Consider the following 57,210-nt stretch of genomic DNA (forward strand, 5'->3'; position numbering starts at 1 on the left):
ATCGATGACTCCGCTCGTACTCCTCGTGGCTTACTCGTTGCTCACCGTCGCGCCGATTCCGCGGACGGTCTTCAATCTGGCCGCCGGGTTGCTCGTCGGCAGCGTCGCGGGAGTGTTCATCGCCTTGGCGGCCACCGCGATCGCGGCCGCGCTGGCGTACGGGCTGGCGCGGCTGCTCGGCCGGGACTTGATCCTTCGGCACCTGCACCGCGCGCCGGTCCGCGCGGTCAACGACCGGCTTTCCGACGGCGGCGTGCTCGCCATCACGTCGCTGCGGCTGATCCCGGTCGTCCCGTTTTCGGCGATGAACTACCTGTGCGGCGTTTCGTCCGTGAAACTCCTTCCATACCTTGCCGGAACGACGCTCGGCAGCGTCCCGGGAACCGTCGCGGTGGTCGTTTTCGCGGACGCGCTCACCGGCGACACGCCGCCCGCGTTGCTGGCTTGCTACGCGGTCTTCGCGGCCCTTGGAGCGGCAGGATTGGTGCGAGTGCTGCGGAAGCGCGCCCCCGCCGCCGAGCCGGAAGCTCCCGTGCCGTCGGCACCGGCTGGCTGACGGCGGGCAGGTACTTCCGACCGCTACACTCGTTCGGGTGCGCGAGGGGTATCCGTGCTGCGCACGACCACGATCACGGGACTTTCGTCAGGAGCGGGCGTCATCGACACCGGGCAGCTGATCGCGGGGCACTACCGCCTCGTCGAGCACATTGGTAGCGGTGCCATGGGCGTGGTGTGGCGCGCCGTGGACGTGCGCCTGGAGCGGTCCGTGGCGATCAAGCAGATCCTGCCGCAGCCGGGCGTCTCCGAGGCCGAACGCGACAACATGCGCCAGCGCGCGATGCGCGAGGCGAAGAACGCCGCCCGCTTCCAGCACCCCAACGCGATCGTCGTGTTCGACGTCGCCGAGCACGGCGGCGACCCGTGCCTGGTGATGGAGTACCTCAACGGCCCGAGCCTGTCCGCCGTGCTGTCCGAACAGGGCACGCTGCCGGTCGGCCAGGTCGCGCGGATCGGCGAGCAGGTCGCCGCGGCGCTCGTGGCCGCGCACCGCGCCGGGATCGTGCACCGGGACGTCAAGCCCGGCAACATCCTCATCGACGAGACCGGCACCGCGAAGATCACCGACTTCGGCATCTCGCGCGCGGCCGGCGACATGACGCTCACCCAGACCGGCCTCATCGGCGGCACCCCGGCGTACCTCGCGCCCGAACTGGCCCGCGGCGCCGACCCGGTGCCCAGCTCGGACGTGTTCGCCCTCGGCGCGACGCTGTACCAGGCGATCGAAGGCCAGACGCCGTACGGCAACACCACGAACCAGCTCGCACTCCTGTACGCGGCGGCGAACGGGCAGGTCAACCCGCCTACCCAGTCCGGCCCGGCGACCGCGTTGCTGATGAGCCTGCTGCGCAGCGAGGCGTCCGAGCGGCCGAGCATGGCCGAGGCACGGGAGCGGCTGGCCGCGCTGGCGACCGGGGAACCGGCCGCGCCGCAGCAGTTGCTGTCGGGCAATCGCGGTCCGGGGAGCAACGGGTCCCGGCCGCCGTGGGCGCGTACGGGTGCTGCGGCACCGGCACCCCCGCAGAAGGCTCCGTCGAACCCGCCGCGGACGCCGACCGCGGCGTTCGTGCCGGTGGGTGCGCGGCCTGCTGCGCTCCCGAGCACTCCCCCGCGCCCGCAGCCCGCGGTGCGGCCGACGCCTACTGCTGCTGCGCCGAATTACTCCGGTGCGGGGGCCGGGGCGAAGGTTTCGGCTGCGGCGGCGCGGAAGAAGAAGATGGCGTTGCTCGCCGGCGGGGCCGCGGCGGTTGTCGTGGTGGCGTTGGTGGTGTTCCTGGTGTTGAGCAGCAGCCGGGACAAGGGCGGCAGCTCGTCGAACGCGCAGCCGCCGCCGGCGAGTTCTTCCGCACCCGCGAGTCCGTCGACCACGCCGAGTTCTTCCGCGCCACCGGTCAAGTCCAACGGCAACGTCCAGTGGGGGCCAGCGGGCGACCGAGTCGTCGATTTCTACGAGAGCGCCGGATCGCCCGGGACGTGGGCGATGCTGACTCCGCCTGTGCAGGCGTCCTTCGGCGATCAAGCCGCGTTCGCCTCTTACTGGGCTCAGAACGGGCTGTCCTCTTACAAGGGCGCGAGCGTGTACAAGCATCAGAACAACGAAGACGGCTCCGCCGACGTGCAGATCATGCTCACGCCGAAGGGCGGCACGCCGACGCCGAAGGTCGTGCAGGTCATCGCCGGACCCGACGGCACGTTGCTCATCAACAGCGACCCCCGCCTCGGGAGCGGTGCGCCAGCACAGTGACTCGCGCCGCAGAGGTGGGTAGGACAGGGCAAATAGCCTACCGTTGAGGCATGGCCGAGAACGGAGCTCTGCCGCCGGGCTGGAATCCTCGGTTCCACGAGGATCTGGTCGGGCTGGATCCGTACGACCCGGAGGCCCGTGCGTTCGCCGCCCATCTCGACCGGATGGAGCGCACCGGGCCCACTTTCACCGTCGAGGCGTGCCTCGACCAGGTCGCCGACTTCGCCGAGTCCAGCAGCCGCACCGGCGGGCTGCGCTACTGGGTGTCCGCGCTGGTCGTGGTGCTGATCGTGCTCGGGCTGCTGGTCACCGCCTGGGACATCGCGCTGCACACGGTCGCATTTCTCTCCAGGTAACGTGGGAAGGGTGAAAGGTATGAAACCCGTCGTCGGCACCACTCCGCGCGTGGTGAAGTCCGACCAGGAATGGCGGGAGCAGCTGGCCCCGGAGGAGTACGCGGTGCTCCGGCAGGCCGGCACCGAACGGCCGTTCACCGGCGAGTACACCGACACCAAGACCACCGGCGTGTACGAGTGCCGGGCCTGCGGCGCGGAGCTGTTCCGCAGCGGCACGAAGTTCGAAAGCCACTGCGGCTGGCCGTCGTTCTACGACCCGGCGGACTCCGACGCGGTGCTGCTGCGCGAGGACCGCACCATGGGCATGCGGCGCATCGAGGTGCTGTGCGCCTCGTGCCACAGCCACCTCGGGCACGTGTTCGAGGGCGAGGGCTACGCCACCCCCACGGACCAGCGGTACTGCATCAACTCGATTTCCCTGAAGCTCGTCGAGGAGTCCGGCGACTGACGCCCGGGTCCCCGGAAACCGCCCTTCCCGCTCCGGGGAGGGCGGTTTTTCGTCCGGCGGCAACCCGGGACGGGCGAGTAACGTGGTTTGTTCATCCGGAGGGGGACCGTGATGGACTGGACGATCGAACGCGCGATGCCGGCCGCGCTGATCCTGGTGCTGGCGCTGGTCTGCTGGTGGCTCGGGCAGCGCACCGCCGCCCGCCTGCGCCGGGGAAGACATCCCGAGACCCGGCTGACGTCCGCGGCGCAGGTCGCGTTGCTCACGAACGGCCCGATCCGGGTCGCCGAAACGACGGTCGCCTCGATGCTTGAGCGGGAGCAGCTGCGCGCGGATTCCGTAGGACGGCTCTACCGCACGCCGGCCGAACCGTCCGACGGCCTGAGCCGGGAAGCCGCCGAGCTGGCTGGCACGGGGGTCGGGATCGCGACGGTGCTGCGCGGCCTGGTCTGGGGCGAGGCGGTCCGCGAGATGGTCGACGACCTCACCAAGCGAGGGCTGCTCGTGGACGGCCAAGCGCTGCAACGGGCGTGGAAGTGGGTGGCGATCGGCGAAGCGGTGCTGGCCGCGGCCGGGCTGGCCGCGTTCGTCGGCGCGTTGAACGGCTTTGTGCTGATTTCGGTGGCAGCACCGGCGTGGCTGGTGTTCACCGCGCTGTCGCGACGTCGGCGGGCCCGGCGGATTCACCCGACGGACGCCGGACGCGAGGCGGCCGAAGCGGCGTGGCCGGATCAGAGTCTGCTCAGCGGCATGACAGGGAGTGTCGCGGTCGGCGGGCTTTCGAATCATCCGGATCGCGAGCTGCGAGTCGCGCTGCTGCGCGGGCTCCCGGCGACGCGGCGGGCACGGGCGGCGATCGCGGGCACCGGCGTCACAGGCGGGTTCGCCGGGGCGGCGGGCTACTGGGCCTCGGGGGCGGGCTGTGGCGGCGGAGCGGGCTGCGGATCCGGCTGTGGGTCCGGGTGCGGCGGTTCGGGGTGCGGATCCGGCTGCGGCAGCGGGTGCGGCGGAGGCTGCGGCGGCGGGAACAGCTGAGCCGGGAACGAACCGGACGCCGGCCGCGTCAGTTCTGCCGACAATCTCCGGCGGCCGGGCCGGTTAGAGTGCCGACGAGGCTGAGCAAGAGGGGGAAGCCGTGGACGAACCGTGGGGCATTTCCGGACCGCAATTCCTGCTGTTCTACGGCCTGGCGCTGGCTGTCGTGCTGGTGGTGCAGCTGAGCTGGCCGTCCGCCGCGCGGTCGCGGAGGCGGAACGCGCCGGCGACGGTCGAGGCGCCGTTGCGACCGGACGTCTACCAGCTCGCCTACCTGGTCGGCGGCGCGGACCGCACGGTCGACACCGCGATCGCGACGCTGCTGGAGCACAACCTGCTGCGGGTGAGCAGCAAGGGCAAGCTGAGCGCGATCGGCAAGCGACCAGCTGGCAAAGGGCTGGAGCGCGCGGTGCACGACGCCGCGCAGGGCGGCACGGCGACCGTCGCCAAGATGCGCACGGCGACTGTCGTCCAGCCGGAAGTGAACAAGATCCGCGAGGACCTCGAGCGGCGCGGGCTGATCACCGTCGGCGACGGGCTGGGCAGCTTCCGCGCCGGCATCCTCGCGCTCTACGGCGTGCTGGTGGTGGTCGGCATCGCCCGCGCGGTCAACGGAGCGCAGCTGGACCGGCCGATCGGCGGGCTGATCGGGCTGATCCTCGTGGCCGGGACCCTGGCCTTGATCTCGTTCTTGTCCCGCCACGGCCCGAAGACGTCCCGGGCGACCGACGCGGGCCACGCGATCGTGGTGCGGGCCCAGGAAGACGCCAGGGCCGCGCAGGAACGGCCTGAGGAGTTCGCGGCCACGAGCCGCGGCGGCGGACTGTTGTTCGCCGGGGCCGCGGGGGTGGTCGCGCTCGGCGGGATCGCGCTGTACCCGGACGACGAGATGAGCACCGCCCTGCTCAGCGGCGGACGGGACTGGGCCGGGGGCGGCGGTTCGAGCGGCGGGTCTTCGTGCGGAGGCGGTGGCGGTTCCTCCTGCAGCAGCGGATCTTCCTGCGGCGGCGGGGGCAGCAGTTGCGGCGGCGGGGGCGGCTGCGGCGGGTAGCTTGGCGTCGAGAAGCGGCATGGGAACCGTGGCCCGCGACGGAGGTGGAGGTGATCGCGATGGCTGACCGGCTGGGGATCGGCATCGGCTGGCGGCCGGAGCTGGACCTGTCGATCGCGCGGCTGCCGGGCGTCGACTGGGTCGAGGTGGTGGCGGAGAACCTGCACGCTCCGCATCTGCCGGAAAGCCTGCTGGCACTGAAGGATCGCGGGATGCCGGTGCTGCCGCACGCGGTGTCGCTGTCGCTGGGCGGAGCCGAGCCGCTGGACACCGCGCGGGTGGAGCATCTCGCCGAGCTGGCCCGGGTCCTCGACGCGCCGCTGGCCAGCGACCATGTGTGCTTCGTCCGCGCGGGCGGGCTCGATTCCGGGCATCTGATGCCGCTGCCGCGCACGCGCGAGGCGCTGGACGTGCTGGTGGACAACGTCCGGCTGGCTCAGTCCATTGTGGACGTCCCGCTGGCGCTGGAGAACATCGCCGCGCTGCTGGAGTGGCCGGAAAGCGAGCTGACCGAGGAGCAGTTCCTCACCGAGCTGACCGAGCGGACCGAGTGCCTGCTGATCATCGACGTGGCGAATCTGTACGCCAACGCGCGCAACGTGGGCACCGATCCGGTCGCGTTCCTCGATGGGATCCCGTGGGAACGGCTCGCATACGTGCACATGGCCGGCGGCGTCGAGCGCGACGGGGTCTATCACGACACGCACGCGCATCCGGTGCTGCCGGAGGTGCTGGATCTGCTGGCCGAACTGCGTCGGCGGACGGATCCGCCGGGCGTTCTCCTGGAGCGCGACGACGACTACCCCACCGATTCCGAACTCGCCGCCGAGCTGGTCGCGTTGCGGACCGCGGTCGCGCGGTGAGCCGGGAAGAGCTGGCGGCTCGGCAAGCTGCGCTGCTGGACAGCCTGCTGACCGGGGCCGAGGCGCCGTCCGGCTTCGATGCCTCGCGGTTGCGCATCGAGGCAGACGTGCTGCTCGCCAAGCGGCGGCGGCTGGTCGCGTATCTGCGGCCGGATCTGCCCGAGACGCTGGGTGCCCGGTATCGGCCGTTGTTCGACGAGTACGCGGCGGAGCGTCCGAAGACGACTTCGATCCGGGCCCGGGAGTATGCCGACGCGTTCGCGGCTTGGCTTATCGAGCGCGGTGACCTGTCCAAACCCCGGCGCAGATGGTTTCGCCGCTGAGCCCGTTCCGTTTTTGTCGGTGGGGATAGCTACGCTGGCGACCTGTCTGGTTACGGCGGTGTTATCCGATCTCTGCCGGGCCGGGAGGGAGGGAACCTGTCGTGAACGGATTCTGGGCCGCGCTCGGCCCGAACTTCGCGCTGTACCTCGTCTATGTGGCGACGGCAGTGGGAGTGGTGAGCATTCTGGCCACCGGCAAGGACAAGCTGGCCAAGCAGGCGCACGGGCCGGAGTCCGCCGCGGTGCCGCGCGATGCCTACGACGTGGCGTATCTGAAAGAGGGCCGGCCTCGGGTAGTCGAGACCGCGATCGCGGCTCTGCTCGCGCGTGGCCAGTTGCAGCTCGGGCAACGCGGCGAAGTCGTCGCGAGCGGTTCGCCGCCGGCGTCGCCGCCGATCGAACAAGCCGTGCACCAGGCGGCCGGGCCGGGCCGTCTCGCGTCGTGGGTCGTGCGTTCGCCGGTGCTCAAGCCTGCCGTGCGGTCGCTCGAAGCGGACCTGGTCCAGCGGCAGCTGGTCAGCAGGCGCAGGCCGTTGACCGGTCTCGGGTACACCTTGACCGCGATCGGCGTGGTCGTGGTGGTCGCCGCCGTGGCCCGGCTGGTCTACGACATCGGCCGGGGGCACCTGAATCCGATGGTGCTGCTCGCTCTTGTCGAGATCGCGCTGGCGCTCTGGCTCTGTCTCGCCGGCAGTCAGCGGATCACGAAGAAGTTCGGCGAACGGAAGGTGAATTCACTGCCTCCGACCACGGCCGGGACGGCGTTGCTCGCGCAGGCCGAAGAACAGGCTGCCGCTGGGGGACGCGGGCTGGAGCCTGCCGATCTCGTCGCGCTGGGCGGCTTCGCGGCCTATCCGGACAAGCGAATCGCGGGAGGCCTGATGCCGGTTTAGCCGCTGGTGCTCAGGAAGCCGGATGGGGCACGACCGGCGACCACACCGCGGTGTCCGCGCCGGGCCGGTGCGACGGGTGGTCCCAGTGCGGCGGTGCGCCGGGCAGGTCCCCGGCCATCCGCACCCGGGTCATCTGCCCGAAGTCGCTGTCGACCGTCTCCAGCACGTCCGTGTAGTCCACTTCGGACGGTTCGGGATCCTTGCGGCCCAAGGAGTCCAGCCACCGGCCGGTGCCGGCGAGGGACAGCCGTGCGTGCCAGCTGCCGCCGTCGGTGACGGTGCGGCGGATCGCGGTCATGATCGCGGCGGCGGTCAGCCAGCCGGTGGCGTGGTCCAGGGCCTGCGCGGGCAGCGGAGCGGGAGCGTCGGTGGCGTACTCCTCGGCGATGCCGGACGACATCTGCACGAGGCTGTCGAAGCCGCGGCGGCGTGCCCACGGGCCCGTCCAGCCGTACGCCGACACGTCCGCCACCACGAGGCCTGGCCGCAGTTCGGCGAGTTGCTCGGGGCCGAAGCCGATCCGCGCGAGTGCCCCCGGGCGGAACGACTGGACGAGGACGTCGGCGCGGGCGATGAGCTTCTTCAGCTTCGCGCGGCCGCCCTCGGTGTCGAGCGCGACGAACGCGGAGCGCTTGCCCTGCCCGGTATCCATGGTCAGCACGGGTATCCGCGGCAGGTGCGCGGCTCCGACGTGCAGTACGTTCGCGCCGTGCGCGGCCAGCACGCGGCCCGCGACAGGGCCGGCGAGCACGTGCGTCAGCTCCAGCACGCGGACGCCGCCCATCGGCCGGTCCGAGTCGAACAGGGTGCGCTTCGGCGCGTCTCCGATCCGGTTCAGCTCCACCAGCGGCAGTTCGGCGACCGCCTGGCCTTGCGGGTGTGCCAGCCAGTCCTCGCGCGAGCGCAGCAACGCGGCCGCGCCGCCCGCGGTCACCACGGCGGATTCGACCTCGGCCACGGACTTCCCGGCCACGGTCTTGGTCACCGCTTCGCGGGTCGCCGGCACTCCGAGCGCCCAGCAGACCGCCGCCTCGTGCCGGGTGGTGTTGCAGTGCAGCTTGATCCAGCCGTCGGCGGCGCGGTAGTCGCCCGCGATGCGGCCCCACGGGCTCGGCCCTGGCTCGCCGTCGATGCGCAGCAGATGTTCGCTGCGGAACGCGGCCGCGGCGTGCAAGGTGTCGACCGACACCGTGCCGGGCTCGATGCCGCGCAGGCGCAGCAGCTCGCCGGCGGACAGCGTGGCCGCGGCGATGCTGGCGGTCGCCATGGCGGGGACCCGGAAGTGCCCGGGCAGCACGGATTCGTCGCCGGTCAGGGACACGGCGGGCAGCGGTTCCCCGGCAAGCTCCTGCCAGGCCCCGGCGAGAACGTCGCGCACCGGCGGTTACGGCAGAGCCGCGACGAGTTCGGCGGGAGCCACCTTCGTGCCGGTGTAGAACGGGATCTCGACGCGCACGTGGCGGCGGGCCTCGGTGTTGCGGAGGTGGCGCATCAGGTCGACGATCCGGTGCAGTTCGTCGGCCTCGAAGGCGAGGATCCACTCGTAGTCGCCGAGCGCGAACGACGCGACGGTGTTGGCGCGCACGTCCGGGTAGTCCCGCGCTTCCTTGCCGTGGTCGGCCAGCATCTTGCGGCGTTCCTCGTCGGGCAGCAGGTACCAGTCGTAGGACCGGACGAACGGATACACGCAGACGTACTTGCGAGCCTCCTCGCCGGCCAGGAACGCGGGCACGTGACTCTTGTTGAACTCGGCGGGCCGGTGCAGCGCGGTCTGGCTCCAGACCGGCGTGGACGCGCGGCCGAGCGGCGTGCTCCGGAACCCGGTGTAGGCGGCCTGGACCTGCTCGATTTCCTCGGCGTGCCACCAGATCATGTAGTCCGCGTCGGCGCGGAGGCCGGACACGTCGTACACGCCGCGGACGACGACGCCCTTGGCCTCGAGCCCGTCGAGGTACTCGGTCGTCTCCCGGCCGGCGGCGCCGCGGTCCTCCCCCAACTTCCCCGGTTCGATCCGGAAGACCGACCACGTGGTGTAGCGGATCGTGTCGTTGAGTTCGTTGTAATTCAGCCGCGCCATGCCTCCATCCTGGCACTCGCGGCGCGGCCGCCGCCATGGGGCTCCGTCACACGAAGAGCTGCTCCGCGATCCGCTGGGCGGCGGCATCGGCGGTGGCCACGCAGGCCGGCAGCCCGACGCCGTGCAGCGTGGCGCCCGCCACGGCCAGGCCCGGGATGTCCGCCACTGCCGCCTCGATCCGCGTCACCCGCTCCAGGTGCCCGGTGCCGTATTGCGGCAGCCCGCCGCCCCACCGCGTGACCAGGGTGTCGATCGGCCTCGCGGTGACCCCGGCGAGACGGGCGAGATCCCCGCGGACCGCGGCGATCAGCGCGTCGTCGTCGCCGTTCAGCGCGCCGGGCTCGCCGAACCGGCCGACCGAGCCGCGCACCAGCACCGGGCCATCGCCGCCGAAATGCGCCCACTTGTTCGACGAAAACGTGAACGCCTTGCACGCGTAGGGCACGCCTTCCGCGTCCCGTTCCCCCGCGCCGATCAGGATTCCGGACGCGCCGGGCAGCTCAGTGCCCGGCGGAAAGGCGAACGCGACGACCGCCATCGACGCCAGCTCGACCTCGCCGAACGCAGTCGAGGCCGCCGGGGCCACTCCGTCGAGCAGTTTCCGCGCGGCCGGGGCGGGCACTGCGAGCAGCACCGCGTCCGCGTCGACGGGACTGTCGGCAGGCGCGTGCGCCGGGGCGGCCGCGCCGAACTCGAGACGCCAGCCGGACGCCGTCCGCTTCAGCGCGCGAACCGTCGATGACGTGCGCAGCTCGGCACCGGACAGCTCCAGCAACCGGTCCAGCAATCCGCGCAGGCCGCCGGTAAGACTGCCGAAAACCGGTGCGGTGCCTGGGGTTTTCGGCAGCAGCGACGAGGCAGCCTCGGTGAGCGAGCCCGCTCCGCCTGCGATCGCGTTGGCCAGGCCGGGCATCGTCGCGCGGAGGCCGAGACCGTCGGCACCGCCCGCGTAGACGCCGCCCAGCAGCGGGTCGACCAGGCGGTCCACCAGTTCGTCCCCGAACCGCGTGCGCAGCAGCGACCCGAGCGGCACGTCGCCGGAACCCAGCTCGACCGGGCCGAGCGAACGCTCCTTCTCGACCGCGCGTCGTCCGTCCTCGGACAGCACCCCGGCGACCGACTCCGCGGACGCGGGCACTCCCATCACGGTGCCGGGCGGGAGGCTCTGCACTGAACCGCCGGCGTGGATCTTGGCGCGCGCCTTCGTGGGGTGCACCAGGCGATCGGCGAGGCCGACCTCCTCGACCAGCGCAACCATCTCGGGCCGCCGGGCGAGGAAGGCCTCGGCGCCGACGTCGTAGCCGACTCCGCCGACCTCGGCCGTGCGCAGCTTCCCGCCGATCGCGGGCGTGCTCTCGAAAACGGTGATCGCGACCCGGTCGCCGAGCAGCCGCCGCAGCCGGTACGCCGCGGCCAGCCCAGAAATCCCGCCGCCGACGACCGCGACGTGCTTCACAGCGAGTGCACCAGCTCGACGACTCGAGTCAGCACCTCCGGGTCGACGCTCGGCAGCACGCCGTGGCCGAGGTTGAACACGTGCCCGCGGGCGGCGCGGCCCTCCTCGACGATCCGGCGCACCTCTGCCTCCAGCACCGGCCACGACGCATACAGCAAGGCTGGGTCGAGGTTGCCTTGCACCGACGCTTTGCCGCCGAGCCGGTGCACCGCGACGTCGAGCGGAATCCGCCAGTCGACGCCGACCACGTCCGCGCCCGCCTCGCGCATCGCGCCAAGCAGTTCGCCGGTGCCGACGCCGAAGTGGATCCGCGGCACGTCGTACTCCCCGGCGGCCGCCAGCACCCGCGCCGAATGCGGCAGCACGAACTCGCGGTAGTCGCGCTCGGACAGCGCCCCGGCCCACGAGTCGAACAGCTGCACCGCGTCGACGCCCGCGTCGAGCTGGGCGCGCAGGAACGCGGCGGCGATGTCGGCGAGCCGCGCGGCGAGGTCGTGCCAGACCTCGGGCTGCGAGTGCATCAGGGCCTTGGTGTGCTCGTGGTTGCGGCTCGGGCCGCCCTCGATGAGGTAGCTGGCCAGCGTGAACGGCGCCCCGGCGAACCCGATCAGCGGCGTCTCGCCGAGCCCCTTCACCAGCAGCCGGACGCCCTCGGCGACCTTCTCCACCTGCTCGGGCTCCAGCTTCGGCAGCGCGCGCACCGCCTGCGCGTCGCGCACCGGCGAGGCCACGACCGGGCCGGTGCCGGGCACGATGTCGATGTCGACGCCCGCCGCCTTGAGCGGGACCACGATGTCGCTGAACAGGATCGCCGCGTCGACGCCGTGGCGGCGGACCGGCTGCAGCGTGATCTCGGCGAGCATCTCCGGGTCGAAGCACGCGTCGAGCATCGGCACGCCCTCGCGCAGCGCGCGGTACTCCGGCAGCGAACGGCCTGCCTGGCGCATGAACCACACCGGGACGTGCGCGGGCCGCTCGCCGCGCGCGGCGGCGAGGAAGGCCGAGCCGGGCAGGGCGCGACGGGGCGAGACGGACGGGGCGCCGACGGGCGCGGGCGAAACCTGAGGCACGAACCCCATGGTCCCACGCGGGTCCGACAGTCCCGGGCCGCCCCGTGCCCAACGTGCCCGGCCGAGGGTCCGCGGCGGCGGCCGCTCGGGTGCCCGGCTTCGGATTCGGCATTAGCGGACTGGTCTTGATGCCGGATTCGTTGCTGTCCGCGCGCGCTGCGGCGTTTGGCGGGCAGGCGGTGCGACAGGACCGGAATGAATGGCGGGGCGGTCACGGGGCAGACAGCACCGCAGGAGGTGAGCGGAGCGACGACCGCCTAGGAACAAGGCGGCAGGGCGAAGCGCGGAGCCGAGGGCGAGCCGCCAGCCGGAGGGTTAGCCGGGTCGCGGCTGGGTCTCGCTCGGCGCGCCTGCGTCCGCAACGGGGCGGCGCAGCCCTACAGTCGAAGCGTGACCGCGATGACGCCAGTGCCCGATCTCTTCCGCGAAGCCGTCGCGGCGCTGCATGCCGTCCGGCCGCGCCCGGAGATCGAACTGGAGACGATGCGCGCGCCGCAGCGGCTCGCGCCGTGGTCGTACGCGCTGAGCTGCGAGGTGTCCGGGCCCGCCGACGTCATGGCGTCCGGCAGGCTGGTGCTGCTGCACGATCCGGACGGCCAGGAGGGCTGGGACGGCGTGCTGCGGCTGGTCATGTACGTCCGCGCCGAACTCGACCGCGAGCTGGCCACGGACCCGTTCCTGCCCGCGGTCGGCTGGTCGTGGCTCACCGACGCGCTGGAAGCCTCCGGCGCGTCCTGGAAGGCGCTCGGCGGCACGGTCACCGAGACGTCCTCGGCCCGGTTCGGCGACATCTCCGGCCCGGCCCGCACCGACGATCTCGAACTGCGGGCCTCCTGGACCCCGACCGACGCCGCGCTCGGGCCGCACGGGCTCGCGTTCTGCCAGGTGATGGCGAGCGTCGTCGGGCTGCCGCCGGTGGGCGTCACGCTGTTCGAGCAGCGCCAAAGCTCCTGATTTCCCAAGTTCACCCGGTCGGGCAGCCGCCGCGCGGCGTTCGCACGCGCACCAGCGCGTCTTTCCCCGCGAGTTCCGCACCGCTCAGGGCGCCGCTGGGATCTTCGGCGGGGGTTCCGGACGCCCGCGGCCGACTGTCCACCGTGGACCGCGACGGCCGCTGCTCCGGATGCCGCACGTTCGTGGCCGCGCGTGATCACAGGCAGTGAACCCCAGGTCACCCGGCCAGATCCGGTTCCCGGGCCGCTTCCCGGCACTCCGCCGGGACCCCGGAAGCCCGGCGGGACGCCAGGCAAAACGTGAAAGAAAATGATCTTGCCCCGGCTGGAGCGCATTTCCGCGCCCGGGCCGCCGGGGCGGCCGCCCCGGTCCGGCAGCACCCGCAGGTGCACGGGCCATCTGCACGCCCGTTTCGATGCCGGTAACTCAGGTGCATCGCGGCCCGGTCGCCAGTCGTTAACAAGACTCCGATCGTTAGTCCGATCGTGTTACAACGACCTCGCTGAGTGACGAACTGTTTCGGATAGATACCCATTCGATCCCCCCGCAACGGCGTCGGGACGGCTACAGTGCCTGGGACGACACCACTTTCGGTCTAAAGCTGGCGCGGCTGAACGGCCGAAGGTCCCGGTGCCGGTCGGGGGGCACGACCGACTCCAGGGAGGTAGTGACGTGGCTACCGTCGGCTTATCTCAGGCCGTCCGATCCACGCCAGCCGGTGCTTTGCCGGCGAGCATGGTTCCGCACCCGCGGGAAGAGCTTTTTCCGTGTTGGTGGTCGATGACCACCCGCTGTTGAGGGAGGCAATCGCAGCACGACTCGCACAGATGGGTGCGGGCACTGTCCACGAAGCCGCCACGGTGGCCGAGGCGAGGGCGCGAGCACAGGCCACCGGCCCGTGCGACCTGGCGATCCTCGATCTCGGACTGCCGGACGGCAGCGGCATCGAGCTGGTTACGGAACTCCGTAGCCACGGATGGCCGCGCGTGGTGGTCCTGGCATCCTCCGACGACCCGTACGCGGTGCGCTCCGCGTTCCAGGCCGGCGCTCAGGCATACCTGCTGAAATCGGCGTCGCCGGTGGTGGTCACCGACGGCGTGCGCCGGGTTCTCGAAGGCGGCGTCTACGCCGACCCGAGCGTGGCCCCGGTCCTGGCGACCGGCACGCGCGTGGCGGGCACCGACAACACCCCGCGCGAGCTGTCCGCTCGCGAGGTGGAGGTGCTCCAGCTCGTCGCGGACGGGCAGTCGAACAAGGAGATCGGGGAGGAGCTTTCCCTCTCCGCGCTCACCGTCAAGTCCCACCTGTCCCGCATCGGGCGCAAGCTCGGCACGGGCGACCGGGCGCAGATGGTCGCGCTGGCGATGCGAGCCGGCGTGATCCGCTGACGACGACGAACCACGTCCCCGCGGGGCGGGCGGACCAGGCGCGGTCCGCCCGTCCCGTAGGGTCGTCGGACATGGGAACTGCACAGGCGGACGGAGCCCGGACCGGAGACGAGGCCACCGAGAACTCCGGGGCCTCGGCAACGCCGGTGCTGCTCCGCGAACCGGCGGAAGGCACCCCTCCGGTGGTGACCGAGCCCGCCGCGCTCGCCGAGGCGTGCGCGCGGCTGGCCGCGGGCACCGGCGCCGTCGCCGTCGACACCGAACGGGCTTCGGGCTATCGCTACTGGCCCAAGGCCTATCTCGTCCAGCTGCGCCGCGAAGGTTCAGGCACGGTGCTGATCGACCCGATCGCGCTCGCCGACGACCTCGCCCCGCTGCGGGACGTCCTCAACGACATCGAGTGGGTGCTGCACGCGGCGTCCCAGGATCTGCCGTGCCTGGCGGAACTGGACCTGCGCCCGCGGTCGCTGTTCGACACCGAGCTGGCCGGAAGGCTGGCCGGGTACGAACGCGTCGCGCTGGGCACGCTCGTGGAGCTGCTGCTCGGGTACACGCTCGAAAAGGGGCACAGCGCCGCGGACTGGTCGAAACGGCCGCTGCCGGTCGACTGGCTCAACTACGCCGCGCTCGACGTCGAGCTGCTCAACGAACTGCGCGCGAAGCTCGAAGCCGAACTCGCGGCGCAGGGCAAGCTGGAATGGGCGCAGCAGGAGTTCGAGGCGGTCCGCACCGCTCCCCCGCCCGCGCCGCGCGCCGAACCGTGGCGCCGGACGTCCGGGGTGCACAAGATCCGCAGCCCGCGCGGCCTCGCCGCGGTGCGGGAGATGTGGCAGGCACGGGACGAGCTGGCCCGCAAACGCGACCGCGCGCCGAGCCGGATCCTGCCCGACAGCGCGATCGTCAACGCGGTGACCTCGGACCCGAAGACGGTCGAGGAGCTGCAGGCGCTGCCGGTGTTCAGCGGACGCGTGCAGCGCAAGTACACGGCCAGCTGGCTCCGGCATCTCCAGGCGGCCAAAGGTCTGCCGTCGAGCGAGCTGCCGAGCCCGAGCCAGCCGTCCGACGGCCCGCCGCCGGTGAACCGCTGGGCCGACAAGGACCCGGACGCCGCCGCCCGGCTCGCCGCCGCGCGCGCCGCGCTGGCCGCGATCGCGGAAGACCGCAGGCTGCCGGTGGAGAACCTCCTGCTGCCGGACCTGGTCCGGCGCACCTGCTGGCGGCCGCCCGCCGACCTCGCGGAGGACTCGGTGGCGGACGCGCTGCGGGCGGGCGGGGCGCGGCCGTGGCAGGTGGAGCTGACCGTGGCGGCGCTGAGCAAGGCGTTGCACAGCACGGCTTCCTGACGCGCTGCCCAGGTGGTTCAGACCTCTACCTGAGGTTGAGACCTTTGGAGCGCACCGGGCGCGGGCAGCGGCTCAGCGGGGATCAGGCGCGGCGACGGGCCGGTCGGCGATAACCGAGCGACCGTGCCACGCCGGTGGCCGTGGTGACCACTGCGGGCACCAGATGGGCCACTGACGTCGTCTCGCGGCGGCCCACGACCGCGACCGCGGCGGTGACCCTGGCGGACGCGTCGCGGATCGGGGCGGCGACGGCGACCGCGTCGTCGGCGAGCTGGCGGTCGGCGACGCAGTAGCCGGTGCGGGCGATGGCGGCGAGTTCGGCGCGCAGGGTCTCCGGATCGGTCGTGGTGTGCGGGGTCTCCGCGGCGATCGGGCTGGTCAGCGCGGATTCGCGGAGGTCGGCGTCGGCGTGCGCGAGCAGCACCCGGCCGGTGGCGGTCGTGGTCGCGGGCAGGCGGGCGCCGGTGGTGGTCAGGATGCCGACCGACCGGTGCCCGGCCAGCCGGGCCAGGAACACCACGTCGGTTCCGTCCAGCACGGAGAGGTGCACGTTCTCGCCGGTCGCGTCGAACAGGTCGCCGAGGTACGGCAGGGCGATCTCGCGGATCGACGCCCTGGCCAGCGACAGCGAGCCCAGCTCCCACAGTTTCAGGCCGAGGTGGTAGCCGCCGTGCTCGTCGCGGGCGAGCGCTCCCCACTCGGCCAGTTCGCCGACCAGCCGGTGCGCCGTGCTCAACGGCAGGCCCGCCGCCTGGGCGATCTCGGTCAGCGAACGCACCGGCGTCCGCGCGCTGAAGCAGTCCAGCACCGACAGCAGCCGCGCCGCCGCGGTGGGTCTGGCTTCCATGTGGCGGAAGTCTGATTGAGGCTGGGCCTCGATGCAAGCGACACTGCGGGCGTGGGCGAGGAACACTGCGAGTCGGTTTTGATCACGGGTGCCGGATCGGGTCTCGGCCTGGGAGCGGGATTGACGCTCGCGGAGCGCGGGCATCGGGTGTTCGCCACCGTCGAAAGAGACGATCAGGTGGAGCCGACGCGGGCGGCGTTCGCCGAGCGCGGGCTCGCCGCGGAGGTCTCCCGGCTTGATCTGCTCAATGCGGCTGATCGCGAAGCGGCGGCCGAACTCGACGCGTCGGTACTGCTCAACAACGCCGGATTCGGTGCCGAAGGTCCGTTGCTGCGTACGGATTCCGCCATGGTGCGGAAAACGTTCGAGGTCAACGTCTTCGGCACGCTTGAGCTGACCCGGCTAGTCGCGGACCGGCTGGTCGCCGCCGGCCGCGGGCGGATCGTCTTCGTCACTTCGGTGGCCGGGCTCTTCGTCGCTCCGGGCGCGGGCGCGTACGGGGCGAGCAAGTTCGCGCTGGAGGCCATAGCGCAGGCGGTCCGCCAAGAACTGGAGCCGCACGGCATCGAGGTCCGGGTCGTCGAACCGGGGCCGTTTTCCACCGGGTTCAACGAAAGACTGGTGGAGAACGCGCCGGACTCGGACCACGACTTTTCGGATTTCCTGGCCATGCAGCGCGATCCGGGCCCGGCGGTCGAGACGATCGCCCGGGTCGCGGTCGAATCCGGGTCGTACCGGACGATCGTGCCGGCGGAGTTCGGCGCGATCGTGCGCGAGCAGCAAGACCGGCTTTGGGCGCGGACCGACCTGGCCGGTCCGTGAGAAAGTGCGACAGCACATCAGTACGAGACAGGAGCACATGACAGTGAAGATCGCGGTTCTCGGGGGCGGGCACGGTTCCTGGGCCACGGTGGCGGAACTCGCCGAGCACGGCCACGAAGTGCGCTGGTGGCGGCGGAACGCCGAGGCGCTGGGAGCGGTGCGCGCGACCGGGGCGGTGGGCGTCCGGGATTTCCGGGGCTCCCGTTCGGTGCCGGTCGGCGACGGCGCCGGGGAGATCAACCCGGTGGCGGACCTCGCGGAGGCGGTGCACGGAGCGGCCCTGATCGTGATCCCGCTGCCCTCGACCACGCACGACGACCTGGCTCCCCGGCTCGCTCCGCTGCTGACTGACGGCCAGGTGGTCTTCATGCCGCCGGGCACGTTCGGTTCGATGGTGTTCGCCAAGGCCGTGGCCGCGGCGGGCGGGAGCGCGGACGTCGCGTTCGCCGAAGCCGGGACGCTGCCGTACCTCGCGCGCCGGCACGGGGACGCGGAAGTGGTGATCAGCGGTTACGCGACCCGCTTGCCGACCGGGGTTTTCCCGCTGCGGCTGGCGGCAAGCGCGTTCAAGACGCTGCGCGAGGCGTACCCGTGCATCGAGGACGCGGGCGACGGGCTCAGCGGAGCGCTGATGAACGCGGGCCCGATCATCCATCCGCCGCTGATCACGATGAACGCCGGCCCGCTGGAGCATTTCGCCGCCTGGGACATCCACAACGAGGGCACTCAGCCGTCCATCCGCAGCGTCACCGACGCGCTGGACGCCGAGCGGGTCGCGTTGCGCGAAGCGTTCGGCTACGGCGCGCCGCACTTCCCGCTGGCCGACCACTACGCCACCGACGGCGAGGAATGGATGTACGGCCGCGCGGCGCACGAGAGGCTGACCGACAGCGGCGACTGGCGCGAGAAGATCGACCTCCACACGCACCGCTACATGGTGGAGGACACCCGGCTCGGCCTGTCACTGCTGGTGTCCGCGGGCCGGTGGGCCGGGGTGCCGACGCCGGTCGCGGAGGGTCTGCTGGCGCTGGGTTCCGCGATCACCGGCCGCGACTTCTACGCCGAAGGCCGGACCTTCGAGAACCTCGGCCTCGCCGACCTTGACCAGGCCGGGCTGGCGCAGCTGCTGCAGAACGGAGTCCAGTCGTGATCGCGATCGTCGGCGCCGGGCGGATGGGCGAGGGCATCGCGCTGGCCTTCCTGGCTGCGGGTCATCCGGTGCTGCTCGCCGACGTCAAGGACCGCACCGAGGAAGAACGCCAGCTCCGGCGCGACGAGGTCCGCACACGCCTCGCCGACCGGCTGCGCGCGATGTTCGGCCACGCCGACGCGCTGGAAAGCCTGACGCTGGGCGACCGTTCGGCGAAGGAACTCGCCGACGCGACCGTGGTGTTCGAGGCCGTGCCGGAGGTCATGGCGGTCAAGCGCGAGGTGTTCGGCTGGCTCGGCACGCAGGTGCCCGAGTCGGCGGTGCTGGCCTCGACGACGTCGACCTTCCTGGTCACGCAGATCGCCGAACTCGCCGACCGGCCGGAGCGCGTGGTCAACGCGCATTGGCTCAACCCGGCCGAATTGATGCCGCTGGTCGAGGTCAGCCGCAGCGACGGCACCGACCCGGCCGCGGTGGACCGGCTGGTGGCGCTCCTGCGCGAAATCGGCAAGGTGCCGGTGGTGTGCGGGCCCGCGGCCGGGTACATCGTGCCGCGGCTGCAGGCGCTGCTGATGAACGAGGCCGCGCGGATGGTCGAGGAAGGCGTGGCCGGCGCCGCGGAGATCGACCTCGCGGTGCGCGCCGGGCTCGGCCCGCGGTTTTCGGTGCTGGGCCCGCTGGAATTCATCGACTGGGGCGGCGGGGACATCCTCTACTACGCCTCGCGCTACCTGACCGGGGAACTCGGCGAGCGGTTCCAGGCGCCCGCGATCGTCGAGGAGAACATGACCGAGCAGCGGCGCGGCCTCCAGGACGGGGCGGGGTTCTACCGCTTCGAGCCGGACGGGGTGCCGGATTACCGGGCCGCGCGGATGCGGGAGTTCGAGGACATTTTCCGGTTGCGCGGGCCGCATTTGCACGACGGGACGCCGGTTCCGGTGCGTCCGGAAGACGACTGACCCTCGCGGGCCCGGACCCCAGGCAAGGGACCTATTCAGGTCCGTGAGGGCCGCCCTGAGGGAATCTGATTCCCTCAGGGCGGCCCTCACGGACGACAAGCGCCCGGCGATTCAGTCCTTCTTCAGCCACCCGGCGACTTCGACAACGTCCGGATGCTTCGGCCCGAACGCCTCAGTCAACCCCGCGACGACCGCCTCCAGTTCGCGCTCCGCCTCCGCGTCCCGGCCGCGTTCCCGGGCGACCCGCGCCAGCGTCGCGCGGAAGCCGAGCTTCAGCGGGTGTCCGTCCGGCAGGCCGTCGGCCGACACGAGTTCCCTCGCCAGCGTTTCCGCCGCGTCGAGCTGGCCGCTTTCCAGGTACGCGCGGGCCAGTTCCCCGGCCAGGACCCACTGCGGCGCGGCCGATTGCCCGGACAGCACGGCGCGGTACAGCTCCGTCGCTTCCGCGGGTTCTCCGGCCCGCAGCAGCACCGCGGCGAGCACCTCGACGAACTCCTGCGTCCGGTACTGCTCGGCGAATTCCCTCGCCTTGTGCCGGACGATCTTCGCGTCACCGGTTTCGGCGCGGATCAGCAAGTCGACCGCACGGGCGCTGTCGCGTTCGTAGTCGTTTCGCGGCTTGCGGTTCAGCCCTCCGTTCAGGCTCCTGGCCTCGTCGAACCGGCCCAGTACCCGCAACACGTTCACCTTCCGGCGAGCGCCCGCGATGGTCGTCTCGTGATACTCCCCGAACGTGTCCACGCACGCGTTCAAGTGCCGGCTGAGCACATCCAGCGCCTCGTCGTACTCGCCGGACAGCGAGTACATCTCCGACAGCATCAGCTGCGCCTGCATGGTCGCCGGGTCGTCGAGACCGATGGCCTCCTCGTAGATGTCCACAGTGGACGCCATCAGGTGCACCGCGTCCTCGACATCGCCCAGCGCGGCCTTCGCCGTCGCCAGGTTCAGCCACGCGCCGAGCGTGCCCGGGTGCCGGTCGCCCTCGGCGCGCACCTGGGCGTCGGCCAGTTCGGTGTAGTGCTCCTCGGCCGCGGGCCAGTCTCCGGTTTCCACCAGCAGCAGGCCGATCCGGTGGCGCATCGCGAGGCTCTCCGGGGAATCCGGGTCCGCGGCTTTCGCCAGTTTCTTGCGCAGCCGGGTCATTTCAGCCGCCGGGTTCGCCCGGAAAAGCCCCATTGCCGTCCCCCATCCGGTTGGCGCGTGTCCCTCAGTGTGCCCTATGCCACTCGTGCCCCGGGAGTGTGCCGTCCCCCACTCGACCGGGCCACTGCACTGGTTACCCACGGGTAACAAGGGCTAGGGTGCGGAGCAGGAACACTCTCTACTTCAGGAGCATTCGTGGCCGCACCAGCAACGCCGCCGCTCGCGCCCACCGCGCGAGGGGTGCGCAATGTCGTCTTCGTCGAAGGGGTACGCACGCCCTTCGGCAAGGCGGGCGACAAGGGCATGTACGCCGGGACCCGGGCGGACGACCTCGTCGTCAACGCCATCCGCGAGCTGCTGCGGCGGCATCCGGAGCTGCCGCCCGAGCGCGTGGACGAGGTGGCGATCGCCGCGACGACGCAGATCGGCGACCAGGGCCTGACCATCGGCCGCACCGCCGCGCTGCTCGCCGGGCTGCCGAAGTCCGTGCCGGGCTTCGCGATCGACCGGATGTGCGCGGGCGCGATGACCGCGGTCACCACCACCGCGAGCGGCATCGGCTTCGGCGCGTACGACATCGCCATCGCAGGCGGCGTCGAGCACATGGGCCGCCACCCGATGGGCGAGGGCGTCGACCCGAACCCGCGGATCGTCGCGGACAAGCTGGTCGACCCGACCGCGCTCGTGATGGGCCAGACCGCGGAGAACCTGCACGACCGCTTCCCGGACATCACCAAGGAGCGCACCGACGCGTTCGCCGCGCGCAGCCAGGAGCGTTACGCCGAGGCGGTGAAGACCGGCAAGATCGGTCCCGAGCTGGTTCCGGTCGCCACGCGCAGCAAGGAACTCGGCTGGGGCCTCGCGACCGAGGACGAGCCGCCGCGCCCGGGCACGACCGTCGAGCAGCTGGCGAAGCTGAAGACGCCGTTCCGCCCGCACGGCCGGATCACCGCGGGCAACGCGGCCGGTCTCAACGATGGCGCCACCGCCGCGATCCTCGCCGACGAGGACACCGCACGCGAGCTGGGCCTGCCGATCGGGATGCGGCTGGTCGGCTACTCGTTCGCGGGCGTCGAGCCGGAGGTCATGGGCATCGGCCCGGTGCCGGCCACCGAGAAGCTGTTCAAGCGCACCGGCCTGTCCATCGACGACATCGGCCTGTTCGAGATCAACGAGGCGTTCGCGGTGCAGGTGCTCGCGTTCCTCGACCACTTCGGCATCGCCGACGACGACCCGCGGGTCAACCAGTGGGGCGGCGCGATCGCGTGCGGCCACCCGCTGGCCTCGTCCGGCGTGCGGCTGATGACGCAGCTGGCGCGCCAGTTCGCCGAGCGCCCCGACGTGCGCTACGGCCTCACCACGATGTGCATCGGCATCGGCATGGGCGGCACCGTGATCTGGGAGAACCCGGCCTACAACGGCTCGGAGGGGGCGAAGTAATGACTTTCACCGCTGAAGAGGCGAAGGCCGCGTTCCCGGACGAGGTCGTGACGAACGCGGTCACCAACCTGGTCAAGGTCCCGGGGCTGGACAAGCCGGTCGCACTGATCACTTTGGACAACGGCCACGACCACACCCGGCCGAACACCTTCGGCCCGCAGGGTCTCGTGTCGCTGAACACCGCGCTGGACGCCGCGTTCGCCGCCGAGCCGGCCGCGATCGCGGTCACCGGCAAGCCGTTCATCTTCGCCGTCGGCGCGGACCTTTCCGGCGTCGAGGCGGTGTCGGACCCGAAGCTGGCGCGGGAGATCGCGCAGACCGGGCACGACGTGTTCCGCAGGCTGACCGAGTCGGAGATCCCGACGTTCGGGTTCGTCAACGGCGCGGTGATGGGCGGCGGGCTCGAACTCGCGCTGTCGTGCCACTACCGGACGCTGTCGGAGAACACCGCGGCGATCGCGTTCCCCGAGGTCTTCCTCGGCCTGTTCCCGGGCTGGGGCGGCACGCAGCTGCTGCCGAACCTGATCGGCCCGGACGCCGCCGTCACCGTGATCGTCGAGAACGCGCTGGCGCAGAACAAGATGCTGAACGTGCGCAAGGCCGCCGAACTCGGCATCGTCGACGAGGTCTTCGGTTCCGCGGACTACCTGGAGCAGTCGCTGCTGTGGCTGGCCAAGGTCGTCAACGGGGAGATCGCCCCGGCCCGCCGGGAAATCGACCGCGGCGCGGAGTGGGACGCGGCGATCGCGCGCGCCAAGTCCATCGTGGACGGTCGCACGCACGGTGCTTCGCCGGGCGCGACCAAGGCCGTCGAACTGCTGGAGCTGGCGCGGGAGAACGATCTCGACCGCGGCTACGCGGCGGAGACCGACGGGCTCGCCGAGCTGCTGATGTCGGACGTGCTGCGCGCCGGGCTGTACTCGTTCAACCTGGTCAACAAGCGGGCCAAGCGGCCGGCCGGCGCGCCGGACAAGTCCTTGGCGCGCAAGGTGAACAAGGTCGGCATCGTCGGCGCGGGCCTGATGGCCAGCCAGCTGGCGCTGCTGTTCGTGCGCCGCCTCAAGGTGCCGGTGGTGCTCACCGACGTCGACCAGGCGCGGATCGACAAGGGCGTCGCGTACGTCCACGAAGAGATCGACAAGCTGCTCGCCAAGAAGCGCGTGTCCCCGGACGGCGCGAACCGGCTGAAGGCACTCGTGACCGGCTCGCTCGACAAGGCCGCGTTCGCCGACGCGGACTTCGTGATCGAGGCCGTTTTCGAAGAGCTGGGCGTGAAGCAGCAGGTGTTCGCCGAGCTGGAGCAGCACGTCTCCCCCGAGGCGATCCTGGCCACGAACACCTCGTCGCTGTCGATCACCGCGATGGCCTCGAAGCTGCAGCACCCGGAGCGCGTGGTCGGCTTCCACTTCTTCAACCCGGTGGCCGTGCTGCCGCTGCTGGAGATCGTGCGCGGCGAGAAGACCGACGACGCGGCGCTGGCCACCGCGTTCTCGGTCGGCAAGCAGCTGAAGAAGTCGAGCGTGCTGGTGAAGGACGCGACGGCGTTCGTCGTGAACCGGCTGCTGCTGCGCTTCCTCGGCGAGGTGCTGGTGGCGGTGGACGAGGGCACGCCGTTCGACGTGGCCGACTCCGCGCTGGAGCCGCTCGGCCTGCCGATGTCTCCGCTGAACCTGATGCAGCTCGTCGGACCGGCGATCGCGCTGCACGTCGGCGAGACGCTGCACGGCTCGTTCCCGGACCGCTTCACCGTGAGCGAGAACCTGGACAAGTTCGTGAAGGCGGGCAAGAAGGGCGTGTGGACCTGGGACGCGACCGGCACGCCGTCAGTCGACCCGGAGGTCGCCGCCCTGTGGACGCAGGGCGACAAGCCGTCGACCGCGGAGCAGGTCCGCGACCGAGCGCTGAACGCGATCGCCGAGGAGGTCCGGATCATGCTCGACGAGGGCGTGGTCGCGGAGGCCCAGGACATCGACCTGTGCCTGATCCTCGGCGCGGGCTGGCCGTTCTGGCTGGGCGGCATCACGCCGTACCTCGACCGGGCGGGCGTCTCGGAGCGGGTCAACGGCAAGCCGTTCCTGTCCCAGGGCGTCGCTTCGGTCCCGGCGTAAGCCTCCGGCGGAGCCGCCCTGCCCGCGGGGCGGCTCCGCCGTGAACCGGCACACACCGGACGGATCCGTTATCTTCCGGGCCCCCGCCGTTCACCGCTGCCCCATAGCGTCCTGCCGAATCTTTCGAGCAGGTCAGGAGCAGGATGAACAGCACGAACCCGGGCGGCGTCGGCCGTCGCGGATTCTTCAAGCGCGCGGGGCTGGCGGGCGCGGTCGCGGCCGGGGTCCCGGTGCTGGCGTCAGGCCAGGCGGACGCGGCGGGCCTCGATCTGGGTACTGATCTCGACTGGTTGTTCGGCCGCCGCTACCAGTGGGTCGTCGGCGATCACCACACGCACAGCCAGTACTCCTACGACGCGATGTACACCGTCGACCGGATCGCCGCCGGGGCGCGCGAGCACGGCGCGAAGTGGGTCGTCTTCACTGATCACGGGCACGCCACGCACGAGAAGTCGTCGGTGGAGCCGACCAGCCGCGACGTGCTCGCCGCGCAGCGGAGGCATCCGGATCTGCTGCTGTGGCAAGGCATGGAGTGGAACGTGCCGGGCGCGGAGCACGCCACGCTGTTCTTCCAGGCCGGCCGCGACCAGGCGAACGTGCTGCGCGAGTTCGAGCGGAGCTTCGACTGGCGGCTTACCGGGTCCGAATCCTCCAGCCCGGAGCACGAAGCGTTGGCGCTCAAGGGTTTGCGGTGGCTCGCCGACCAGGAACGCAAGCGGCGGATCCACGCGCCGGTCGTGCTGATCAACCACCCGCTGCGCAACGGCCGCGTGTCGCCGCACGAACTGCGCAACTACCGCGACGCCGCGCCCGGAATCGTGCTCGGCATGGAGGGCGCGCCCGGCGCGCAGGCCGACGGATTCCCCAAGCCGCACGGCAACGGCGGCGCGCGGGGCGGCTACGCGAACAACCCCGGAGCCGACTCGTGGCCCGGCTTCCCGGCCGAGGCGTACCGGACGTTCGGCGGCTGGGACTGGACCGCCGCGAAGGTCGGCGGACTCTGGGATTCCCTGCTGGCCGAAGGAAAACCGTGGTGGATCACCACGAACTCCGACTCGCACTACAACCGCGGCGACCGCCTGGTGCGGCCCGCCGTGCCGGACGGCTGGTACGAGCAGACCGGCAAGTATCCGGACCCGGTCGACAGCGGGGTCCCGCAGTTGTCCGCGCCGTACGCGGATTTCTACCCCGGCGAGTTCAGCCGCACCGTGGTCGGCGTGCGGCGGCCGACTTTCGAGGGCGTGCTGGAGGGCCTGCGCGCGGGGCGGATCTGGTTGTCCCACGGCGGTTTGGTGCAGCACCTGGAAGTCGGCGTGTACAGCGGAGGCGACTGCGCGACGTTCGGCGGACGGCTGCGCGTGCGCTGCGGCTCGACGGTGACGGTCGTCGTTTCGGCGGTGACGGCGTACCGGCCGAACGGGTCGGGTTCGGTGCCGCGCCTCGGTCGCCTGGACCTGATCTCGGGCCCGGTGACCGGTCCGGCGGCGGACCGCGACGCGATGACCGCGCCGGGTACGCGAGTGGTGGAGTCGTTCACGCCGTCGCGTGGTTACGCGGGACGGCGAGTGACGTTCAAGCACACGTTCCGCAACGTGCGGGAGCCGTTCTACGTGCGGGTGCGCGGGACCGACGGGAAGCGGCACGTCGCGGGCGGGATCGAGCCGGCAATGGACGTCATCGGGCAGGCTGATCCGTACGAAGACCTGTGGCTGTACGGGAATCCTACGTTTGTGGACGTCCGGTGAGTCGTGAGTGGCAATCCCGGTTAGAACCGGGATTGCCACTCACGACCCTCACCCCGGCAGATCTCGCGCCCTCCCCTCGCGGGTACACAACACCGCCACGAGGCACAGCACCAGCGCCCCAATCCACACCACGCCCAGCAACGTCGTCCCGCCACCCGCCGCGAGCACGAGACTGGTCGCGATCGCCGGAGTGAAGCCCGCCCACAGCGTCGAAGCCCCTTGGTAGCACAGGGAAGCCCCGGTGAACCGCACGCGAGTCGGGAACAGTTCGGCGAGGAACGCCGCGTACGGGCCCAGCACGACGCCCTGGAGCCCCTGCCCGACCGCCACCGCCACCGCGTAAGCGAGCGCCGACCCGCTGCCCACCAACTGCAGCATCGGGAAAGCGAACGCCATCATGGCGACGACCCCGGCGATCATCACCGGTTTGCGCCCGACCCGGTCCGACAGCCGGGCGCTGGCCACGGTCGCGGCGAACATGACGACCGCCGCCCAGGTCTTGGCGTTGAGCACGCCGGTGCGGCTGGCTCCGTGGTGCACCGCGAAATCGACCGCCCACATCGTGGCGATGCCCATCATCCCGAACATGGCCAGCCCCGCGAACAGGCCGAGGACGACCTGGCGGGAGTACCCGGCGAACACCTCCGCCAGCGGCATCCGGCGCTTCTCGACCTCGGCCTGGAACCGCCGGAAGAGCGGGCTTTCCTCGACCGAGGACCGCACCCACAGCCCGACCCCGACCAGCACGATGCTGAGCAGGAACGGGATCCGCCATCCCCAGCTGAGGAAGCTCCGGTCCGGCAGCAGGCTGACGAGCGTCACCGCGCCGCTGGCCAGCACCGCACCCGCCGGGCCGCCGAGATTGGCGAAGCTCGCCGCGAACCCGCGTTTGCCGCCGGGCGCGTGTTCGAGCGCGATGGTCATCGCCCCGCCCCATTCGCCGCCGACGGCGAAACCCTGCAGCACCCGCAGCACGATCAGCGCCGCCGGGGCGGCCGCGCCGATCTGCGCGCTCGACGGGAGCAGGCCGATCATCGTGGTGGCGAGGCCCATCGCCAGCATCGACACCACGAGCACGCGTTTGCGGCCGATCCGGTCCCCGAAGTGCCCGAAGACGATTCCGCCGAGCGGGCGGGCGATGTAACCCGCGGCGAGCGTGCCGAACGACGCGAACGCCGCGAGCCCTGGCCCCAGCCCGGTGAAGAACACGTGCCCGAACACGATCGCGGCGGCAGTCGCGTAGAGCACGAAATCGTAGAACTCGATGGCACTGCCCAGAAAGCTGGACAACAGGACCCGTCGCAACTGACGGCTGCCGGACTGGTCGACGGCGGCGTTGCCCGCGGCCGTTTCTTGCGGAGCAGTCATGATCACGCTTCGCCGACGGGCTGCGGGCGACGGGTCCCGGCGCGCGCGAAACTGATCTCCTGCAGGTCGTCAGGCACCAGAACGGGACCCGCGTAGGTGTCCCGCGCGGCACGCCAGACCGACGGGTCCGCGTCGCCGGGGACGAGGTGGTGCAGCGCCAGTGCCCGCGCGCCCGCCTCGGCGGCCACCTGCCCGGCTTGCCGGGGCGAACTGTGCGACTTGTGGTGGTGCTGCTTCGCCGCCAACGCGATGCGCGGGTCCTCGTCGAGGTAGCTTCGCTCGACCCAGTCGAAGTCGATCGCTTCGTGCAGCAGCAGATCGGTGTCCTCGGCCAGCCGCACCAGGTTCTGGCTGTAGGTCGTGTCGCCGGAGATCGTGACCGACCCCGCATCGGTGTCGAACCGGAACGCGAACGCGGGCGCGACCGGCGGATGCTGCACCAGCGTCGCGGTGACGCGCACCAGGTCGTCCTGGTAGATCTCGAACGGCTCCGCGGCCGGGCACGGGTTGTCGTTCGGGTGGTAGCCGAGGTGCTCGGGGACGGCGATGTCGCTGGCCGTGAAGAGACTGAGCGGGGACGGCCGCAGCGAGTCGAGCATGCGGTCGGTCAGGTCCGTTCCGAAGGCCCGCAGCAGCGTCGTGACCAGCTCGGACGTGCCGGGCGTCGGATTGTCCGGGAACGCCGGGGCTGGTGCGGTCTCCGCCACCGGCGACACCGGCGGCAACGCGCCGCGGTTGCCCGGCCCGAGGATCGAAACCGGCCGCTGGCGCGGGTTCCGCATGGCCATGAACCCGAACACGGTCAGCGCGGCCAGTTCGACCGTGTGGTCCGAATGCAGGTGGGTCAGAAAGATGCCGCGCAGCGACGAGAGCGGGATTCCGGCCCGGCTCAGCTGTTCCCCGGCCCCCTGACCGCAGTCGACCAAGTACGCCGCGTCGCCCACCACGACCGCGGTCGCGATGCCGGAACGGCGGCGGCCGGGACCGGAGCCCCACCACCGCGGCCCGCCCGCGGTGCCGAGCGTGACGACGTACGGCTGGGCTGTTCCTGGGGTTGCTGGCTGCATTCAGACCTCCGCGTCGAGAACTTCGGCTCAGTATGGGAGGCTCAGAACCCGGCGAAAAGCCATAAAAGATGCGGATCTTTTTAAGAAGAAGTGATGAAGGAACTTACGCTCAGGCAGCTCCAGTACTTCGTCGCGGTGGCGGAAAAGGGCTCGATCAGCGACGCGGCCCGGGCACTGCACGTCTCGCCCGGCGCGGTCTCGCAAGCACTGACCGACCTCGAATCCAGCCTCGCCGTCCAGCTGACCCTGCGCAGGCGCGCCACCGGAGTCACCCTTACCCGCGCCGGACGGCTCGCCGCGGACCAGGCGCGCACGATCCTCGCCGAGACCGAACGGCTGCGCGACACCGCGCACGTGATGCGCGGAGAACTGGTCGGCACGCTGCGGATCGGCTGCTTCCCCACGCTGTCGCCGTGGCTGCTGCCCGGCATCATCGCGCACTTCACGCACGAACATCCCGCGCTGCGGCTGGAAATCGCCGAGGGCCCGTCCGACGAACTGCAACAGCAACTCGCCGACGGCGACATCGACGCGTGCCTGCTGTACTCCGCCCATCTGCGCCCCGGGCTGGACCACGAACGCATCGCCCCGGTCCGGCTGCGCTTGATGCTGCCCGCGAACCACCGCCTCGCCGACCGCGACGAGATCGCCCTCGCCGAACTCAGCGACGAACCGGCCATCCTGACTTCCCTGCGCCCCGCCCGCGACCTGGTCGAGAACCTGATGCGGCACGCGGGCGTCGAGCCGGTCGCCGGCTGGAGCATGGCCAACGTCGAGACCATCCGGGCCATGGTCGCGCGCGGGCTCGGCTATTCGGTGCTGATGGGAAGGCCGCACGGCGACCGGACTTACGACGGGCTGCCGCTGATCTACCGGCGGATCGCGGACGACCTGCCGGAGAACGCGGTGGTCCTCGCTCGCGTCCGGGGCGGCCAGACGACTGCGGCGCTGAAGGCGCTCACGGACTTTTGCGTGCGCGAGTTCGGGGAGGCGGGACGTCCGGTCCAATGAGGACTGTCGGCTAGCCCACCCGGTCCGGACCGAAGACAGCGTCGTCGGCCGCCCGCTCGCGATGCCATTCGGCGCTGTCCATCGGCGGCAGCCCGCGGAAAGCTTCCTGGATCTCGCCGAGCGTCCGGTTCCCCGCCGCCTCCGCGTTGTCGTCGCGCAGCTCTTGCCTCATGAAACAGAGATGCTACGCAGCAGGCAGCCGCACCGTCACCGCCAGCCCGCCCCCGACCACCGGCTCCGCCGACACCGTCCCGCCGTGTGCCTGGACCGCCGCCCGCACGATCGAAAGTCCCAGTCCCGCACCGGAACGCGCCGTCCTGGCCACCCCCGCGCGGCGGAACGGCTGGAACAGTTCCGGCACCGCCGCCGGGTCCAGCAGGCCGCCCGACGAGCGCACGCGCAGCGTCGACCACTGCGCGCCCGGCTCGGTCGTCACCTCGATCCAGCCGCCGTCGACGTTGTGCCGCACCGCGTTTTCGACCAGGTTTCCCGCGATCCGTTCCAGCAGCGCGGGATCCCCGATCGCCGGGGACGGCTGCATCGCGAAATCCGCGCGCAGGCCCCGTTGCCCGGCCTCGCCGCGGACGGCGGACCACGCCCGTTCCACGAGCACGGTCAGGTCCACCAGCTCCCGCGTCACGAGGCCGGCTCCGTCGGTGCGGGCCAGCAGCAGCAGCGAATTCACCAGCTGCCCCGCCCGGTTGGTCGCGTCCAGCACGACCCCGGCCATCCGGCGGAATTCGGCCTCGTCGGCGTGTTCGTCGGACAGCGTCACGTCCAGTTCGGTGCGGATCACCGACAGCGGGGTGCGCAGTTCATGGCTCGCGTTGGCCACGAAATGCCGCTGCGAATCGAACGCGTCCTGCAGCCGGTCGAGCATGTCGTCGAACGTCCGGGCCAGCTCGGCCAGCTCGTCGCGGGAGCGGATCTCGCCGATCCGCTCCCCCATCGACTCGATCGACAGCCGCTGCGCCGTCCCGGCGATCTCGCGCAGCGGGCGCAGCACGCGGGAGGTGAACGTCCAGGCCAGGATCGCCGCCGCGGCCACCACGAAAAAGAACGCCAGCGAACCGAAGATCAGCACCCGGGTGACCGCGTGGCCGCGCAGGTGCTGCGCGAGCGTGGACGCGTCCACGTCGACGCCGTCGACCCGGACGATGGTGCCCGGCGGCATGTGCGGCACGGCGTCGACCGCGTCGCCGACGAGCGTCCACGCGAGCCACAGCAGCAACAGCCCGGCCGCGGCGACCAGCACGGTCGCCAGGACGGTGACGCGCACCCGCAGGCTGCGGGCGCCGGGAAGCTTCACTCGGAGCCGGCGACCGACACCCGGTAGCCCGAGCCGACCACGGTCTCGATGATGCCCGGTTCGCCGAGCTTCTTGCGCAAGGTCATCACGGTGACCCGGACGGTGGTGGTGAACGGGTCGGCGTTCTCGTCCCACACCCGTTCCAGCAATTCCTCGCTGCTGACCACGGACCCGCCCGCGGACAGCAGGACCTCGAGCACGCCGAACTCCTTGCGGGTCAGCTCGACCGGCCCGCTCGCGCGCCGGACGATGCGCTTCGCCGGGTCCAGCTCGACGTCGCCCGCGGTGAGCAGCGGCGGCGCGGCGGGCGTCGCGCGGCGGCCCAGCGCCCGTACGCGCGCGACCAGCTCCGGGAACGCGAACGGCTTGGCGAGATAGTCGTCCGCGCCCAGCGACAGCCCGTCCACCCGGTCGGACACCGAACTGCTCGCGGTGAGCATCAGCACCCGCGTCAGCTCGCCGGACGTCACGATCTCGCGGCACAGGTCGTCGCCGGACATCCCGGGCAGGTCGCGGTCGAGCAGCACCACGTCGTACCGCGTGACGGACGACTTCTCGTGCCCGTCGTCGCCCGTGAGCGCGATGTCGACGGCCATGCCCTCCCGCCGCAGCCCGCGGGCGATCGCGTCGGCCAACGGCTCTTCGTCTTCGACTACCAGAACTCGCACCAGTCCACAATCCCACAGTTTCCTGAGAGCACCTGAGAGGCCTGAGTGGACACTCGTGTTCACCCCCACCGCAACGCGAACCACAGCCGCATCCGCGTTTCCGGGTCGGCCAGCCGGACGTCCAGCGCGCGCTCGACCTGTCCGATCCGGTGCCGCACGCTGTTGCGGTGCACGCCGAGTTCGGCGGCGGTGCGGTCCCAGCTGCCGTGGTGGGCCAGCCAGGTCCGCAGCGTCGGCACCAGTTCGCGGCTGTGCGCGCGGTCCAGCTCCCGCAGCGGGCCCAGCAGGCGTTCGGCGAACGCGCCGGCTGCGGCGGGCGGGATCAGTTCGTCGAAGCCGAGCGGGTCGGCGCCGGCGGCCAGCGGGCGGGCCAGTGCGCGGGCGCGGGCGAGCAGCAGTTCGGTTTCCGCGACGGCGGCGGGCAGGTCGGCGGCGGGATGCGGCGGGCTCCCTACCGCCAGCCAGCCGTGTTCGAGGAGGCCGTCCAGGTCGCCAAGCTCGCCGGTGATGGCGTAGAACCGGGGGCCGGGCAGGACCTGGACCAGCGGGGTGTCGAGCCGGGCGCGCAGCCAGTCCGGGCGGCGGGCGAGCGCGTCCGGGCCCCGTCGATGGGCGACTCCGGCGACGAGCCGGGCCTGATCGCTGCCGACTACTCCCGAGAGCGCCTCCGCGCCGGGGCCGCCGAGCAGCAACGCGGTGGCCGCGGCGCCAAGTTCCGCGCTGTCCGATCCGGCCCGGCCGACGAGGCCCAGCAGTGCCGCGCCGACGGCGAGGATCGCCCGGTCCCCGGCATCGAACCGGTGCGCCCGGGCGACGACGACCAGGTGCGCGGCGGTCGCCTGCGGGTACACCGGCTGCGCGACCACGTGGGTGCCGTCGGGCAATTCGGTGGCGGCGATGCGGATTCCGGAGCGGGAACGCAAGGTCGCGAGCAATTCCTTCACTGGCGACGGCAGGGGCTGCGGCGCGTCGTAGCCTGCGGCCAGCACGTCCCCGGCACCGACCATCGCGACCCAGCCGCGCAGGCGTCCGGCGAGCGCGGCGACCAGCTCCCCCAGACCGCCGCCTGCGGCTCGCGTCAGTGCTTCGCGGCCTTCGGACAGCCGTCGTTCTTCGTGTCGCCCTGCCTCGGCGAGAGCGACCGCGACGGCACGGTTGATCGCCAAGAACGGTGTCGCGGGCGGAACGACCAGCAGCGGCAGACCGTGCTCCGCGCAGGCGTCGCGCAGCGAGGGCGGCAAGGCTTCCGAGACCGTCGGCGTAAGGCCGAAGCCGAGCGCGGTGACACCCGCGTCGCGCAGTCCCCGTACGTAGCTGTCGGCGTCCTTCGGCAGGTTCACGCCCGCAGTCAGCACGAGTTCCGCGCCCACCAAGTACGGCGCGGGATCGGCCAGTTCGCTCACGTGCGCCCATCGCACCGGCCGGTCCAGCGCGCCCGGGCGCAGCGTTTCGGGCACGACGTCGAGCGCCAGCTCCGGGTTGCCCGCGACGGTGCGTAGTGGAACTGTCACCTCTGCGGGCAACTGCACGTCGTGCTGGGTCATTTCAACCAATCATCGGCAAAGTCTTGGATACATCGTCCCATGCCATCGCGGGGCCGCGCGACCCTACGGTGTCCCGCAAGACACCCCACCCCGTTTCAAGGAGGACCCGTGGGCGGCGACTACGCGGTGATCGCGCTGTACATCGCGGGCATGATCGGGGTCGGCTGGATCGGCCTCCGGCTGGCCAAGACCAAATCCGACTATCTGGTCGCCGGACGGCGGCTCGGCTGGTTCATGTACTCCGGCACGATGGCGGCCGTCGTGCTCGGCGGCGCGTCCACGGTCGGCGGAGTGAAGCTCGGCTACACCTACGGCATCTCCGGCGCGTGGCTGGTGATCACGATCGGCGTCGGGATCCTCGTGCTGCACGCGGTTTTCGCGCGGCGGCTGGTGAAACTGCGCGTCTACACCGTCGGCGAGATGCTCGACCTGCGCTACGGCGGCCGGGCGAGCGCGGTCTCCGGCGCGGTGATGTGGGGCTACACGCTGATGCTCACGGTCACCTCGACGCTGGCGTTCGCGTCGATCTTCAAGGTGCTGTTCTCGATCCCGAGCTGGGCCGGGATCGCGATCGGCGGGTCGATCGTGGTGCTGTACTCGGTGCTGGGCGGCATGTGGTCGATCACGCTGACCGACATCGCGCAGTTCGTGATCAAGACGATCGGCATCCTGTTCGTGCTGCTGCCGATCGCGCTCGTGTCCGCGGGCGGCTTCAGCGGGATGGCCGAGAAGCTGGACGCGTCGTACTTCGAGTTCACCTCGATCGGCGGCGAGACGATCCTGACCTACTTCCTGATCTACACCTTCGGGCTGCTGATCGGGCAGGACATCTGGCAGCGCGTGTTCACCGCGCGCACGCCGCGCGTCGCGACCGGCGGCGGCATCATCTCCGGCGTCTACTGCCTCGTCTACGGCGTCGCGGGCGCGCTGATCGGTACGGCGGCGAAGGTGCTGTACCCGGACCTCGGCAGCGCGCAGGACGCCTTCGCCACCATCGCGGAACGGCTGCTGCCCACTGGCGTACGCGGTCTCGTGCTCGCTGCGGCGTTGTCGGCGCTGATGTCGACTTCCAGCGGCGCGCTGATCGCGTGCGCCACTACGACGACTTCGGACCTGTTCCGCAAGGTCGGCCTGAAGAGCGGCGAGGTCTTGCGTAACCGAGTGACGACACTTGTGCTGGGCATCGTGGCCATCGGTATCGCAATGCTCGTGGACGACGTCGTCAACGCGCTCACGATCGCGTACGACATCCTCGTCGGCGGTCTGCTCGTCACGATCGTCGGCGCGCTGTTCTGGAAGCGCGGCACGCGCGAAGGCGCGTACGCGTCGATGGTGGCCGGAACGGTGTCCGTCATCGCCTTCATGATCATCGACGGGGTTGCGGCCAACAGCCCGATCTATTGGGGCCTCGGCGTCAGCCTGATCGTGTACATCGGCGTCAGTCTCGCGACACCGCGTACGCCGGACAGCATTCTTTCCGTGTGGACACAACGTCTTCACGGTTCCGAGAACCCCGAAGCCGCTGAAGATCTCAGCGCATCCGAAACCCGACAGGAGTTGCCCCAGTGAGTGAACAGCGTCCGGTCGGCCCGCTCGACTCGTCGCAGATCCCGCGCTTCGCCGGCTTCGCGACCTTCGCCCGGCTGCCGCGCATCGAGGAGGTCCCGAGCGCTGACGTAGCCGTGGTCGGCGTGCCGTTCGACTCTGGCGTGTCCTACCGCCCCGGCGCGCGGTTCGGTCCTTCCGCACTGCGCGAAGCGAGCCGGCTGCTGCGGCCGTACCACCCGGGTCTGGACGTTTCGCCGTTCGCCGAGAAGCAGGTCGTGGACGCTGGCGACATCGCGGTCAACCCGTTCCACATCGGCGAAGCGATCGAGAAGCTCCAGCAGGAAGCCGAAGCGCTTACGGCGGGCCCGACGAAGCTGGTGACCGTCGGCGGTGACCACACCATCGCGCTGCCGCTGCTGCGCGCGGCCGCGAAGAAGCACGGTCCCGTTGCGCTGCTTCACTTCGACGCGCACCTCGACACCTGGGACACCTACTTCGGCGAGCCGTACACGCACGGCACCCCGTTCCGTCGCGCGGTCGAGGAAGGCATCCTCGACACCAGCGCTGTCTCGCACGTGGGCACGCGCGGCCCGCTGTACGGCAAGCGCGACCTCGAAGAAGACCGTCGCCTCGGCTTCGGCATCGTCACCTCCGGCGACGTACTGCGGCGCGGCATCGACGAGACCGTGGACGCGCTTCGCCAGCGCATCGGCGACCGTCCGCTGTACGTGTCCGTGGACATCGACGTGCTCGACCCCGCGCACGCGCCCGGCACCGGCACCCCGGAAGCGGGCGGCATGACCAGCCGCGAACTGCTGGAGATTCTGCGCGGCCTGCGCGGGCTCAACCTGGTCGGCGCGGACGTCGTGGAGCTGGCCCCGGCCTACGACCACGCCGAAATCACCGCTGTCGCTGCTTCGCACGTCGCTTACGACCTCGTCAGCCTGCTGGCGCTGGGACGCGACGCATGACCCGGATCGGCGGCGACGTTGTCGTAGAGACGCTGCGGGCGCTCGGCGCGGACACCGTGTTCGGCCTGCCCGGACAGCACGCGCTCGGCCTGTTCGAAGCGCTGCGGCGGGCGGACGACCTGCGCGTGGTCAGCTCGCGCGTGGAGAACAACCTCGCCTTCGCCGCGGACGGTCACGCGCGCGCCCGGCTCGCCGCCGATCCGCACGACCCGGCGCCGGTCACGCCGATGATCGTGTCGACCGGTCCCGGCGCGCTCCTCACGCTGGCGTCACTGCAGGAATCGCGCGCGGCTTCGGTGCCGGTGCTCGGGATCTCCAGCCAGATCCCGGTCGCCGGGCTCGGCGGCGGACGGCACGGCTACCTGCACGAGCTGCCGGACCAGCAGGCCAGCTTCCGGGACGTGGTCAAGTCGGTGCACGTCGTCCGGTCGATCAGCCAGATCCCGACCGCGCTGCGCGAGGCGTGGGAATCCGCCGCGACCGCGCCGTACGGACCGGTGTGGGTGGAAATCCCGCAGGACGTGCTGCTCGCCTCGGCGAACCTGCCGGAGCTGACATCGGTCACCGCGGCTCCGGCACCGCTCGAACCGCTGCCGGAGCTGGTCGCCGAAGCGGCGAAACTCCTTGCGACAGCGAAGAACCCGGTGATTCTCGCCGGTGGCGGCGCGCTGCGGTCCGGGGCGAACGACGAACTGCGCCAGCTCGCCGAAACCCTGCGCGCGCCGGTGGTGTCGACGTTCGGCGGCAAGGGCGTTTTCGCCTGGGACCACGAGCTGTCCGCGCAATCGTGGCTGGAAGACTGGCACACCACGGAATTCCTCGCCGACGCCGACGTCCTGCTGGTGCTCGGCTCCGGGCTGGGCGAGCTGTCCAGCAACTACCGCGAGTTCGCGCCGCGCGGCCGGATCGTGCAGGTGGAAGCCGATCTCGGGAAGCTGGAAGCGAACTACCCCGCGCTCGCGCTGCACGCCGACGTCCGGCACACCCTCCGCGCACTGTTAGGCCAGCTCGCCCCGCGCCCTTCGGACGGCCGCGCCGAAGCAGCGGTGAAGAATCTGCTCGCGCGCGTTGAGTCCAGGTTGGACAGTCAGCCGCTCGCCGCCGAGCGGAAGCTGATCGAGGACATCCGCGCCGCGCTCCCCGACGGCTCGCAAACCTTCTGGGACATGACAATCGCGGCCTACTGGGCGTGGTCGGCGTGGAATCCGGACGGCGCGCCGATCCACACCGCACAGGGCGCTGGCGGCCTCGGCTACGGCCTCCCCGGCGCGCTCGGCGCCGCGGCGGCGGGAGTGCGTTCGCTGGCCGTATCCGGCGACGGCGGCGCGATGTACGGCCTGGCCGAGCTGGCCACCGCAGTACAGCACCAGCTCGACGTGACCTGGCTGGTCATCGACGACGGCGGCTACGGCATCCTCCGCGAATACCTCACCGGCGCGTTCGGCCAGACCACCGCGACCGAGCTGCCCCGGCCGGATTTCGCCGCGCTGGCCGAATCGTTCGGCATTCCCGCGCGAAAGACCACTGTGGACACTGTCCGCACCGACCTCGCCGACGCGCTGCGCACTCCGGGCCCGTCCGTCGTCGTGCTTCCCGCGTTGCTGAAGATGTTCGCCCCGACTCACCTGGAGCACTCGTGACCCACATCCGCAACTTCGTCGGCGGCGCTTTGGTCGACACCGCTGGCACCCTTGACCTGACCGACCCGGCCACCGGCAAGGTCTTCGGCACCAGCGTCCTTTCCGGACGGGACGAAGTGGACCTCGCGATGGAATCGGCTTCGCGCGCGTTCCAGTCGTGGCGGCGCAGCACGCCCGCACAGCGGCAGGAAGCCCTGCTCAAGATCGCCGACGCACTCGAAGCCCGCGCGGAAGAGTTCGCCGACGCCGAGGTCCGCGAGACCGGCAAGGTCCGCGCCGTCATGCTGGACGAGGAGATCCCGGAGTGCGTGAGCACGCTGCGGTTCTTCGCCGGCGCGGCGCGGCAGCTCGAAGGCACCGGCGCGGGCGAGTACCTGGCCGGGCACACGTCGGTGATCCGCCGCGAGCCGATCGGCGTGTGCGCGCAGATCGCGCCGTGGAACTACCCGCTGATGATGGCCGTGTGGAAGATCGGCCCGGCACTGGCCGCGGGCAACACCGTGGTGCTCAAGCCCGCCGAAACCACGCCGTCCACCGCCGTGCTGCTGGCCGAAACCGCGGCGGAATTCCTGCCGCCGGGCGTGTTCAACGTGCTGTGCGGCGACCGGGAAACCGGCCGCGCGCTGGTCCGGCACCCGCGTACCGACCTCGTGTCCATCACCGGCTCGACGCGCGCCGGCATCGACGTGGCCACCGTCGCCGCAGCCGATCTCAAGCGCACCCACCTTGAGCTCGGCGGCAACGCTCCCCTGCTGGTCTTCCCGGACACCGACCTCGCCGACACCGCCGCGCGGATCGCCGACGCCGCGTTCTACAACGCCGGCCAGGACTGCACGGCGGGCAGCCGCGTGCTGGTGCACCAGAGCGTCCATGACGCATTCGTCGCCGCGCTGGCGGAAACGGCCGCCACCCGCCGTCCGGATGTCGACTACGGCCCGCTCAACAGCCGCGCCCAGCTCGACCGCGTGCTCGGCCTGCTGAAGCAGCTGCCGCCGCACGCCCGCGTCGAAACCGGCGGCACCGCGCCCGGACCGGGCTTCCAGCTCGCGCCGACCGTCGTGTCCGGCCTCCGCCAGGACGACGAGCTGGTCCAGGAGGAAATCTTCGCGCCGGTGATCACCGTCCAGCCGTTCGCGGACGAGGCGGAGGCGATCAAGCTGGCCAACGGCGTCCCGTACGGCCTGGCTTCGTCGGTCTGGACGAACGACGTCGCGCGCGTCGCGCGGGTGTCGCGCGACCTCGATTTCGGCTGCGTGTGGGTGAACACGCACGGCCCGCTGACCGCCGAGATGCCGCACGGCGGGTTCGGCCACTCCGGGCACGGCAAGGACCTGTCGGCGTATTCGTTCGCCGAGTACACCCGGGTCAAGCACGTGATGACGAGGTTCGAGTGATGAGCGCCAAAGTCACCGAGGTCGAACAGCACGGCATCGCGCCGATCCCGCCCGCCGAGCAGACGTCCCGGCCGCGAGACCTGTTCCGGCTCGCGTTCGGCGGGGCCAACACGTTCGCCACGATCATCCTCGGCACGCTGCCGATCGCGTACGGGCTGAGCTTCTGGGCAGCGCTCGCGGCGACCGTCGTGGGCGTGGTGCTCGGCGCGCTCGTGCTGTCGCCGATGGCGCTGTTCGGCCCAGTCACGCGCACCAACAACGCGGTTTCGTCCGGCGCGCACTTCGGCGTGGTCGGCCGATGCGTCGGCTCGTTCCTGTCGCTGCTCACCGCGATCACGTTCTTCGCGATCTCGGTATGGGTGAGCGGCGACGCGGTAGCCGGTGCGGCACAACGGCTTTTCGGCATCGACGGCGGTCCGGCGTTGCGCGCGGTCGCGTACGGCGTGATCGCGATCGCCGTCCTCGTCGTGTGCATCTACGGCTACCGCTTCATGCTGCTGGTCAACCGCGTCGCCGTCACCTTGGGCACGCTCATCATGCTGGTCGGGATTTTCGCCTACGGCGGCTCGTTCGACCCGTCGTTCGCCGGCAGCGGCGCCTTCGCGCTCGGCACCTTCTGGCCGACGTGGATCCTCGCCGTGCTGACCGTGATGGCGAACCCGATCTCGTTCGGCGCGTTCCTCGGCGACTGGTCGCGCTACATCCCCGCCACCCACTCGCGCCGCTCGCTGCTGGCCGCGCCGTTCCTCGCCCAGCTGGCGACGCTGCTGCCGTTCGGCTTCGGCATCGCGACCGCGACGCTCGTCGCCGACCCTGCCGACTACGTCACCGGACTGACCGCGATTTCCCCGCTCTGGTACGCGATCCCGCTGATCGTGGTCGCGCTGATCGGCGGCCTTTCCACCGGGACGACGGCGCTGTACGGCACCGGCCTCGACTTCAGCTCGATCTTCCCGCGCCTGTCCCGGGTGCGGGCGACGCTGCTGATCGGGACGCTGAGCGTGCTGTTCATCTTCGTCGGCAATTTCGTGCTCGACATGGTGTCCAGCATCAACGCGTTCGCGACGCTGATCGTGCTGTGCACGTCGCCGTGGATGGTGATCATGATGATCGGCTACGTGCAGCGCCGCGGCTACTACGACCCGGCCGACCTGCAGGTGTTCAACGAGGGCCGCACCGGTGGCCGGTACTGGTTCCACCGGGGCGTGAACTGGCGCGCGATGGCGGCCTGGATCCCGGCCACCGCACTGGGCCTGCTGTGCGCGAACACGCCGATGATCACCGGCCCGCTGGCTGGCGTCGCGGGCGGGGTGGACATCAGCCTGGTGGTGACGCTGTGCACGGCCGCGGTGGCGTATCCGGTGCTGGTGAAGGTGTTTCCGGAGCCTCGGGAGGTTTTCGGGCCTTCGGCTAGCCCAGCGGAAGCGGTGGCTGCGCAAGCGTGACGAGCCGGTCCGGGCGGCTCCACCGGGCGGACAGGATCGTGTCCGCCAACGCCGCCGTCGAACCGCGGGCCGAGCCTCGGTGGCTCAGCACGAACGTCACCGATCCCGGGTCCGGCAGCCCGGCGACCGGGACCAGTCCGTCCGGGACCACCGACGCCGCGAACAGGCCGATGCCGAGCCGGGCTTCGAGGGCGGCTCGCAGTCCGTTGAGCCGTTCGCTGACGCAGCCGATCCGCCACTGGACTCCGTTGCGGCGCAACGCGTTCAGCGCGCGGGCCCGGGTGACGCTCGGCTCCGGGTAGAGGACCAGCGGCACCGGCTCGCCCGGGATCAGGTCTAGCCCGGGCGAGCCGACCCACACGAGCGGGTCCCGGCGCACGCCCTGTCCGGAATCGCGTTTGGCGAGCACCAGGTCGAGGTCTCCGTCGGCGAGCCGGGAGTGCAGCACCGCGCTCAGTTCGACCGACAGTTCGAGGTCGATCCCCGGATGCGCGCCGCGGAACCGGCCGAGGACGTCCGCGGCGTGGCCGAGCAGGAAGTCCTCGCACACCCCGAACCGGACCCGCCCGCGCGGGCCCGGCCGGGAGAAGTACCGCAGCGCTCGGTCCTGCTGGTCGAGGATGCCGCGGGCGAAACCGGTCATCGTCTCGCCGTCGCCGGTGAGGCGCACGCTGTGCGTGTCCCGCTCGAACAGCACGCAGCCGACCGCCGTCTCGAGCCGTCGGACGTGCTGGCTCACCGTCGACTGCCCGAGATCCAGCCGGCGGGCGGCTTCGGAGAACCCGCCCGCCTCGGCCACGGCGAGAAAAGTGCGCAGCAGCACCGGATCGATCACTACTCCGGAGTACCACTCTCGGTGCGCGACCGTGTACCAGGTGTGGGCGCCGCCACTACCGGCGCCGGGTGATCACCACCGGCTTGAGATCCTTCGGCACCGCGGCGAACGCGGACACCGGAACCCCGAACGAGGCGGCCAGGATCTCGCGCGGCAGCGAGTTCAGCGTCCCGACGATGCCGATGTCGTCGTTCGGCTCCCCGGTGCTGGTGTTGAACATGACGAGCACGTCGAGGCCTTCAGTGGTGCTGGAATTCGCGAAATAATGAAAGAAACCCTGCGGGGCGAAAACGAGTTCCCCGGCCCCGGCGGTGAACACTTCATTGTGGTAACTGCCGTCCTCGTGCGTGCCGAGAATGCTCCAATCCGCTTTGCCGGAAATGATGTAGTTCAGCTCCCACGCGGACGGGTGCCAGTGCGGTTCGCGCAGGCCGCCAGGGTCGAGGTGCACCAGGTACACCGAACCCTGCTGACCGGCCAATACCGAGAAGTTCTTCTCGTGGGCGCCGCGCAACGTGCCGCCGTCGTGGACGGCGGGCGCGGACTTGGCGAGCGGGAATACGTACTTCGGTTTGCCCGTGTTCGAGGCAGCCGTTTCGACCGGCGCCGCGGTGTCCGCCCGCGCCGTTCCGGCCGCCCCCAGCGCAGTCGCCGCGGCGATTCCCGCACCCGCCCCGAGCGCACCGCGCCTGCTGATTTCCGGCATTCTTGCCACCTTTCCGAAAAGGGGATCACCTGCTTTCCCCTATTCTTCCGAGCCCGCCGGAATCGGAAACGGCCCAGCCCGGATCACTGCTATCGCGCGGCGCGATGAACAAGCCCCCGGCTGTGGGACGATCTCGTTCCCCGCGCACTGGAGGCGATCCGTGACGTTCGCAGTCAGCATCTTCGACCTGTTCAGCTTCGCCGTCCCCGGAGCGGTGCACCTGTCGCTGACGGTCTACGTACTCGACCGGCTGGGCGTGCTGCACGTAGCCGCACTGACCACCGCACCGGGAATCCTGCTGGTGGCCGGTGCGGTGGTGGCCAGCTACCTGCTCGGGCACCTCTTGCACCCGCTGGCCGCCCAGCTGGACCGGCTGCGTCCCCGCCGCGACGCGGAGGACGCCCGGCAGGAGTTCGTCGCCCGGGTGCCGCAGGCAAGCATCCGCGCTTACGTCCAGGCCGACCCGGCACTGCTCGTCGCCGCCGCGGAACTGCACGACAAGGACGCGGCCGGGGAGGTCGTCCGGATGCGCGCGCAGTCGGTCATGCTGCGCAACATCGCCTTCGCGTTCACGCTGGCCACGGTCGTCGCGCTCGTGCAGACCGCGACTGGGCCGCACCGGGTGGTCGCCGCTGTGGCCGCCGTGCTGTCGCTGCTGGGCGCGGCCGGGGCGCTGGGCAGCGCGCGGAAGGTGTGGCACATGTCGAGGCTGAAGACGCTGGAGATTTGTTACTGGGTGCCGGATATCGATCAGACCTTCGCCGACGCTCCAGCGGCGAGTTAGCGGTTCCGGCGACACGCGCCGAGGGCGAAGAAAGGGCGGGCTCCCGGCTCGGGAACCCGCCCTTTACGCGCTCGGGCGCGAGGCTTCCGCCTGGTCCGCTCAGGCGCGCGGCTTCTCCTGAGCGGTCTCCTCCACGTCCGCCCCGAGCCGTCCCGAGGCCCATTCCGTGATGCGGCGCGCGACGTCCTGGGCGGTCAGGCCGATCCGGTCCAGCACCTCGGCGCGGGTTCCGTGGTCGTGGAATGCCTGCGGCACCGCGAGGTCGCGCAGCGGGACGTCGCATTCGGCGTCCCGCAGGACCGCCGCCAGCGCCGAGCCGAAGCCGCCGTGCCGGCCGCTGTCTTCGACCGTCACCACGAGTTTGTGCTGTTCCGCCAGCGCGACCAGCTCCGCCGGGACCGGCACCACCCAGCGCGGGTCCGCGACCGTCACGCCGATGCCCTGGTCCGCCAAACGGTCCGCGGCCGACAGCGCCAGCTGCGCGAACGGACCCACCGCGACCAGCAGCACGTCCGTCGAACCCGAGGGGCGGCGCAACAGGTCGACCGTGCCGATGCGCTCCACCGCGGGGACGTCCGGGCCGACACTGCCCTTCGAGAAGCGCAGTGCGGTCGGGCCGTCCTGGACCGCGACCGCTTCGCGCAGTTCTTCGCGCAGGGTCCCCGGGTCACGCGGGGCGGCCACGCGCATGCCCGGCACCATGCCCAGCAGCGACAGGTCCCACATGCCGTGGTGGCTCGGGCCGTCCGGGCCGGTGATGCCCGCCCGGTCCAGCACGAGGGTCACCGGCTGGCGGTGCAGTGCGACGTCCATCAGCACCTGGTCGAACGCCCGGTTCAGGAACGTCGAGTACAGCGCGACGACCGGATGGCAGCCGCCCATCGCGAGGCCCGCGGCGGACGTCACCGCGTGCTGTTCGGCGATGCCGACGTCGAACCAGCGGTCCGGGAAGCGCTCGGAGAACTTCTCCAGCCCGGTCGAGCGCAGCATCGCGGCGGTGATGGCCACGATGTCCTCGCGCTCCTCGCCGATCTTCGCCAGCTCGTCGCCGAACACGCCGGTCCAGCTGGGGCCCTTCACCGGCGGCAGCCCGGTCTCCGGGTCGATCGGGTCGGTCTGGTGCATCTGGTCGGCCTGGTGGTTCACCGCGGGCGCGTAGCCGTGGCCCTTTTCGGTCACCACGTGCACGATCACCGAGCCGCCGAACGCCCGCGCGCTCTGGAACGCCTTCTCCAGCGCCGCCAAGTCGTGGCCGTCGACCGGGCCGAGGTACTTCAGGCCGAGGTCGGAGAACATCACCTGCGGGCTCAGCGCGTCCTTGATGCCCGCCTTGGCCGCGTGCAGCGCGGCGTAGATCGGCTTGCCCACGACCGGGGTGCTGCGCAGCAGCTCGCGCCCGCCGTCGAGCAGCCGCTCGTAGCCCGGCTGCAGCCGCAGCGACGCCAGGTGGTCGGCCATCCCGCCGATGGTCGGCGAGTACGACCGGCCGTTGTCGTTGACGACGATCACGACCGGGCGGTCCCTGCGCCCGGCGATGTTGTTGAGCGCCTCCCAGCACATGCCGCCGGTGAGCGCGCCGTCGCCGACCACCGCGATCGCGTGCCTGCGCGGGCCGCCGGACAGCTCGAACGCCTTCGCCATTCCGTCCACATAGGACAGTGCGGAGGACGCGTGGCTGCTCTCCACCAGGTCGTGCTCGCTCTCGCTCCGGCACGGGTACCCGGCGGGCCCGCCCTGCTGGCGCAGCTTGTCGAACTGGTCGTGCCGCCCGGTGACGATCTTGTGCACGTACGCCTGGTGCCCGACGTCCCACACGATCGCGTCGCGCGGCGAGTCGAACACGCGGTGCAGCGCCAGCGTCAGCTCGACGACGCCGAGGTTGGGGCCGAGGTGCCCGCCGCTGCGGCGGACCTTGTCCACGAGGAAGTCCCTGATCTCGGCCGCCAGCTCGCCGAGGTCCTCGACGCTCATGCGCTTCAGGTCCGCCGGTCCGTGCACCGAGTCCAGCATGGTCACCGCTCCACCCCGTCCGTTTTCTTCCTCCGCCGGTTCCGGCCAGTCTACGGACGGCCGCCACCTCGGTCCGGCCGCCCGCGTCCCGGATCACAGGCCCGCCCGGAACGCAACTCCACGAGCGGGGAAGATCACGAGGCCGGTCGGTCAAGTCGCGGTCACCCCGCGTGGCCGTGATAATCCCGGACGGACCCCCGACCTCGAGAGGACTCCATGGCTGACTTGTACATCGGCGGCGAATGGGTGGACGCGCGCGCGGGCGGGCGACGCGAGATCCGGTGTCCCGCGGACGGCAGCCTGGTCGCCGAAGTCGCCGAAGCGACCGCGGAAGACACTGAGGCCGCCATCGCCGCGGCACGCCGGGCGTTCGACACCGGACCGTGGCCTGCCACGCCGGCCGGCGAACGCGGCAACCTGCTGCTGCGCGCGGCCGACCTGCTGGACCGCGACGCGGAGGCGTTCGCCCGCGCCGAATCGCTCGACACCGGCAAACGCCTGGTGGAGAGCCGCTACGACATGAGCGACATCGCCGCCTGCCTGCGGTATTTCGGCAAGCTCGCGGGCAACGACGCGGGCCGGGTCGTGGACACCGGCAGCGCGGACTCGTTCAGCCGGATCGTGCACGAACCGGTCGGCGTGTGCGGCCTCATCACCCCGTGGAACTACCCGCTGCTGCAGACGGTGTGGAAGATCGCCCCGGCGCTGGCCGCGGGCAACACGTTCGTGCTCAAGCCGAGCGAGCTGACGCCGCACACCTCGATCCTGTTCATGCGGCTGCTCGCCGAGGCCGGGCTGCCCGGCGGAGTGGCGAACCTGGTGCTCGGCGCGGGCCCGGCGGCAGGCGCCCCGCTGTCGGAGCACCCGGACGTCGACCTCGTGTCGTTCACCGGCGGGCTGGCCACCGGACGGGTGATCGCGGCGAACGCGGCGGCGACGGTCAAGAAGGTCGCGCTCGAACTCGGCGGCAAGAACCCGAACGTGGTGTTCGCCGACGCGGACTTCGAGACCGCCGTCGACTACGCGCTCACCGCGGTGTTCCTCCATTCGGGCCAGGTCTGCTCGGCCGGCGCGCGGCTGATCGTCCAGCGGGAATGGCACGACGAGTTCGTCGACGAACTCGTGCGCCGCGCGGAGCGGATCCGCCTCGGCGGGCCGTTCGACGAGAACGCCGAGACCGGGCCGCTCATCTCCGCCGCGCACCGCGAGAAGGTGGAACGCTACGTCGCCACCGCCATCGAGGAGGGCGCGGTCCTGCGCACCGGCGGCAAGCGCCCGGACGACCCGGCGCTGCAGGACGGCTTCTACTACCTGCCGACGATCCTCGACAACGTCCAGCAGGGCAGCACCGCGGTCGTCGAAGAGTCCTTCGGCCCGGTGCTGACCGTGGAGACGTTCACCGACGAGGACGACGCGGTCCGCATCGCCAACGACACCCACTACGGCCTGGCCGGCGGCGTGTTCACCCAGGATGCCGCCCGCGCCCAGCGCGTCGCGAACCGGCTCCGGCACGGCACGGTGTGGATCAACGACTACCACCCGTACCTGCCGCAGGCCGAATGGGGCGGCTACAAGCAGTCCGGCTTCGGCCGCGAACTCGGCCCGACCGGCCTCGCGGAATACACCGAGGTCAAGCACATCCACCAGAACCTGAAGCCCGGTCCCCAGCACTGGTTCTCCGGCTGATCCCCCTCCCCCACCGAAAGGATCCGTGCCCTTGAGCGACACCGGCGATCGCGAACTCGGCGAATTCGGCTACACCAACCAGCTCAAGAGAACGCTCGGCAGTTTCCACACCTTCGCCGCGGGCATCAGCTACATCTCGGTGCTGACGGGGGTGTTCCAGCTCTCCTATCTGGGCCTGTCCGAGGGCGGGCCCGCCTACTGGTGGTCCTGGCCCGCGGTGTTCGTCGGGCAGCTGATGGTGGCGCTCTGCTTCGCCGAACTGGCCGCGCAGTACCCGGTCGCCGGGTCGGTCTACAACTGGGCGAAGAAGCTCAGCAACCCGCACATCGCGTGGATGGCCGGCTGGATGATGCTGCTGGCCTCGATCGTCTCGATCTCCGCGACCGCGCTCGCCTACCAGCGGACGCTGCCGCAGATCACGTCGTTCTTCCAGTTCATCGGCGACGGGACGGGCACCAGCGACGCGGCCAACGGCGTGCTGCTGGCCACCGTGCTGATCGTGTTCACGACGCTGATCAACGCGTTCGGCGTGAAGCTGATGGCACGGATCAACAGCGCGGGCGTGTTCGTGGAACTGCTGTTCGCGGTGCTGCTGGTGGTGTTCCTGGCGTTCCACTTCGTGCGTGGCCCGTCAGTGGTGACCGAGACGAACGGCACCGAGGCCGGGCACTCGTCCGGCTACCTGGGCGCGTTCCTGATCGCGGGCATCGCCTCCTCCTACGTGATGTACGGCTTCGACACCGCGGCCTCGCTCGGCGAGGAATCCCTGAACCCGCACCGCAACGCGCCGAAGGCGATCCTGCGCGCGCTGGTCGCCTCCTTCGTGCTGGGCGGGCTGATCATCCTGTTCGCGCTCATGGCCGTCGGCAACATCAACGCGCCGGAACTCGGCACGGTCGGCCTGCAGTACGTGCTCACCGACGCGCTCGGCCCGGCCATCGGGCGGGTGTTCCTGTTCGTCGTGTTCATCGCGATCACGGTGTGCGTGCTGGCGGTGCACACCGCGGCGATCCGGATCGCCTTCGCGATGGCACGGGACAACGCGCTCCCGGGCGGCCGGAAACTGGCGCGGGTCAACAAGAAGACCGGAACGCCGGTGCTGCCCGCGATCGTGATCGGCGTGCTCGCGGTCGCGCTGCTGGTGCTGAACATCAACTCCACGCAGATCTTCTCGGCGGTCACCAGCCTCGCGATCATCCTGATCTACCTGTCCTACCTGCTGGTGACCGTGCCGATGCTGATCCGCAGGCTGCGCGGGCGCTGGCCGCGCGAGGGCGCCCCGGCAGGCCGGTTCTCCCTCGGCCGCTGGGGCCTCCCGGTGAACGTGATCGCGGTGCTGTGGGGCGGCGCGATGACGGTCAACCTGGCCTGGCCCCGCAACGAGATCTACAACGCGGCCCCTCCCTTCCACTGGTACCTGAAGTGGATTTCGGTGTTGTTCGTCGGCGTCTTCGCGGCCGGCGGCTTCGCCTATTACTGGTTCGTGCAACGGCACAAGGTCGGGGTGCTGGCGGACCACGCCGCCGCCCCCGCCGCGCCCGACGAGGAGGTTTCCCGGTGAGCACAAGCGAGTTCGACTACGTGGTGGTCGGCGGCGGCACGGCCGGATCGGTGGTGGCCGCCCGGCTGTCCGAGGATCCGGACGTGACGGTCTGCCTCCTCGAGGCCGGACCGTCCGACACGGACGTGCCGGAGGTGCTGGAGCTGACCCGGTGGATGGGCCTGCTGGAATCCGGCTACGACTGGGACTACCTGGTGGAGCCGCAGGAAGCGGGCAACTCCTACCTGCGCCAGGCCCGCGCCAAGGTGCTCGGCGGCTGCTCGTCGCACAACTCGTGCATCGCGTTCTGGGCACCGGCCGAGGACCTCGACGAATGGGCGTCCTCGGGCCTGCCCGGCTGGTCCGCCAAGGACGTTTTCCCGCTGTACCAACGGCTGGAGACCAACGACGGCCCCGGCGACCACCACGGCCGCTCCGGCCCGGTCACCATCCGCTCGGTGCCGCCGAACGACCCGGCGGGCGCGGCGCTGCTGTCCGCGTGCGACCAGGCGGGCATCCCGACGACCGAGTTCAACTCCGGCAAGACCGTGACCCACGGCGCGAACTGGTTCCAGATCAACGCCCGCGAGGACGGCACCCGGTCTTCGGCGTCGGTGTCCTATCTGCACCCGATCATGGGCAAACGGCCCAACCTGGAGATCCGCACCGGCGCGCGGGCGAAGCGGCTGGTGTTCGACGGCCGCCGCTGCACCGGCGTCGAGGTGCTGGACCCGGACCTGATCCACCACAGCACGGTCACCGCCCGCCGCGAGGTGGTGGTGAGCTCCGGCGCGATCGACACGCCGAAGCTGCTGATGCTGTCCGGCATCGGGCCCGCGGAGCACCTGCGCGAGGTCGGCGTCGAGGTGCTCGTGGACTCGCCGGGCGTCGGCTCGAACCTCGAGGACCACCCCGAGGGCCTGGTGATGTGGGACGCCCTGCAGCCCATGGTCACCGAATCCACGCAGTGGTGGGAAATCGGCATCTTCACCATGACCGAGGACGGCCTGGACCGCCCGGACCTGATGTTCCACTACGGCTCGGTCCCGTTCGACATGAACACCGTCCGGCACGGCTACCCGACCACCGAGAACGGCTTCTGCCTCACGCCGAACGTGACCCGCAGCCGATCGCGGGGCACGGTGCGGCTCCGCACCCGCGACTTCCGCGACAAGCCCCGGGTGGACCCGCGCTACTTCACCGACGAGTACGACATGCGGGTGATGACCTACGGCGTGAAGCTCGCCCGCGAGATCGCCGCCCAGCCCGCGCTCGACGAATGGGCGGGCGTGGAACTCGCGCCGGGCCGCGACTGCACGACCGACGACGAGATCGCCGACTACCTCCGCAAAACCCACAACACCGTGTACCACCCGGCGTGCACGGCCCGGATGGGCGCGAACGGCGACCCCGAGGCGGTGCTGGACGAGCGGCTGCGCGTCCGCGGCGTCGACGGCCTGCGCGTGGCCGATGCGTCCGCGATGCCGTTCCTCGTGACCGTGAACCCGTGCATCACGACGATGGCGATCGGCGAGAAGTGCGCGGACATGCTCAAGGAAGACCGGGGCTGATCTTCGGGCGGGTGGTCGGGTCCCAGCGGGCACGACCACCCGCCCGCCCGTCACCAGTGCTCGTGCCGCTGCCAGCATCCTGCGCAGAATCATGTCCGCCCCTCGCTTCGTGTTCCGGCGGCTGCCGAAGCGCACCTTCCGCGGTGCGCACCAGGTAAGTCGCCAGCGAGAGCGCTGAGGTTCTTGAGTAACCGAATCGTTACCAACAGTCACCATCGCCCGGCGGAGCGCAAGCCATGGTCTGCCGCGGATTCCGTTGCGCCGCAAGCAATCGGACGCAAGCCGCAGCCGGGACGCCAAGCTGTGCTCCGAGCCGCCACCGGAGCACCGCGAACATCCCCGAACCGGGCGAAAACCACCGCCAAGCAACGTAGACTTCCTTGCGTGGCAAGCATTCGAGCGCTCGCGTGGGCCGGGGCGACCGCCGCGGTGGGCGGCGGCGCCGGGCTCGCCCTGCCGTCCGCGCACTACCTGCCGTCGCGGCTGCCGCTGGGCGGCCTGGAACCCGACCTGGACCTCGGCCTCCGGCTGGTCTGCGCCGCGGCCTTGGCGCTCGCGTTCGCGCTGGCCGTCCTGACCCTGCGCCAGCGCCGAGCCGAACCACTGGCCTTCGCGTCCCTGGCCGGCATCGCGGTCGCCGGAATCCTGGTGCACTACCTAGTGATCACGCTCCCCGGCGCGAACCGGCTCATCCCGGCCGCCGACGTGCGGCCCGCGGCCGGGGCGTGGGTGCTGCTGGCCTCCGGCCTCGTCTTGGCCGCGACGGGATTCGCCGCGGCCGCGAATGTCCAGCGGTCCCGATAAAGTCACTGCAGCAGCGCGACGCACTCCACGTGATGCGTCATCGGGAACGCGTCGAACGCCCGCAGATCCGTCAGCGAGTACCCGTGCTCGGCGAAGAACTGCACGTCCCGCGCCAGCGCGGCCGGATCGCAAGCGACATAGACGATCCGGTCCGGTTCGCCGGCCGCGATCGCGTTCACGACGGCGCGGCCCGCGCCCTTGCGCGGCGGGTCGAGCACCACCACGTCGACCGGCGTCGGCGCGTCCTCGATGAGGTGTTCCACCCGCCCGGAACGCCAGCTGACCTGCGGCAGGTCAGCGAGATTGCGCTCACCGTCGGACACCGCGCGCCGTCCGGATTCGATCGCCAGCACCTGGCCGTCCGGGCCGACCTGCTCGGCCAGCACCGACGCGAACAGCCCGACTCCGGCGTACAGATCCCAGGCGACCCCGCCGAGCGGTGCGTCCGCCCACTCCCGCACGAGCTGCGCGAGCGTGTCCGCGGCCTGCGGGTGGACCTGCCAGAAGCCGTGCGCGTCGAGCCGCCAGTCCCGTCCGGCCGCGTGCTGGACCGCCATGCCGCCGGACAGCTGCTTGCCCTGGGTGCGCCCGCGCACGGTGGCGAGTTCGCGCAGGTGGAGGTGGTTTTCGCCGTCGCAGGTCGTTTCCAGTTCGACACCCGGCCGCCAGCGCTTGCTCAGCGCGGCGTCGAGCGATCCCGGCACCGCGATCGGGCAATCGTCGATGGGGATGACGCGGTGGCTGTGGTGCGCCCGCAGCCCCGCCTGCCCGTCGCGGCCGGCGACGAGCCGCACCCGGCTGCGCCAGCCGAGCGGACCGCCCTCGAGCGGTTCCACGACCACCTCGCGCGTGATGCCCGCGAGCCGCTGCAGCTGTTCGGCCACCACCGCGGCCTTCAGCGCACGCTGGTAGGCCGGTTCGGCGTGCTGCCAGTCGCAGCCGCCGCAGCCGCCCGGCGCGGCGAGCGGGCACGGCGGCGTCACGCGATGCTCGGACCCGCTGAGCACCTCGATCGCGTCGGCGCGGCAGAACGAGCCGCCCTTGTCCTCGGTCACCTCGGCCCGCACGCGTTCGCCGGGAAGCGCGTGCCGCACGAACAGCACTCGTCCGTCCACACGCGACACACAGTGCCCGCCGTGCGCGACCGGACCGACTTCCAGTTCCAGTACGCGGCCTAGCCAGCTGTCGCTCATTCTGAAGATTCCTTTGTCGCAGGGGCTGGCTTCGGGGTGTCCGCGGGACGAGGTGTCGTGGGCGTGAACCCGCGCCGGACGTCGCCGGCCGACGGGCGCGCCTTGCGCATGCGCGCGGCGGCTTTCTGCGACGACTCCAGCTGCCACGGCACGCTCGCCACGACCACGCCCGGCTGGAACAGCAGCCGTCCCTTGAGCCGCAACGCACTCTGGTTGTGCAGCACCTGCTCCCACCAGTGCCCCACGACGTACTCCGGGATGAACACGGTGACCACGTCGCGCGGGTTGGCGCCGCGGACCCGCTTCACGTAATCGAGCACCGGCTTGGTGATTTCCCGGTACGGCGATTCGACGACCTTCAGCGGCACCTTGAACTTGTGCGCTTCCCATTCCTGGGTCAGCGCGCGGGTGTCGGCGTCGTCCACGTTGACCGTGACCGCTTCGAGCACGTCCGGGCGCATCGCCTTGGCGTAGGCCAGCGCGCGCAGCGTCGGCCGGTGCAGTTTGGACACCAGCACGATGGCGTGGTTGCGCGAGGGCAGCACCGTAGGCGCGTCGCCCATGTCCTTGAGTTCCTCCGACACCCGGTCGTAGTGCTTCCGGATCGCCGTCATCAGCGCGAAAATCGCCACCATCGCGGCGATCGCGATCCACGCGCCGAGCAGGAACTTGGTGATCAGCACGATCACCAGCACGGTGCCGGTCATGGTGAGGCCGATCGCGTTCACCGTCTGCGAACGGCGCATCCGCCGCCGCGCCGCCGGGTCGGTCTCCTTGGCCAGCAACCGGTTCCAGTGCCGGATCATGCCCGCCTGGCTCACCGTGAACGACACGAACACGCCCACGATGTACAGCTGGATCAGCCGGGTGACTTCCGCGTCGAACGCGATGATCAGCAGCAGCGCGAAGATCGCGAGGAACAGGATGCCGTTGGAGAAGGCCAGCCGGTCGCCGCGCGTGTGCAGCTGCCGCGGCAGGTAGCGGTCCTGGGCGAGGATCGAGCCGAGCACCGGGAAGCCGTTGAACGCGGTGTTCGCGGCCAGCAGCAGGATGATGCCGGTGGAGAACGAGATGTAGTAGAACGCGGGCGGGAAGTTCTCGAACACCGCGTGCGCGATCTGGGCGACGATCGTCTTCTGCTCGTAGCCCGCGGGCGCGCCGGCCAGCTGCCGCGCCGGGTCCTCGGCGAAGTTCACCTTCGTCACGATCGCGAGCGTGATGATGCCGACGAGCATCGTCACCGCCAGCACGCCCATCAGCAGCAGCGTCGTGGCCGCGTTCTTCGACTTCGGCTTGCGGAACGCGGGCACGCCGTTGCTGATCGCCTCGACCCCGGTCAGCGCCGCCGCGCCGGACGAGAACGACCGCAGGATCAGGAACACGAACGCGATGCCCGCCCAGTTGCCTTCCTCGTGCAGCGTGAAGCCCGCGCTCTCGGCGCGCATCTCGGTGCCGGTGGCGGCCTGGAACAGCCCCCAGACGACCATCAGCAGGATGCCGGCGATGAAGCCGTAGGTGGGGATCGCGAACGCTTTGCCCGATTCGCGCACACCGCGCAGATTGAGCGCGGTCAGCACGGCCACGATCACGATCGAGGCGAGCACCTTGTGGTTGGCCACCCACGGAATCGCCGAGCCGATGTTGGCGACACCGGACGAAGTGGACACCGCGACGGTCAGCACGTAGTCGACCAGCAGCGCGCTCGCCACGGTGAGGCCGAACTTCCCGCCGAGGTTGGTGTTCGCGACCTCGTAGTCGCCGCCGCCGCTCGGATACGCGTGCACGTTCTGCCGGTACGACGCGACGACGACCAGCATGACCAGCGCGACCGCCACCCCGATCCACGGCGCGAAGGCGTACGCGGACAGGCCGGCGACGCTCAGCGTCAGGAAGATCTCCTCCGGCGCGTAGGCCACGCTGGACAGCGCGTCGGAGGCGAAAATGGGCAGCGCAATGCGCTTGGGCAACAGGGTGTGGGCGAGACGGTCGCTGCGGAACGGGCGCCCTAGGACCAGCCGCTTCAGCACTGTCGGGAACTTCGACACCTGCAGAATGTACAGCGGAGCGAAGCTCCTCCGCTGAGGGCGGTGGAGGGGAGGAGGGTGGAGGTAACCGGGTGGGCGCAAGGTAGGTTCGGCGCTGGTGTCCACGGGTACCCACGGACGGGTCATCCACCCCCTGCGAGGAGGCTAAGCGTGCACGTGGTGATCATGGGATGCGGCCGCGTCGGCGCGTCTCTGGCCGCGGCGCTGGAGCGGCTCGGCCACGAGGTGGCCGTCATCGACAAGAACCAGCAGGCGTTCCGCAGGCTGGGCAGCGACTTCCACGGCCAGCAGGTCGTCGGGGCGGGCTTCGACCGCCGGGTGCTCGTCGAGGCCGGGATCGAGCGCGCGGGCGCCTTCGCGGCCGTGTCGAGCGGCGACAATTCCAACATCATCTCCGCGCGGGTCGCGCGCGAGAACTTCGGCATCGAGCACGTGGTCGCGCGCATCTACGACCACAAGCGCGCCGCGGTGTACGAACGGCTGGGCATCCCGACCGTCGCGACCGTGCCGTGGACGACCGACCGGTTCCTGCGCACCCTGCTGCCCGACGGCGTCGCCTCCGCGTGGCGCGACCCGTCCGGCAACGTCGCGCTGCTGCAGCTGCCGCTGCACGAGGGCTGGGTCGGCCGCAGCGTGCGCGAACTGCAGGACACCACCGGAGCGCGGGTGGCGTTCATGATGCGCTTCGGCACCCCCGTGCTGCCGGACGCGAAAACCGTCGTGCAGGCCGACGACGACGTGTGGGTGGCGGCGCGCTCGGGCACCGTCGGAGACGTGACGAGCCTGGCCGCTCGCGCCCCCGAGGAGGAGAACTGATGCGGGTCGCGATCGCGGGCGCGGGAGCCGTCGGGCAGTCCATCGCTGCCGAACTCATCGACGGGCGCCACCAGGTCATGCTGATCGAGCGCGACGCCAACCAGTTCGAGCCGGAGTCCGTTCCGCAGGCCGACTGGGTGCTCGGCGACGCGTGCGAGGTGTCGATCCTCGAGGAGTCCGGCATCGAACGCTGCGACGTCGTGATCGCGGCGAGCGGCGACGACAAGGCCAACCTCGTGGTGTCGCTGCTGGCGAAGACGGAGTTCGCGGTGCGCCGCGTGGTGGCGCGGGTGAACAACCCGGCCAACGAGTGGCTGTTCACCGACGCGTGGGGCGTCGACGTGGCCGTGTCGACGCCGCGGATGCTCGCCGCGATGGTCGAGGAGGCGGTGAGCGTCGGCGATCTGGTGCGGCTCATGACGTTCCGGCAGGGGCAGGCGAACCTGGTGGAACTCACCCTGCCGGAGGAGACGCCGCTGGCGGGCAAGCCGGTGAGCGAGCTGGCGCTGCCGCGCGACGCGGCGCTGGTGACCATCCTGCGCGGCGACCGGGTGATCGTGCCGCAGCCGGAGGACCCGCTGGAGGCGGGCGACGAGCTGCTGTTCGTCGCGACCTCGGACGTCGAACCGGAGATCCGCACGGCGCTGGGCTACTGACAACGCGAAAAGGGCGGGCCCGCGGTGGGCCCGCCCTTTTTCGTGCGTCGGATCAGGTCTCAGGAGTGGGTGCCTGCGCGTACTTTTCCCGCAGCCGCGCTTCGACTTGCGCGTCGGTTTCCGGCTCCGGTTCTTCCTCTTCGAGCGCCTTCAGCCGTTTGTCGGAGCGGCGCACCGCCCAGACGACCACCAGCAGGCCGATCGCGTACAGCGGGTAGCCCATCGCGATCTTGGCGAACGCCAGCCAGCCGGTCTGGTCGCCGTCGTACAGCCACCGCTGCACCACGAACCGGGCGGCGAAGATGACCGCCATCGCGAGCGTCGCTACGTCGTAGCCGTAGCGCGACGGCTTGTCCTTGCGCCAGGCGGTGCCCTTGCCGTTGAGCGCGTTCCAGACGACGCCCGCCAGCGGCCAGCGCACCAGCACCGACACCACGAACACGCCGCAGTACACGAGGCTCGCCCAGATGCCGAAGAGGAAGAACCCCTTCGCGGACCCGGTGCGGAAGGCGATGAACGCCGCGATCGCGACGCCGAAGAACCCCGAGATGGCCGGCTGCAGCGGCTCCTTGCGCACGACGCGCAGGACGGTGATCGCCACCGCGCTGCCGATCGAGCCCCAGATGGCCACGGTGAGCCCGAAGAACGCGTTCAGGAGCACGAACACGATGACCGGCACCGAGGAATAGAACAGGCCGGAAACCCCGCCCATCTGCTCCATCAGCGTCGGCTGCCGCTCTTGCTCGTCCCCTTTTCCGGGCACGTCCTTCTCGTCGCGGGGAGCAGCGGGTTCAGTCACGAGCGTTGATCACCCTACCGGGCTCTGGAGTTCGTAATACGGGTTGTAGAGCACCTTCTGCCCGTCCCGTTCGGCCATCCGGCCGCGCACCTTGACGGTGCGGCCGGGCTCGATGCCGGGAATCCGGCGCCTGCCCAGCCAGATTAGCGTCACGCCCTGCGTGCCGTCGAACAGCTCCGCCTGCAGCGAGGCGGGCCCGTCGGTGGGCGACAGCTCGACGCTGCGCAGCCTGCCGAGCACAGTCACCTCTTCGCCGGACCGGCAGTCACAGGCGCGCTGCGCGCCCTCGGCACCCGACCTCTCGGACATCTCGTCGGCGTCGAGGTCCTCGACGTCGCTGGTCAGCTTGCGAACCAACCGGCTGAAGTAGCCGCCGTCCTTGGCGGACATGGTGTGCTCCTGTGCTCCGGGGCCCCCGACTTCGTTCGGCCCGTGCGTGTCCAGCGTAGCTGTGGTCCCAGCCAGGGAAACGGGTTTGGGGCAAGATCGCAACGTGACGTCCGCAATCCGGCTCCCGGCCGCCGTCCTGCTGCCCGGGACGGGTTCCGACGAGGTCTTCGTGCGCTCGGTGTTCGGCGGGCCGCTCGCCGCTCTCGGGGTGCCGCTGATCACGCCCGCGCCGCGTCCCGGGGCGGGCCTCGCGGAGGGGTTCCTTGCCGAGCTGGACCGTCTCGCTGACCGGCACGGGACGGTGCTGGCGGGCGGGATTTCGTTCGGGGCGCATCTGGCGACGGAGTGGGCGGTGGCGAATCCCGGGCGTTGCGGGGGGCTGCTCGCGGCTCTCCCGGCTTGGAACGGGGAATCCGGGCAAGCACCCGCGGCGCTGGCTGCGACGGTCACAGCGGATCTGGTGGCCGCTGCGGGGGTTGAGGGTGCGGTGGCGCAGGCCGCGGCGGGAAGCCCCGGGTGGCTCGCGGCGGAGCTGGGGCGGGCTTGGCGGCGGCACGGCGACGGGCTGGAGGCCGGGCTGCGGGTGGCTGCCGGGCGGGCCGCGCCGACGCTGGAGGCGTTGCGGGGCGTGGAGGTTCCGGCCGGCGTCGGGGCGTGTTCGGACGATCCCGTCCATCCGGCGGAGGTGGCCCGGGAGTGGGCACGGGCGTTGCCCCAGGGGTCGTACGGGGAGACGACGCTCGCCGCGGTAGGCCGGGACCCGGAAGCCCTGGGGCGGACGACCGTTTTGGCGTTTTTGCGGTCGGTTCGAGGGACGTGAAGGACTCCTTGAGGGAATCCAAGTCCGTGAAGGGGCCCTTCACGGACCGCAAACGTCCAACGCCAGGGACTTAAGGCGGCGCGGCGCCATGGGTTCGGCTGAGGCGTGTCCGTCCAAGACCGAAGCGGCCGGCGGACCGGGCTGGCTTGCTCAGGGCCTGCGCAGGCGGCGGGAACTGGGCGTGTCGTCTGTGAGGGACTCCTTGAGGGAATCAGATTCCCTCAAGGAGTCCCTCACGGACTTGAAGAAACGGTCATACTGGCATTAATCGGGCATTCTGTCGACGTAGGTGTCCTTTACGGATGGCCGGCCGGGCTGAGGCCACCCGGATTAAGTCCCTGGCACTTCCGCAAACGTCCGTGAGGGGAACCCCGAGGGACTTCTGCGTCCGTCAGGGTTCCCCGCACGGAACCGGCGTGCGGGCGGTCAGCCCTGTTGCTCGGCGATGTGCTGGGCGACCGCGTCCGGCAGCGTGATGGGCAGCGGGGTGCGCACCGGCATCGGCGAGTTGCCGCGGTCCACGACGGTGCGGCGCACGATCGCCCGCAGCACCTCGGGAGCCTGCGAAGCCGTCGACTGCGGGCCGGCGATGACGCCGCGCAGCATCCAGCGCGGGCCGTCCACGCCGACGAACCGGAGGGCCACGTCGCCGACGATCGCGGACAGTTCCATGCCCCATTCGCCGCGGCCGACGTTGACCTTCGCGCCGTCCGCGCGCAGCTGGTCGGCGAGTTCGTTGCTCACCTCGCGCCAGAGCCCGCCGGATTTCGGCGCCGCGTACGCGCTGACGGTGACCTGCCCGATCTCCGTCACGACG

51 protein-coding genes and 1 pseudogene (1 of these 52 running past the window's edge) are annotated in these 57,210 nt (G+C 71.0%); 32 read left to right on the forward strand and 20 right to left on the reverse strand.

All coding sequences use genetic code 11. From position 1 onward, the window contains the following. From ACFSVL_RS40520 to ACFSVL_RS40560, 9 genes are all read left to right on the forward strand, one after another. On the forward strand, positions 1–556 hold a 556-nt coding region (locus tag ACFSVL_RS40520; RefSeq protein WP_378312462.1), incomplete at its 5' end, for a TVP38/TMEM64 family protein. Between the two features lie 165 nt (positions 557–721). Next, positions 722–2,302: a serine/threonine-protein kinase gene (locus ACFSVL_RS40525; protein WP_378312559.1), complete on the forward strand. Its 1,581-nt coding sequence runs from the start codon at positions 722–724 to the stop codon at positions 2,300–2,302. A 50-nt stretch (positions 2,303–2,352) separates the two neighbouring features. Beyond that, entirely contained in the window at positions 2,353–2,658 is a 306-nt protein-coding gene (locus ACFSVL_RS40530) for a hypothetical protein (protein ID WP_344267465.1), read from the forward strand. 19 nt (positions 2,659–2,677) lie between these two features. Continuing rightward, positions 2,678–3,106 carry a peptide-methionine (R)-S-oxide reductase MsrB gene (gene msrB / locus ACFSVL_RS40535; protein ID WP_378312465.1) on the forward strand — a complete coding sequence of 143 codons (429 nt, stop codon included), beginning with the start codon at positions 2,678–2,680 and terminating at the stop codon, positions 3,104–3,106. A 111-nt stretch (positions 3,107–3,217) separates the two neighbouring features. Continuing rightward, positions 3,218–4,141, forward strand: a complete 924-nt coding sequence (locus ACFSVL_RS40540; RefSeq protein ID WP_378312467.1) for a TIGR04222 domain-containing membrane protein — start codon at positions 3,218–3,220, stop codon at positions 4,139–4,141. Positions 4,142–4,241: 100 nt separating this feature from the next. Continuing rightward, on the forward strand, positions 4,242–5,192 hold the full coding sequence (locus ACFSVL_RS40545; RefSeq protein WP_378312469.1) for a TIGR04222 domain-containing membrane protein: 951 nt from the start codon (positions 4,242–4,244) through the stop codon (positions 5,190–5,192). A gap of 59 nt (positions 5,193–5,251) precedes the next feature. Continuing rightward, positions 5,252–6,055 (forward strand): DUF692 domain-containing protein, encoded by an 804-nt coding sequence (locus ACFSVL_RS40550; RefSeq protein ID WP_378312471.1) that lies wholly within the window; start codon positions 5,252–5,254, stop codon positions 6,053–6,055. Continuing rightward, entirely contained in the window at positions 6,052–6,378 is a 327-nt protein-coding gene (locus ACFSVL_RS40555; protein WP_378312472.1) for a hypothetical protein, read from the forward strand. Before ACFSVL_RS40550 ends, ACFSVL_RS40555 begins: the two co-directional genes overlap by 4 nt. A gap of 101 nt (positions 6,379–6,479) precedes the next feature. Beyond that, positions 6,480–7,271 (forward strand): TIGR04222 domain-containing membrane protein, encoded by a 792-nt coding sequence (locus ACFSVL_RS40560; protein WP_378312474.1) that lies wholly within the window; start codon positions 6,480–6,482, stop codon positions 7,269–7,271. 10 nt (positions 7,272–7,281) lie between these two features. On the opposite strand, the gene ACFSVL_RS40565 is transcribed toward ACFSVL_RS40560, so the two are convergent. The 4 genes from ACFSVL_RS40565 to hemE are packed head-to-tail and all read right to left on the reverse strand — an operon-like array spanning position 7,282 to position 11,883. After that, positions 7,282–8,649 (reverse strand): CoA transferase, encoded by a 1,368-nt coding sequence (locus tag ACFSVL_RS40565; protein ID WP_378312476.1) that lies wholly within the window; start codon positions 8,647–8,649, stop codon positions 7,282–7,284. A 6-nt stretch (positions 8,650–8,655) separates the two neighbouring features. Continuing rightward, positions 8,656–9,348: a hydrogen peroxide-dependent heme synthase gene (gene hemQ, locus ACFSVL_RS40570; RefSeq protein WP_378312478.1), complete on the reverse strand. Its 693-nt coding sequence runs from the start codon at positions 9,346–9,348 to the stop codon at positions 8,656–8,658. Positions 9,349–9,394: 46 nt separating this feature from the next. Further along, entirely contained in the window at positions 9,395–10,804 is a 1,410-nt protein-coding gene (hemG, locus tag ACFSVL_RS40575; protein ID WP_378312480.1) for a protoporphyrinogen oxidase, read from the reverse strand. Further along, complete coding sequence (gene hemE / locus ACFSVL_RS40580; RefSeq protein WP_378312482.1) at positions 10,801–11,883, reverse strand: uroporphyrinogen decarboxylase; 1,083 nt, start codon at positions 11,881–11,883, stop codon at positions 10,801–10,803. The genes hemG and hemE overlap by 4 nt, the downstream gene beginning before the upstream one ends. 381 nt (positions 11,884–12,264) lie before the next feature. Between hemE and ACFSVL_RS40585 the strand changes: the two genes are divergently transcribed. From ACFSVL_RS40585 to ACFSVL_RS40595, 3 genes and pseudogenes are all read left to right on the forward strand, one after another. Continuing rightward, a complete protein-coding gene (locus ACFSVL_RS40585; protein WP_378312484.1) occupies positions 12,265–12,828 on the forward strand; it encodes a DUF3000 domain-containing protein in 564 nt (187 codons plus the stop codon). 672 nt (positions 12,829–13,500) lie between these two features. Then, positions 13,501–14,216 (forward strand): annotated as a pseudogene (locus ACFSVL_RS40590) (response regulator). Positions 14,217–14,287: 71 nt separating this feature from the next. Then, positions 14,288–15,559, forward strand: a complete 1,272-nt coding sequence (locus tag ACFSVL_RS40595; protein WP_378312486.1) for an HRDC domain-containing protein — start codon at positions 14,288–14,290, stop codon at positions 15,557–15,559. 82 nt (positions 15,560–15,641) lie between these two features. Here ACFSVL_RS40595 and ACFSVL_RS40600 read toward each other — a convergent pair whose 3' ends face one another. After that, a complete protein-coding gene (locus tag ACFSVL_RS40600; protein WP_378312488.1) occupies positions 15,642–16,406 on the reverse strand; it encodes an IclR family transcriptional regulator in 765 nt (254 codons plus the stop codon). 51 nt (positions 16,407–16,457) lie between these two features. Here ACFSVL_RS40600 and ACFSVL_RS40605 point away from each other — a divergent pair, with 51 nt between their 5' ends. Genes ACFSVL_RS40605 through ACFSVL_RS40615 form a run of 3 tightly spaced genes read left to right on the forward strand, consistent with a single transcriptional unit; the run spans position 16,458 to position 19,337 of the window. After that, positions 16,458–17,228, forward strand: a complete 771-nt coding sequence (locus ACFSVL_RS40605) for an SDR family NAD(P)-dependent oxidoreductase (protein WP_378312490.1) — start codon at positions 16,458–16,460, stop codon at positions 17,226–17,228. A gap of 37 nt (positions 17,229–17,265) precedes the next feature. Further along, positions 17,266–18,378 (forward strand): NAD/NADP-dependent octopine/nopaline dehydrogenase family protein, encoded by a 1,113-nt coding sequence (locus ACFSVL_RS40610; protein ID WP_378312492.1) that lies wholly within the window; start codon positions 17,266–17,268, stop codon positions 18,376–18,378. Then, entirely contained in the window at positions 18,375–19,337 is a 963-nt protein-coding gene (locus tag ACFSVL_RS40615; protein ID WP_378312494.1) for a 3-hydroxyacyl-CoA dehydrogenase NAD-binding domain-containing protein, read from the forward strand. The genes ACFSVL_RS40610 and ACFSVL_RS40615 overlap by 4 nt, the downstream gene beginning before the upstream one ends. 111 nt (positions 19,338–19,448) lie before the next feature. On the opposite strand, the gene ACFSVL_RS40620 is transcribed toward ACFSVL_RS40615, so the two are convergent. Then, positions 19,449–20,513 (reverse strand): tetratricopeptide repeat protein, encoded by a 1,065-nt coding sequence (locus ACFSVL_RS40620; RefSeq protein ID WP_378312496.1) that lies wholly within the window; start codon positions 20,511–20,513, stop codon positions 19,449–19,451. 207 nt (positions 20,514–20,720) lie between these two features. On the opposite strand from ACFSVL_RS40620, the gene ACFSVL_RS40625 reads away from it, so the two are divergent. From ACFSVL_RS40625 to ACFSVL_RS40635, 3 genes are all read left to right on the forward strand, one after another. Further along, positions 20,721–21,920 (forward strand): thiolase family protein, encoded by a 1,200-nt coding sequence (locus tag ACFSVL_RS40625; protein ID WP_378312561.1) that lies wholly within the window; start codon positions 20,721–20,723, stop codon positions 21,918–21,920. After that, positions 21,920–24,028, forward strand: a complete 2,109-nt coding sequence (locus tag ACFSVL_RS40630; RefSeq protein WP_378312498.1) for a 3-hydroxyacyl-CoA dehydrogenase NAD-binding domain-containing protein — start codon at positions 21,920–21,922, stop codon at positions 24,026–24,028. The genes ACFSVL_RS40625 and ACFSVL_RS40630 overlap by 1 nt, the downstream gene beginning before the upstream one ends. Before the next feature lie 143 nt (positions 24,029–24,171). Beyond that, entirely contained in the window at positions 24,172–25,773 is a 1,602-nt protein-coding gene (locus ACFSVL_RS40635) for a PHP domain-containing protein (protein WP_378312500.1), read from the forward strand. A gap of 48 nt (positions 25,774–25,821) precedes the next feature. Here the strand turns inward: ACFSVL_RS40635 and ACFSVL_RS40640 are convergent, their stop codons facing one another. Then, positions 25,822–27,141 carry an MFS transporter gene (locus ACFSVL_RS40640; RefSeq protein ID WP_378312503.1) on the reverse strand — a complete coding sequence of 440 codons (1,320 nt, stop codon included), beginning with the start codon at positions 27,139–27,141 and terminating at the stop codon, positions 25,822–25,824. 2 nt (positions 27,142–27,143) lie between these two features. Further along, entirely contained in the window at positions 27,144–28,208 is a 1,065-nt protein-coding gene (locus tag ACFSVL_RS40645) for an MBL fold metallo-hydrolase (RefSeq protein ID WP_378312505.1), read from the reverse strand. 93 nt (positions 28,209–28,301) lie between these two features. Here ACFSVL_RS40645 and ACFSVL_RS40650 point away from each other — a divergent pair, with 93 nt between their 5' ends. Beyond that, a complete protein-coding gene (locus ACFSVL_RS40650) occupies positions 28,302–29,219 on the forward strand; it encodes a LysR substrate-binding domain-containing protein (RefSeq protein ID WP_378312507.1) in 918 nt (305 codons plus the stop codon). A 10-nt stretch (positions 29,220–29,229) separates the two neighbouring features. On the opposite strand, the gene ACFSVL_RS40655 is transcribed toward ACFSVL_RS40650, so the two are convergent. Genes ACFSVL_RS40655 through ACFSVL_RS40670 form a run of 4 tightly spaced genes read right to left on the reverse strand, consistent with a single transcriptional unit; the run spans position 29,230 to position 32,740 of the window. Beyond that, positions 29,230–29,391 (reverse strand): hypothetical protein, encoded by a 162-nt coding sequence (locus ACFSVL_RS40655; RefSeq protein ID WP_378312509.1) that lies wholly within the window; start codon positions 29,389–29,391, stop codon positions 29,230–29,232. A 12-nt stretch (positions 29,392–29,403) separates the two neighbouring features. Beyond that, positions 29,404–30,528 carry a sensor histidine kinase gene (locus tag ACFSVL_RS40660; protein WP_378312511.1) on the reverse strand — a complete coding sequence of 375 codons (1,125 nt, stop codon included), beginning with the start codon at positions 30,526–30,528 and terminating at the stop codon, positions 29,404–29,406. After that, entirely contained in the window at positions 30,525–31,196 is a 672-nt protein-coding gene (locus ACFSVL_RS40665; protein ID WP_378312513.1) for a response regulator transcription factor, read from the reverse strand. The genes ACFSVL_RS40660 and ACFSVL_RS40665 overlap by 4 nt, the downstream gene beginning before the upstream one ends. A 59-nt stretch (positions 31,197–31,255) precedes the next feature. Then, positions 31,256–32,740, reverse strand: a complete 1,485-nt coding sequence (locus tag ACFSVL_RS40670) for a PucR family transcriptional regulator (protein ID WP_378312515.1) — start codon at positions 32,738–32,740, stop codon at positions 31,256–31,258. Between the two features lie 108 nt (positions 32,741–32,848). On the opposite strand from ACFSVL_RS40670, the gene ACFSVL_RS40675 reads away from it, so the two are divergent. Genes ACFSVL_RS40675 through ACFSVL_RS40695 form a run of 5 tightly spaced genes read left to right on the forward strand, consistent with a single transcriptional unit; the run spans position 32,849 to position 39,738 of the window. Beyond that, positions 32,849–34,309, forward strand: coding sequence for a sodium:solute symporter (locus ACFSVL_RS40675; RefSeq protein WP_378312517.1), 1,461 nt, complete (start codon positions 32,849–32,851; stop codon positions 34,307–34,309). Further along, positions 34,306–35,259, forward strand: coding sequence for an agmatinase (gene speB, locus ACFSVL_RS40680; RefSeq protein WP_378312519.1), 954 nt, complete (start codon positions 34,306–34,308; stop codon positions 35,257–35,259). The genes ACFSVL_RS40675 and speB overlap by 4 nt, the downstream gene beginning before the upstream one ends. Continuing rightward, a complete protein-coding gene (locus ACFSVL_RS40685; RefSeq protein WP_378312521.1) occupies positions 35,256–36,899 on the forward strand; it encodes a thiamine pyrophosphate-binding protein in 1,644 nt (547 codons plus the stop codon). The genes speB and ACFSVL_RS40685 overlap by 4 nt, the downstream gene beginning before the upstream one ends. Continuing rightward, on the forward strand, positions 36,896–38,293 hold the full coding sequence (locus ACFSVL_RS40690) for an aminobutyraldehyde dehydrogenase (protein ID WP_378312523.1): 1,398 nt from the start codon (positions 36,896–36,898) through the stop codon (positions 38,291–38,293). The genes ACFSVL_RS40685 and ACFSVL_RS40690 overlap by 4 nt, the downstream gene beginning before the upstream one ends. Continuing rightward, entirely contained in the window at positions 38,293–39,738 is a 1,446-nt protein-coding gene (locus ACFSVL_RS40695; RefSeq protein WP_378312525.1) for a purine-cytosine permease family protein, read from the forward strand. The genes ACFSVL_RS40690 and ACFSVL_RS40695 overlap by 1 nt, the downstream gene beginning before the upstream one ends. Here ACFSVL_RS40695 and ACFSVL_RS40700 read toward each other — a convergent pair. Beyond that, positions 39,704–40,573, reverse strand: a complete 870-nt coding sequence (locus ACFSVL_RS40700) for a LysR family transcriptional regulator (RefSeq protein ID WP_378312527.1) — start codon at positions 40,571–40,573, stop codon at positions 39,704–39,706. The genes ACFSVL_RS40695 and ACFSVL_RS40700 overlap by 35 nt on opposite strands. A 55-nt stretch (positions 40,574–40,628) precedes the next feature. After that, positions 40,629–41,279, reverse strand: coding sequence for a cupin domain-containing protein (locus ACFSVL_RS40705; RefSeq protein WP_378312529.1), 651 nt, complete (start codon positions 41,277–41,279; stop codon positions 40,629–40,631). Positions 41,280–41,439: 160 nt separating this feature from the next. On the opposite strand from ACFSVL_RS40705, the gene ACFSVL_RS40710 reads away from it, so the two are divergent. Next, on the forward strand, positions 41,440–42,063 hold the full coding sequence (locus tag ACFSVL_RS40710) for a hypothetical protein (protein WP_378312531.1): 624 nt from the start codon (positions 41,440–41,442) through the stop codon (positions 42,061–42,063). Between the two features lie 99 nt (positions 42,064–42,162). Here ACFSVL_RS40710 and dxs read toward each other — a convergent pair whose 3' ends face one another. Then, on the reverse strand, positions 42,163–44,079 hold the full coding sequence (gene dxs, locus ACFSVL_RS40715) for a 1-deoxy-D-xylulose-5-phosphate synthase (RefSeq protein WP_378312533.1): 1,917 nt from the start codon (positions 44,077–44,079) through the stop codon (positions 42,163–42,165). Positions 44,080–44,289: 210 nt separating this feature from the next. Here dxs and ACFSVL_RS40720 point away from each other — a divergent pair, with 210 nt between their 5' ends. From ACFSVL_RS40720 to ACFSVL_RS40735, 4 genes are all read left to right on the forward strand, one after another. Continuing rightward, positions 44,290–45,759, forward strand: a complete 1,470-nt coding sequence (locus ACFSVL_RS40720; protein WP_378312535.1) for an aldehyde dehydrogenase family protein — start codon at positions 44,290–44,292, stop codon at positions 45,757–45,759. Between the two features lie 31 nt (positions 45,760–45,790). Beyond that, positions 45,791–47,320 carry an APC family permease gene (locus ACFSVL_RS40725; RefSeq protein ID WP_378312537.1) on the forward strand — a complete coding sequence of 510 codons (1,530 nt, stop codon included), beginning with the start codon at positions 45,791–45,793 and terminating at the stop codon, positions 47,318–47,320. Then, a complete protein-coding gene (locus ACFSVL_RS40730) occupies positions 47,317–48,870 on the forward strand; it encodes a GMC family oxidoreductase (RefSeq protein ID WP_378312539.1) in 1,554 nt (517 codons plus the stop codon). The genes ACFSVL_RS40725 and ACFSVL_RS40730 overlap by 4 nt, the downstream gene beginning before the upstream one ends. A gap of 384 nt (positions 48,871–49,254) precedes the next feature. Then, positions 49,255–49,674 (forward strand): hypothetical protein, encoded by a 420-nt coding sequence (locus tag ACFSVL_RS40735; RefSeq protein WP_378312541.1) that lies wholly within the window; start codon positions 49,255–49,257, stop codon positions 49,672–49,674. A 2-nt stretch (positions 49,675–49,676) separates the two neighbouring features. Here the strand turns inward: ACFSVL_RS40735 and ACFSVL_RS40740 are convergent, their stop codons facing one another. Both ACFSVL_RS40740 and ACFSVL_RS40745 read right to left on the reverse strand, forming a co-directional pair. Next, on the reverse strand, positions 49,677–50,867 hold the full coding sequence (locus tag ACFSVL_RS40740) for a class I SAM-dependent RNA methyltransferase (RefSeq protein WP_378312543.1): 1,191 nt from the start codon (positions 50,865–50,867) through the stop codon (positions 49,677–49,679). Continuing rightward, positions 50,864–52,912: an APC family permease gene (locus ACFSVL_RS40745; RefSeq protein WP_378312545.1), complete on the reverse strand. Its 2,049-nt coding sequence runs from the start codon at positions 52,910–52,912 to the stop codon at positions 50,864–50,866. The genes ACFSVL_RS40740 and ACFSVL_RS40745 overlap by 4 nt, the downstream gene beginning before the upstream one ends. A gap of 150 nt (positions 52,913–53,062) precedes the next feature. On the opposite strand from ACFSVL_RS40745, the gene ACFSVL_RS40750 reads away from it, so the two are divergent. After that, the gene (locus ACFSVL_RS40750; RefSeq protein ID WP_378312547.1) at positions 53,063–53,728 is read left to right on the forward strand and encodes a potassium channel family protein; all 666 of its coding nucleotides are present in this window, start codon (positions 53,063–53,065) and stop codon (positions 53,726–53,728) included. Then, positions 53,728–54,384 carry a potassium channel family protein gene (locus tag ACFSVL_RS40755; RefSeq protein WP_378312548.1) on the forward strand — a complete coding sequence of 219 codons (657 nt, stop codon included), beginning with the start codon at positions 53,728–53,730 and terminating at the stop codon, positions 54,382–54,384. Before ACFSVL_RS40750 ends, ACFSVL_RS40755 begins: the two co-directional genes overlap by 1 nt. A 52-nt stretch (positions 54,385–54,436) precedes the next feature. Here the strand turns inward: ACFSVL_RS40755 and ACFSVL_RS40760 are convergent, their stop codons facing one another. Together ACFSVL_RS40760 and ACFSVL_RS40765 are read right to left on the reverse strand one after the other, a co-directional pair. Further along, positions 54,437–55,183, reverse strand: a complete 747-nt coding sequence (locus tag ACFSVL_RS40760) for a DUF3159 domain-containing protein (RefSeq protein WP_378312550.1) — start codon at positions 55,181–55,183, stop codon at positions 54,437–54,439. 9 nt (positions 55,184–55,192) lie between these two features. Then, entirely contained in the window at positions 55,193–55,573 is a 381-nt protein-coding gene (locus tag ACFSVL_RS40765) for an OB-fold nucleic acid binding domain-containing protein (RefSeq protein ID WP_009075573.1), read from the reverse strand. Positions 55,574–55,676: 103 nt separating this feature from the next. Between ACFSVL_RS40765 and ACFSVL_RS40770 the strand changes: the two genes are divergently transcribed. Next, positions 55,677–56,393 carry an alpha/beta fold hydrolase gene (locus ACFSVL_RS40770; protein ID WP_378312552.1) on the forward strand — a complete coding sequence of 239 codons (717 nt, stop codon included), beginning with the start codon at positions 55,677–55,679 and terminating at the stop codon, positions 56,391–56,393. 426 nt (positions 56,394–56,819) lie between these two features. Here ACFSVL_RS40770 and ACFSVL_RS40775 read toward each other — a convergent pair whose 3' ends face one another. Beyond that, positions 56,820–57,210 carry the 3' portion of a DUF3710 domain-containing protein gene (locus tag ACFSVL_RS40775; RefSeq protein WP_378312554.1) on the reverse strand. Its footprint extends 266 nt past the window's final position, so only the last 391 of its 657 coding nucleotides appear in the window; the start codon falls outside the window, past its right edge; the stop codon is at positions 56,820–56,822.

The sequence above is a fragment of the Amycolatopsis silviterrae genome (genome assembly GCF_042684085.1).
GTDB classification, from domain to species: domain Bacteria; phylum Actinomycetota; class Actinomycetes; order Mycobacteriales; family Pseudonocardiaceae; genus Amycolatopsis; species Amycolatopsis silviterrae.

Excerpts from the sequence above, each read along its gene's own strand:
- hemQ (WP_378312478.1), bottom strand. The coding sequence starts at position 9,348 with ATGGCGCGGCTGAATTACAACGAACTCAACGACACGATCCGCTACACC.
- ACFSVL_RS40650 (WP_378312507.1), top strand. The coding sequence starts at position 28,302 with ATGAAGGAACTTACGCTCAGGCAGCTCCAGTACTTCGTCGCGGTGGCG.
- ACFSVL_RS40630 (WP_378312498.1), top strand. The coding sequence starts at position 21,920 with ATGACTTTCACCGCTGAAGAGGCGAAGGCCGCGTTCCCGGACGAGGTC.
- msrB (WP_378312465.1), top strand. The coding sequence starts at position 2,678 with ATGAAACCCGTCGTCGGCACCACTCCGCGCGTGGTGAAGTCCGACCAG.
- ACFSVL_RS40550 (WP_378312471.1), top strand. The coding sequence starts at position 5,252 with ATGGCTGACCGGCTGGGGATCGGCATCGGCTGGCGGCCGGAGCTGGAC.
- ACFSVL_RS40670 (WP_378312515.1), bottom strand. The coding sequence starts at position 32,740 with ATGACCCAGCACGACGTGCAGTTGCCCGCAGAGGTGACAGTTCCACTA.
- ACFSVL_RS40645 (WP_378312505.1), bottom strand. The coding sequence starts at position 28,208 with ATGCAGCCAGCAACCCCAGGAACAGCCCAGCCGTACGTCGTCACGCTC.
- ACFSVL_RS40540 (WP_378312467.1), top strand. The coding sequence starts at position 3,218 with ATGGACTGGACGATCGAACGCGCGATGCCGGCCGCGCTGATCCTGGTG.
- ACFSVL_RS40620 (WP_378312496.1), bottom strand. The coding sequence starts at position 20,513 with ATGGGGCTTTTCCGGGCGAACCCGGCGGCTGAAATGACCCGGCTGCGC.
- ACFSVL_RS40530 (WP_344267465.1), top strand. The coding sequence starts at position 2,353 with ATGGCCGAGAACGGAGCTCTGCCGCCGGGCTGGAATCCTCGGTTCCAC.
- ACFSVL_RS40600 (WP_378312488.1), bottom strand. The coding sequence starts at position 16,406 with ATGGAAGCCAGACCCACCGCGGCGGCGCGGCTGCTGTCGGTGCTGGAC.
- ACFSVL_RS40720 (WP_378312535.1), top strand. The coding sequence starts at position 44,290 with ATGGCTGACTTGTACATCGGCGGCGAATGGGTGGACGCGCGCGCGGGC.
- ACFSVL_RS40755 (WP_378312548.1), top strand. The coding sequence starts at position 53,728 with ATGCGGGTCGCGATCGCGGGCGCGGGAGCCGTCGGGCAGTCCATCGCT.
- ACFSVL_RS40740 (WP_378312543.1), bottom strand. The coding sequence starts at position 50,867 with ATGAGCGACAGCTGGCTAGGCCGCGTACTGGAACTGGAAGTCGGTCCG.
- ACFSVL_RS40655 (WP_378312509.1), bottom strand. The coding sequence starts at position 29,391 with ATGAGGCAAGAGCTGCGCGACGACAACGCGGAGGCGGCGGGGAACCGG.
- ACFSVL_RS40695 (WP_378312525.1), top strand. The coding sequence starts at position 38,293 with ATGAGCGCCAAAGTCACCGAGGTCGAACAGCACGGCATCGCGCCGATC.
- ACFSVL_RS40685 (WP_378312521.1), top strand. The coding sequence starts at position 35,256 with ATGACCCGGATCGGCGGCGACGTTGTCGTAGAGACGCTGCGGGCGCTC.
- hemE (WP_378312482.1), bottom strand. The coding sequence starts at position 11,883 with ATGGGGTTCGTGCCTCAGGTTTCGCCCGCGCCCGTCGGCGCCCCGTCC.
- ACFSVL_RS40640 (WP_378312503.1), bottom strand. The coding sequence starts at position 27,141 with ATGACTGCTCCGCAAGAAACGGCCGCGGGCAACGCCGCCGTCGACCAG.
- ACFSVL_RS40765 (WP_009075573.1), bottom strand. The coding sequence starts at position 55,573 with ATGTCCGCCAAGGACGGCGGCTACTTCAGCCGGTTGGTTCGCAAGCTG.
- ACFSVL_RS40595 (WP_378312486.1), top strand. The coding sequence starts at position 14,288 with ATGGGAACTGCACAGGCGGACGGAGCCCGGACCGGAGACGAGGCCACC.
- ACFSVL_RS40525 (WP_378312559.1), top strand. The coding sequence starts at position 722 with ATGGGCGTGGTGTGGCGCGCCGTGGACGTGCGCCTGGAGCGGTCCGTG.
- ACFSVL_RS40635 (WP_378312500.1), top strand. The coding sequence starts at position 24,172 with ATGAACAGCACGAACCCGGGCGGCGTCGGCCGTCGCGGATTCTTCAAG.
- ACFSVL_RS40610 (WP_378312492.1), top strand. The coding sequence starts at position 17,266 with ATGACAGTGAAGATCGCGGTTCTCGGGGGCGGGCACGGTTCCTGGGCC.
- ACFSVL_RS40705 (WP_378312529.1), bottom strand. The coding sequence starts at position 41,279 with ATGCCGGAAATCAGCAGGCGCGGTGCGCTCGGGGCGGGTGCGGGAATC.